Here is a 56,821-nt window from a genome sequence, read left to right on the forward strand (position 1 = left end):
GAGACGTCGCAAACGCCTTCGGTCTTGGTCTGGATGATGGGGCTGTGCGCGGCGCTGCCGAGCAGCCGTTTGAGCGCGCCGTCGGCGCTCACGAACCAGTGCTTGTTCACGAAGTAAACCATCGTGAGACCGAAGCCCGCCGACTTCAGGCCGGCGCTCGCGCCGTATTGCCGATAGCCCGAATCGACCGACTGCTGCGGCGTCACGCCGAACCAGCTCTGCATGTAGTTCGAGTCGGCGAACGTGACCGACGGCCCGGCGAACCAGTAGAACTTTTCGTTGCTGCCGGGCAGCGGCATGTAGGTGCCGAGGTCGGCGGTCCAGCCGTTCGAGCCGCCGAAGCTGCGCGTGAACGCCGCGCGCAGCACGAGCGGGAAGTCCTTCGACACGACGTATTCGCCCGCGATCTTCATGAGCGGCGCAGGGTTGATGTTGCCCATGCCGTTCAGCCGCGACGGGTCGTCGTGCGCGCGCCGGCCGAGGTCGTAGGCGGCCGCGACGCTCACGCGCCAGTTCTGGCCTTGCAGCACGTTCACGCCGAAGCCTTCGCCCGTCGAGCCGAACAGAATGTCCTTGTAGCGCAAGTCGAGGCTCGGGCCGGCCATCATGTGATAGCGGTCGGAGCCGTCGTAGCGTGGTTCGAACGTCGCGCCCACGCCGAGCCGCGCTTCGAAGTCGGGGCGTTTCGACTGATAGAGCTTTTCGAGCGGAATGCCGGCCGAATACTGCCATTCGCCGAGCGGCGAAGGCGTTTGCGCATGCGCGCGCGGAGCGAGCGCGGCGAGCGCGCAGGCGGCGGCCGCGACCGAGGCGCGGCGTGCGGTGCGGGACGTGGCCCGCTGTCGGCGCAACGCCGTCTTGCGTGTTTTGATTTTGATGTCGTGCGCGTTGCGAATTGCGAGTGGCATGAGGCCTCCAAGATTGCCTGTACAGCCGCGGCGCCATGCGTGGGAAAGCGATTTTCGGGCAGCATCGCTGCATCGAGCATAGGCGCGCGGCCGCGCTCATGTCGCAATCGACGTGCCCGATCTGGCACCGCGAGCACGCGGCGCATCGACGAATCGCTCTAAAAAATGATCGCAAAAACAAGGATTTCGCTGCGTTCCCGGTTTGAGCGAGGCTCGCTTGCGCGCCGGGAAACGGTCCGCGAAACGACGGGGTAGGACGGATACAGGTATCGCTACTACCACCCAACTCACTGTTTTTTATCGCTTTTTTCGCGGGCTGTTCGGCAAGCGAGGGGCGCTGCATGGCATAATCGTTCCACGCCGCGATGCCCGTGCAACGACGTATCGCGCCAACACCTCGTATTGCCCCGCAGTCAAAACCTCCCCGCATATCATGGCAAAGACGCTCTACGACAAATTGTGGGACTCGCATGTGGTCCACACGGAAGACGACGGCACGACGCTCCTGTATATCGACCGCCATCTGCTGCACGAAGTCACCAGCCCGCAGGCGTTCGAAGGGCTGAAGCTGCACGAGCGCCCGGTGTGGCGCATCAGCGCGAACCTCGCGGTGTCCGACCACAACGTGCCCACCACCGACCGCACGCACGGTATCGCCGACCCGGTCTCGAAGCTGCAAGTGGACACGCTCGATTCGAACTGCGATTCGTACGGAATCACGCAGTTCAAGATGAACGACCAGCGTCAGGGCATCGTGCATATCGTCGGTCCGGAGCAGGGCGCGACGCTGCCCGGCATGACCATCGTCTGCGGCGACTCGCATACGTCCACGCACGGTGCGTTCGGCGCGCTTGCGCACGGCATCGGCACCTCGGAAGTCGAGCACGTGCTGGCCACGCAAACGCTGCTGCAAAAGAAGAGCAAGAACATGCTCGTGAAGGTCGAGGGCACGCTGCCGCGCGGCTGCACCGCGAAGGACATCGTGCTCGCCATCATCGGCAAGATCGGCACGGCGGGCGGCACGGGCTACGCCATGGAGTTCGGCGGCTCGATGATCCGCGGCCTCACGATGGAAGGCCGCATGACCGTGTGCAACATGGCGATCGAAGGCGGCGCGCGTGCGGGCATGGTCGCGGTGGACGACACCACCATCGACTATCTCAAGGGCCGTCCGTTCTCGCCGCAAGGCGCGGAGTGGGATCAGGCCGTGGAGTACTGGAAGGGTTTCCGCAGCGACGAAGGCGCGCACTTCGACCGCGTGATCGAGCTTTCCGCCGCCGACATCGTGCCGCAAGTCACGTGGGGCACGTCGCCGGAAATGGTCACGGCCGTGGACAGCCGCGTGCCGGACCCCGAGCGCGAGAAGGACCCGGTCAAGCGCGACGCGATGGAACGCGCGCTGCAATACATGGCGCTCGAACCGAACACGCCCATCGAGTCGATCAAGCTCGACAAGATTTTCGTGGGCTCGTGTACGAACGCGCGCATCGAAGACCTGCGCGCCGCTGCCTACGTGGTGAAGAAGCTCGGCCGCCGCGTGGCGTCCAACATCCGTCTGGCGATGGTCGTGCCGGGCTCGGGCCTCGTGAAGGCGCAAGCCGAGCGCGAAGGTCTCGACAAGGTATTCACCGACGCGGGCTTCGAATGGCGCGAGCCCGGCTGCTCGATGTGTCTCGCCATGAACGCCGACCGGCTCGATCCGGGCGAGCGCTGCGCGTCCACGTCCAACCGCAATTTCGAAGGGCGTCAAGGCGCGGGCGGCCGCACGCACCTGGTGAGCCCGGCCATGGCGGCCGCGGCGGCCATCGAAGGCCATTTCGTCGATATTCGCAAGCTGGGGTAAGGCTATGAAGACTAGTGTGATTGGCCGCGCAGGCGTCCGTTTGCTGGCGTTGCTGACGCTGTCGGGCGCGCTCGCCGCCCTGTCGGGCTGCAACACGGTGGCCGGCTTCGGCCAGGACATCAGCAGCTCGGCGCGCACGGTGCAGCACGCGCTCTAAGCGCGGCGCCCGTTGCGTCTTTCAGGCATCCAGCAGCCATCCATCAGGATCACGGATCATGGAAAAATTCATCGTACACACCGGCCTCGTCGCGCCGCTCGATCGCGAGAACGTGGACACCGACGCGATCATCCCCAAGCAATTCCTCAAGTCGATCAAGCGCACGGGTTTCGGCCCGAACGCGTTCGACGAATGGCGTTATCTGGATCACGGCGAGCCGGGCCAGGACAACTCGAAGCGTCCGCTCAACCCCGACTTCGTGCTGAACCAGCCGCGCTATCAAGGCGCTTCGGTGCTGCTCACGCGCAAGAACTTCGGCTGCGGCAGCTCGCGCGAACACGCGCCGTGGGCGCTCGACCAGTACGGCTTTCGCGCCATCATCGCGCCGAGCTTCGCGGATATTTTCTATAACAACTGCTTCAAGAACGGCTTGCTGCCGATCGTGCTGAGCGAGTCGGACGTCGATCATCTGTTCAACGAAACCTACGCGTTCAACGGTTTCCAGTTGACGGTCGATCTCGACAAGCAGGTCGTGCGCACGACCGACGGCGCGAAGGAGTATCCGTTCGAAGTGGCCGCGTTCCGCCGCTATTGCCTCTTGAACGGTTTCGACGACATCGGCCTCACGCTGCGTCACGCCGACAAGATCCGGCAATACGAAGCCGAGCGCCTCGTGCGCCAGCCGTGGCTGAACAACCGCGTCCTCTAAGAACGCCAACCGAAACAGAGCGAGGAATCACAGGATGAAGATTGCAGTGCTGCCGGGCGACGGCATTGGTCCCGAGATCGTCAAGGAAGCCGTCAAGGTGCTTCACGCACTCGGCGAAAAGTTCGAACTCGAAGAGGCGCCGGTTGGCGGCGCGGGCTACGAGGCGAGCGGTCACCCGCTGCCCGAAGCCACGCTCGCGCTGGCGAAGGCCGCCGACGCGATCCTGTTCGGCGCCGTGGGCGACTGGAAGTACGACTCGCTCGAACGCGCGCTGCGCCCCGAGCAGGCCATTCTGGGCCTGCGCAAGCATCTTGAGCTTTTCGCGAACTTCCGTCCGGCGATCTGCTACCCGCAGCTTACGGGCGCCTCGTCGCTCAAGCCGGAAATCGTTTCGGGCCTCGACATTCTGATCGTGCGCGAACTGAACGGCGACATCTACTTCGGCCAGCCGCGCGGCACGCGCGAAGCGCCGGACGGCTTGTTCAAGGGCGCGCGCGAAGGCTTCGACACCATGCGCTACTCGGAACCCGAAGTGCGCCGCATCGCGCACGTCGCTTTCCAGGCCGCGCAAAAGCGCCAGAAGAAGCTCACCTCGGTCGACAAGGCCAACGTGCTCGAGACGTCGCAGTTCTGGAAGGACATCATGATCGACGTCGCGAAGGAATATCCCGAGGTCGAGCTCTCGCACATGTACGTGGACAATGCGGCCATGCAGCTCGTGAAGGCGCCCAAGGCGTTCGACGTGGTGGTCACGGGCAACATGTTCGGCGACATTCTTTCGGACGAAGCCGCGATGCTCACGGGCTCGATCGGCATGCTGCCTTCGGCCTCGCTCGACAAGAACAACAAGGGCTTGTACGAGCCGTCGCACGGTTCGGCGCCGGATATCGCGGGCAAGGGCGTTGCCAATCCGCTCGCCACGATCCTTTCGGCCGCGATGATGCTGCGTTATTCGCTCGGCCGCGAGGAACAGGCCGACCGCATAGAAGCCGCGGTGAAGAAGGTGCTGGAGCAGGGCTATCGCACCGCCGACATCATTACGCCCGACTGCAAGCGCGTGGGCACGGTGGAAATGGGCGACGCGGTGGTCGCGGCGCTTCAGTAAGGCGAGCGCGCAAGGGCGCGCCGTCGAAGCGCGCCCTTCGCGATGGCACTTCAAAGCGCGCCCATCGAAATGCGCCCTTTTTTGCGGCTTATGTCGATGCAAAAGCGGTCGCGGCGAGGCGGCGCGAGCGTGTCGTAAATAGCGGAAACGCCGGGCCTCCGGCAAGAATTCAGGATTTTCGTGTATATTGCTTCAATGGCGACGATCTCCCCGATCATGACGATTGCGAATTTCCACGGCGAAACGGCCCGTGCGATTTCGCTCGCCATCACCACAATTAGCACGAAAGCGATTACCAAAACGATCACCATTCGTTGATCGCTCGTCGTGCCCGCTCATCTTCCCCGCGCGGCCACGCCGGGCGAGCGAAGCGGGGAAGTGTGTCCATCTCAAGGGTTAGTCATGAATGTAGGTCTCGTAGGTTGGCGCGGCATGGTCGGCAGCGTGCTGATGCAGCGCATGCAGGAAGAACGTGATTTCGACCTGATCGAACCGGTGTTTTTCAGCACCAGCAATGCCGGCGGCGCGGCTCCGTCGTTCGCCAAAAACGAGACGAAGCTCAAGGACGCGAACAGCGTCGACGAGCTCAAGAAGTGCGACATCATCATCACGTGCCAGGGCGGCGACTACACCAACGAGGTGTATCCGAAGCTGCGCGCGGCAGGCTGGAACGGCTACTGGATCGACGCGGCCTCGGCGCTGCGCATGAAGGACGACGCCGTCATCATCCTCGATCCGGTCAATCTGAACGTCATCAAGGACGCGCTGGTCAAGGGGCAAAAGGACTTCGTCGGCGGCAACTGCACGGTCAGCCTCATGCTGATGGCGCTTGGCGGCCTGTTCCGCGAAAACCTCGTCGACTGGATGACGGCCATGACGTATCAGGCCGCTTCGGGCGCGGGCGCGCAGAACATGCGCGAACTGCTTTCGCAGATGGGCGCGCTCCACGCCTCGGTGGCGAGCGATCTGGCGAATCCTTCGTCGGCGATCCTCGACATCGACCGCAAGGTGCTCGCCACGATGAACAGCGACGCCATGCCCACGGAGCACTTCGGCGTGCCGCTCGCGGGTTCGCTGATTCCGTGGATCGACAAGGACCTCGGCAACGGCATGTCGAAGGAAGAGTGGAAGGGCGGCGCGGAAACCAACAAGATCCTGGGCAAGCCCGCCATGGGCCAGCCGGGTTCGATTCCCGTCGACGGCCTGTGCGTGCGCATCGGCGCGATGCGCTGCCACTCGCAGGCGCTCACGATCAAGCTGAAGAAGGACGTGCCGCTCGACGAGATCGACGGCATTCTCGCGTCGGCCAACGACTGGGTGAAGGTCGTGCCGAACCAGCGCGAAGCGTCGATGCGCGATCTGTCGCCCGCCGTGGTGACGGGCACGCTTTCGGTGCCGGTGGGCCGTCTGCGCAAGTTGGCGATGGGCGGCGAATATCTGTCGGCGTTCACCGTGGGCGATCAGCTATTGTGGGGTGCCGCGGAGCCGCTGCGTCGCATGCTGCGCATTCTGCTCGACAAGTGATTGCTTTAAACTACGCGCCTGATGACGCGTAAGACGGGTTAAAAGCGCCGCGCCAGCCGCGGCGCTTTTTTATTTATTGCGATCCGCATTGCAATGCACCCAAGCGAGCCAACGTTTGATCGACTGCCGCAGGAAGCGGCATGCCAGGGCATCTGATGATCGTACGATTCGATAGCGCGGCTTCCGCGCCTCGCGCCAAGCGCGCCCCTTTCGCGCAACCGCACCGCGCAATGCGTACCGCCTTTGCGGCGGCGTGCTTCCTGATGAGCGGCTTCGCTGCGGCGCAAGGCGCGAGCGCGCCGTCCGCGGGCACTGCGGCTGCGGGTTCGGGCACGGCGGCCACGGCGGCGACGGCAAATATCGTCGGACAATATTCCATTCGTCCGGGTCAGTCGCTGCACGACGTGGCCGTGGATCTCACGCAATCGCACGACAAGGCGGCGCTGACGCGCATGGCGTCCGCGCTGTTCGAGGCCAATCCGCAGGCGTTCAACCGGCACGACCCGAGTCTGTTGCGCGCGGGCGCGGTGCTGAACGTGCCGTCGGTGCCCGATTTGTCGAGCGCGGCCTCGGGCGTGACGGCGGCTTCGGCGCCCAACGCGGCCGCTCCGGTTTCCGCGCCCACGGCCGGCGCGGCTGCGGCGGCGTCCAATGCGGCGGGGCAGGCCAGCGCGGCTGCTGCTGCGGCAAACGCGGCGACGGCGGCGGCAAATACGGCGGCGGCAAGCGCTAGCTCGGCCAACGCAGCGGCGAATGCCGCGAACGGAGCCAGCGCGGCACAGGCCGTTTCGGCAGCGGCTTCGGCGCCCTCCACGGCGGCCAGCGATGCGGCATCGAGCGCTGCGGCCACGGCGGCCAGCGCGGCGGCTGCGAGTGCCGCTGCAAGCGATTCGCACGTCTACAGCGGCGCGGTCCAGGCGTCCGCTTCCACCCCGGCTTCGGCGGCCACGTCGGCGGGCGCGTCCGCGCCGGTGCATGCGTCGAGTCTCCAGCAATTGCTTGCGCTGAAAAATCGCGTGCTGATGGCGTTGCAGCAGCACGGCATCGGCAAGCCGGATCAAGCGGCTCACGTTGCGGGCGCGAACGGCGCGTCGGCGGGGCCGGGCGCGGCGCCCGCACAAACGGCAACGGCCCGGACCAACGCAGCCGACGCCTCGACCGACGTTTCGCCGGTGACGTGGGGCATCGTCGTGGCGGTGCTCGTCGCGTTGATCGCCGTGATCGTCGGTTTGTTGACGCGCCGCCGGAAGCCCCCGCAAGCCGCCGACGACCACGCGAACATGCCGCCGGCGGCCGCCGTGGCCGAGCCCGAACTCAAGGCGCGAGACGACGCGCGGCATCCGCCCGCAACCGAAGCCGCGCCGGACCCGCGCGAACCGCTCGCGCCCGCCCCGGCCGCCGAAGCGCAAGCGCGCGCCGAGGCGCCGCATCGCGATGAAACGCTTGCCCGCGCGAGCGAAGCCGCGAGCCTCCAGGCCGCGGCCTCGCTCGGTGCCGAAGCTTTGCCGCCCACGTTGACCGAGCCGCTGCATCCGGTCGCCGAAGCGCCCACGCCCGCCGCCGAAACCGAGGATCGCGCCGCGCCCGCCGCGCATTCCGCTCACGATTCGCACGAATCCCGCGGATTGCACGAAGCCGAAACGCTGCGCGACGCCACGGAAGCCGCGAGCGTTGCGGCAGCCGCCGAACTCGGCGCGGCGGCGCTGCCGCCCGAAAGCATGACGCACGAGACGCCGCCGCCCGCGCCGCGCACCGAAGCGCCCGAGCCGCTTGCGCCGTCGCCCGCGAGGGCCGCGCCCGACCTGACCCTCGACTTTGGCGACGATCTGGGGCAAACTCCGCGCCCCGCGTCAGCGCACGCACCCGCGCCGCAGCCGCCAGCCGAACCCGAAGCCTTGCCGCAGCCGCCTGCCTCGCCGACGGAAACCGCACGCTCCGCAGCGCCCGCAGCTCCTGTAGAAGACATGAATTACGTTGATGTACCGGCCCAATTCCCGCGCGATGCCGTGGAAGCGCTAGGCGATATCGGCCTGCCGCTGCCGCCGCGCGTGAGCGACCCCGTCGCGCCGGCGCCCTCGCTTGCCAGCCAACCGCTCACGCCGCCGGACGCAACCGGGCGGCCCGCGTCGCCGTTCGAGGCGCCGCCCGCGCCGTTCGCGGGCGAGGCGATCGAAGCCGGTCTGATCGGCGCGGGTGCGCTCGCCGGGTTGGGCGCGCCGCGTTTCGGTGCGCTCACGCTCGACTTCGATCTCGACTTGCCGCCCGAGTCGGCCGAACCGCTGCCCGTGTTCACGCCGGAGCAGCTCACGCGCATCGCCCGCAACAAGCTTGATTTGGCGCAAGAGTACATCGCGCTCGGCGACGTTTCGGGCGCTCGCTCGCTCATCAACGAAGTGATCGAGTCGAACGACCACGCCACGCGCGCCGACGCGCAGGCGCTGCTGTCGACGCTCGCGCCGCTCTCTTGACGCCGGTTGCCGCCCGCTCAATGCGTATCGCGCTAGGAATCCAGTACGACGGCGCCGCCTTCTGCGGCTGGCAATCGCAGCCGCACGGCAAGACGGTGCAGGACCGGCTCGAACGCGCGCTGCGCGAATTCGCGTGCGTGCCGCTGCAAACCGTCGTTGCCGGCCGCACCGACACGGGCGTGCATGGACTCGGCCAGGTCGTCCATTTCGACACCGATCTCGACCGCACGCCGTTCTCGTGGGTGCGCGGCACGAATGCGTTCTTGCCTTCGACGGTGGCCGTGCAGTGGGCGAAGCCGATGCCCGAGACGTTTCACGCGCGTTTCGCGGCGTTCGAGCGCACGTATTACTACGTGCTTTACGTGCATCCGGTGCGTTCGCCCATGCTGGCGGGCCGCGCGGGCTGGATTCATACGCCGCTCGATGTCGATGCCATGCGCGAGGCGGCGGCGCATTTGATCGGGGAGCATGATTTTTCGGCGTTCCGTTCGTCCGAATGTCAGTCGAAAACGCCGGTCAAGCATCTTTACCAGATCGACATTCGCCCGCAAGGCGACTTCATCCATTTCCGCTTTCGCGCCAATGCCTTCCTGCATCACATGGTGCGCAACCTCATGGGCTGCCTCGTGGCCGTGGGGCGCGGGCGCTATCCGTCGCCGTGGATGGACGAGGTGCTGGCGGGCCGCGACCGCACGAAGGCTGCGCCCACGTTCATGCCCGACGGCCTCTATCTCGCCGAAGTGGGCTATCCTGACGAGTTCGCGGTGCCCGCGCCGCATACGGCCAGCGTGCCCTGGAGCGCGATCTGGACCGATACGCCGCAGGCTCCCGATGCTCCGGCCATTCCGCCTGCATGACCCGAAGTCTCCGCCAACATGACGCTAACTGATTCCAACGCCGCGCATCGCACACGCATCAAGCTGTGCGGGCTTTCAACGCCCGAAGCGGTTTCCCACGCGATCGACCTGGGCGCGGACGCGATCGGCCTCGTGTTTTATCCGCCCAGCCCGCGTTCCGTGAACGTGGCGCGGGCCGTGGAACTGACGCGCGAGATCGCGCCGTTCGTTTCGGTCGTCGGCCTGTTCGTCAACGCCACGGCCGAGTGGATCGTCGAAGTCACGGACAGCGTTCCGCTCACGATGCTGCAATTTCACGGCGACGAAACCCCCGAGCAGTGCGAAGCGCTCGCGGCCGTTGCCGGTTTGCCCTGGTTGCGCGCGCTGCGAGTGGCGGCCGATACTCGTCAAGCCGATTTGGTAGAATCGGCAAATCGTTATTCATCGGCTTCCGGGCTTTTGTTCGACACGCATGTCGAAGGCTACGGCGGCGGCGGAAAGGTCTTCGATTGGTCACTTATTCCCGCAGGTCTCGCGCGTCGGGCCGTTTTGAGTGGTGGCTTGAACGCGCAAAACGTCAATGAGGCGATTCGCCGGGTGCGCCCGTTCGCGGTCGATGTCTCCAGCGGCATCGAAGCGCCGGGCGCCAAGGGCGTGAAGGATCACGCCCGCATGGCGGCGTTCGTACGCGCGGTGCGCGAGGCGGACGCGGGATAATTTTCCGTGCTGGCAGAACTCGTGCAACGCGAGTGATTCAATGCCGGCCAAGCGAGTGACTATGTACAACTTACCCGATGAACGTGGCCATTTTGGCCAATATGGCGGCGTGTTCGCGGCCGAAACTCTCATGCAGGCCATCGACGAACTGCGCGAGGCCTACGCGAAATACAAGGACGATCCCGAATTTGTCGCCGAATATCAGCGCGAGCTGAAGCATTTCGTCGGCCGTCCGTCGCCGGTGTATCACGCGCAACGCTGGAGCGAACTGCTCGGCGGTGCGCAGATTTACCTCAAGCGCGAGGACCTGAACCACACGGGCGCGCACAAGGTGAACAACGTGATCGGCCAGGCGCTGCTCGCGAAACGCATGGGCAAGCCGCGCGTGATCGCCGAAACGGGCGCGGGTCAGCACGGCGTGGCCACGGCCACCATCGCCGCGCGCTTCGGCATGGAATGCGTGGTCTACATGGGCGCGGAAGACGTGCGCCGCCAGGCCGCCAACGTCTATCGCATGAAGCTGCTGGGCGCGACGGTCGTGCCGGTGGAGTCGGGTTCGCGCACGCTCAAGGACGCGCTCAACGAAGCCATGCGCGACTGGGTGACGAACGTCGAAAACACCTTCTACATCATCGGCACCGTGGCGGGCCCGCATCCGTATCCGATGATGGTGCGCGACTTCCAGCGCGTGATCGGCGACGAATGCCGCGTGCAGATGCCCGAAATCGCCGGTCGCCAGCCGGATGCCGTGATCGCGTGCGTTGGCGGCGGATCGAACGCAATGGGCATCTTTTATCCCTATATCGACGACGATGCCGTGCAGTTGATCGGCGTGGAGCCGGCGGGCGACGGCATGGAAACGGGCCGTCATGCGGCCTCGCTCGCGGCGGGCACGCCGGGCGTGCTGCACGGCAACCGCACCTATCTGCTGCAAGACGAGAACGGCCAGATCATCGAGACGCATTCGGTTTCGGCGGGTCTCGACTATCCCGGCGTGGGTCCGGAGCACGCGTGGCTCAAGGACAGCGGCCGCGCGCAATACGTGACCATCGACGACGAGGAAGCGCTCAAGGCGTTCCACGACTGCTGCCGCATCGAAGGCATCATCCCCGCGCTGGAGTCGAGCCACGCGCTCGCGCACGCGGCGAAGCTCGCGCCCTCGTTGCCCAGGGACAAGGTTCTGCTGGTGAACCTCTCGGGGCGCGGCGACAAGGACATGCACACGGTCGCCGAGCGATCGGGCATTCAGTTCTGAGCGCCCGGAGCGACACGAGCAATGCGTGACGAGTTCGACGAGCCGCTTGCGCCGGCGCCGCTGGGCGACGCGGAAGCCGATATTCCGGCTGCCGTGCCGCCGTTGGTGCCGGTCGTGCCGGAAAGCATCCGGCTCCTGAACCGCGATTTTCTGACCGATGCGGCGAATTTGCCCGATGCCTCGATCGACCTGATCGTCGCCGATCCGCCTTATGGGCTCGGCAAGGACTACGGCAACGACTCCGACATGCGCTCCGGCGAAAATTTTCTCGCCTGGACCTACGAATGGCTCGACCTCGCGATACCGAAGCTCAAGGCAAGCGGCTCGCTTTACGTGTTTTGCACGTGGCAGTACGCGCCCGAAATCTTCGTCTATCTCAAGTCGAAACTCACGATGATCAACGAGATCGTCTGGGATCGTCGCGTGCCCAGCATGGGCGGAACGACGCGCCGGTTCACGTCCGTGCATGACAACATCGGTTTCTTCGCGGTTTCGAAGGACTATTACTTCGATCTCGATCCCGTCCGCATTCCGTACGATGCCGTCACGAAGAAGGCGCGTTCGCGCAAGTTGTTCGAAGGCAGCAAGTGGCTCGAACTCGGCTACAACCCCAAGGACGTCTGGTCCGTTTCGCGGCTGCACCGTCAGCATGCGGAGCGCGTGGATCATCCCACCCAGAAGCCGCTGGAAATCGTCGAGCGCATGGTGCTCGCGAGCTGCCCGCCGGGCGGCCGCGTGCTGGACCCGTTCATGGGCAGCGGCACCACGGCAGTCGCTTGCGCGCGTCAGCAGCGCGAATTCGTCGGCTATGAAATTAACGAAAGTTACTGCGCGATTGCGCGCGAACGCGTGAGCGCGGCGGCGTCGGCAATACCGGCAGCCGCCGCGGACACGGGCGCCGCACCGTCCGCACCGTCTGTCGAGGCAGGCGTCTGACACGCCGCCCGCGACGCGCGGCTCCTTCGCGCAGCACCGTAAAAAGTTGAGGACTCACATCATGTCCCGTATCAAGAACACGTTTGCGGCGCTCGCCGCCGAAGGCAAGAAAGGTCTGATCCCGTTCATCACGGCAGGCGATCCCGATCCCGCGCGCACCGTCGAATTCATGCACGCGCTGGCGGCGGGCGGCGCCGACGTGATCGAACTCGGCGTGCCGTTTTCGGACCCGATGGCCGACGGCCCGGTGATCCAGCAGTCGTCCGAGCGCGCGCTCGCGAAGGGCGTGACGCTCAAGAGCGTGCTCGCCGACGTCAAGCGCTTTCGCGAAACCGACAACAAGACGCCGGTCGTGCTGATGGGCTACGCGAACCCCATCGAGCGCATGGGCGCCGACGCGTTCGCCGCCGCTGCGAAAGAGGCGGGGGTGGACGGCGTGCTCGTGGTCGACTATCCGCCCGAGGAATCGACGGAATTCGCGACCCGGATGCAGGCGGCCGGCATCGACCCGATCTTCCTGCTCGCGCCCACTTCCACGGACGCGCGCATCGCGGCCGTCGCGCGGGCGGCGAGCGGCTACGTCTATTACGTCTCGCTCAAGGGCGTGACCGGCGCGGCGAATCTCGACGTGGCGAGCATCGCGGGTAGAATTCCGGCCATCAAGGAGCATGTCTCGTTGCCGGTGGGCGTCGGCTTCGGCATTCGCGACGCGCAAACGGCCGCCGCCGTGGCGCAGGTCGCCGACGCCGTGGTGATCGGCAGCCGTCTCGTGCAATTGCTCGAACAAACGCCGCCCGACACGGCAGCGGACGTGCTCATGCAATTCATTGCCGGTATTCGCACGGCGCTCGACGAAAATTCGGGCGCGGTTTGAGACTGCTGTAAAATCCACTTTTCGCCATGCGCGGGCGGGTCGAAACCCGGTCGGTTTTACCGGCCGGCGGTTCCCGTGCGCCGCGCCGCGCATCCCGAAGGTCAAGGAAGGAACACAATGAGCTGGCTCGATAAACTGCTGCCGCCCAAGATCAAGCAAACCGATCCGAAAAGCCGCAAAAGCATCCCGGAAGGCTTGTGGATCAAGTGCCCGTCGTGCGAGGCGGTGCTGTACCGCAACGACGTGGAGGCGAATCTTCACGTTTGCCCGAAGTGCGATCACCACATGCGCATTGGCGCGCGCGAGCGCCTCGACGGTCTGCTCGACGCGGAAGGCCGCTATGAAATCGGCCAGGAAATCATTCCTGTCGACGCCCTCAAGTTCAAGGACAGCCGCAAGTACCCGGACCGCCTGAAAGAGGCGATGGACGAAACCGGCGAAACCGACGCCATGGTGGTGATGGGCGGCGCGATCCGCACGCTGCCCGTGGTCGTGGCCAACTTCGAGTTCTCGTTCATGGGCGGCTCGATGGGCTCGGTGGTCGGCGAGCGTTTCGCGCGCGGCGCGCAAACGGCGCTCGAACAGCAAGTGCCGTTCATCTGCTTCACCGCTTCCGGCGGCGCGCGCATGCAGGAAAGCCTGCTGTCGCTCATGCAGATGGCCAAGACCACGGCCATGCTCACGAAGCTTTCCGAGGCCCGGCTGCCGTTCATTTCCGTGCTGACCGATCCGACGATGGGCGGGGTTTCGGCGAGCTTCGCGTTCCTCGGCGACGTCGTGATCGCCGAGCCGAAGGCGCTGATCGGCTTCGCCGGCCCGCGCGTGATCGAGCAAACCGTGCGCGAAAAGCTGCCGGAAGGCTTCCAGCGCGCCGAATTCCTGCTGCAAAAGGGCGCGATCGACATGATCGTGGACCGCCGCAAGCTGCGCGACGAAATCGCGCAATTGCTCGCGCTGCTCCAGCGCCAGCCCGCCGACGCCGTGGCGTAACCGCCGCGCCGTCACGCGGCCTGGCGCGGCCGAAAAATCGCGCACCTCGACGCGCCGCAAGCGTAAGCAAGCGGCGCGTTGTCATTTCCGCGATAATGCCGTTCTTTCGCAGCCGATCATTCGCGTGAACGCTCCGCCCCTGGCGGCGTCTCACACGCAGCACCGACGATTTTGCCCATGAGCACCTTTCCCACTCTCGACGCGTGGCTCACGCATCTCGAAACCGCGCATCCGGTCGGCATCGACATGGGGCTCGACCGCATCCGCCGGGTGAAGGACGCGCTCAAGCTCGAATTCGCGTGCCCGATCTTCACGGTCGGCGGCACGAACGGAAAGGGCTCGACCTGCGCGATTCTCGAAACGATCCTGCTTAAAGCGGGCTATCACGTGGGCTGCCACACGTCGCCGCATCTGCTCGCGTTCAACGAGCGTGCGCGCGTGGACGGCGAGCAGGCCGGCGACGCCGATCTGCTGCCGCATTTCGAAGCCGTCGAAGCCGCGCGCAACGCGTTCGAGACGCCGGTTTCGCTCACGTATTTCGAGTTCACGACGCTCGCGATCATGCATTGGTTCGCCTCGCGCGGGCTGGACGCGGTGATCTTCGAAGTGGGGCTGGGCGGGCGTCTGGACGCCGTGAACGTGCTCGACACCGACTGCGCGATCATCACGAGCATCGACCTCGACCACACCGAATATCTGGGCGATACGCGCGAAAAGATCGGTTTCGAGAAGGCCGGTATTTTCCGCGCGGGCAAGCCCGCGATTTGCGCCGATCCCGTGGCGCCGCAGTCGCTGGTCGATCATGCGGACGCGATCGGCGCCGAACTATGGCTCTTTGGCCGCGATTTCCGCTACGAAGGCCAGCCGGGCAGCGAGCGTCAGCAATGGAGCTACGTCGGCCCGACAATGCGGCGCTCGGCGCTCGCGTATCCGGCGCTGCGCGGCGCGAATCAGCTCATCAACACCACGGCGGCGCTCGCCGGTCTGGAAGCGATGCGCGACCGCCTGCCGGTTTCGGCGCAGGACATTCGCCTCGGTCTCGCCAACGTCGAATTGCCGGGCCGCTTCCAGGTGCTGCCGGGCAAGCCGTCGATCATTCTCGACGTCGGCCATAATCCGCACGCCGCCGCCGTGCTCGCGCAAAACCTCGGCAGCATGGGCTATTTCCCGTACACCTACGCCGTGTTCGGCGCGATGCGCGACAAGGACATCGCGGGGGTGATCGAGCATCTGAAGGGCGAAGTCGATCACTGGTGCGTGACCGATCTGCCGCTGCCGCGCGCGGCCACGGCGCAGCAGCTCGACGACCGGCTGCGCGAGGCGGGCGTGAGCGACGGCCCCGACAGCAGCGTGACGCGTTACGAAAGTCCGGCGGCGGCGTTTCAAGATGCGCTAAAACGTGCTACTGAAAATGATAGAATTATTGTTTTCGGAAGTTTTCTGACGGTTGCCGGGGTCATGGCCTGGCGAAAGTCGCAGCAACACTGACCGCCCGGCACCGCACGCCGCCCGCAAGACAGGCCAGGTAGGCCAACAGCAAGCCATACATGGGACTTTTCTCGTTCGGCAAGAAAGACGACGCGGCGCCTCGCCGGCGCGGCGCTGAAGCCGGCTCCAACCGGCGGAGCAGCCAAAGCACGCGTGTGGAGCGGCGCAGTCGCCGCCCGGACCGTTCCGGCGACGCCGAGGCCATGCTGCTCGATCCCACGCTTCCCGAAAAGCAGCGCGCGCGCCGCCGCCTCGTGGGCGCGATCGCGCTGGTGCTCGCCGCCATCGTGGTTTTGCCGATGGTGCTCGATTCGCACCCGAAGCCCGTTACCGACGACATCGCCATCGACATTCCGAGCCGTCCGGCCGACAAGGTCGCGGCGCGTCACGACGAGGACACCCAAGCGGGCGTTGCGCCCGACAATCCGCCCGCGGCGGACACGGCCGGCGCATCGGCGCTGACGGCGGCTTCGTCCACGTCTCCATCCACGTCCACGCAAGCGGCCGAGGCCAGGAAGCCCGGCGCCGTCGCGCCGAAGCCCTCGCAGGGCACGGCAGCGGAGCAGCCGGCACAATCCGCGCAATCGGCACAATCGACGCAACCCGCGCAAACGGCCCGCTCCGGCAAGCCCGCAACCGCGCCGGCGGCCACCGCCACCGCGTCGCGCGGCCCATCCGACACCACCGGCACCGCCACGCAAGCCAACGCCGACACCGGCGCGGGCGCGGGCGCTCAATCCGGCACGCCGGCCGCGCCGCCGGGCGCGCGTTTCGCGGTGCAGCTCGGCGCCTATACGAACGGCGCCACGGCGCGCAACTGGGTCGCGAAGTTGAAAGCGGCGGGCGTACCCGCATATACCGAAGAACGCAAGGAAGCCGACGGCACCACGCGCACGCTGCTGCGCGCGGGGCCGTTCCCGGACCGCGCTTCGGCCACTGCGGCGATCGCCAGGGTGCGCGGCGCGGGGCTGATGGCCGGCTCGAACAGCAACGCGGAATAAGCCGCGCATGTTCACGGCATTCGACTACGCTGTAATGGCGGTGATGGGCCTGTCGGCGCTGCGCGGTGCGTGGCGCGGCTTCATCGGCGAGATTTTTGGTTTGATCGGCTGGATCGCGGCATTGCTCGTGGCCTGCCGCTACGTGGACCGTGTGGTGCCCTTCATTCCGGCGACGTGGCCGGGCGGGGCGCTCACTCAATGGCTGATCGCCTTCGCGCTGATCGTCGTTGGCGTGGTGCTCGTGGCCGGCGTGGGCAATGCGCTGCTCGGCCGTCTGGTGCAGGCGAGCGGATTGTCAGGCGTGGACCGTTCGCTCGGGATGATGTTCGGCCTCGTGCGAGGCGTCGTGCTGGTGCTGATCCTCGTCGTTCTTGGCGGGTTGACCGAGCTGCCCCAGCAGGACTTCTGGCGCAAGGCGCTGCTGCGGCCGTATGCCGAGCAGGGCGTGCTCGAACTGAAACCGCTGTTGCCCGATACGCTCGCGGCCTACGTTCACGTCTGATCAGAAACTGGTCGGACGCGGCGCAAGGCACGGCGTCAATCGCGCAACGCTGCCCCTTTGCGGCGCTCGACCGGCCGCGACCGATTTCGCTTTTTTGAAGGACCTGCCATGTGCGGCATCGTAGGCGTAGTTTCCCGCTCTCCCGTCAACCAGCTCCTCTATGACGCGCTGCTGCTGCTTCAGCACCGCGGTCAGGACGCGGCCGGCATTGCCACCGCGAACGGCTGCACGTTCCACATGCACAAGGCCAACGGCATGGTGCGCGACGTGTTCCGCACGCGCAACATGCGCAGCCTGCCCGGCACCTGCGGCATCGGCCAGGTACGCTACCCGACGGCCGGTTCGGCGTCGAGCGAAGAAGAAGCCCAGCCGTTCTACGTGAACGCGCCGTTCGGCCTTATCCTCGCCCACAACGGCAATCTCACGAACTGGCAACAGTTGAAGGAAGAGATGTTCCGCGTGGACCGCCGCCACATCAACACGAAGTCCGACACGGAAGTGCTGCTCAACGTGTTCGCGCACGAACTGCAACTTGCCAGCTCCGGACTCGAACTCGACCCATCGGCGCTGTTCAAGGCGGTGTCGGGCGTGCATCGCCGCGTGCGCGGCTCGTACGCGATCGTTTCGCTGATCGCCGGCTACGGCCTGCTCGCGTTCCGCGACCCGTTCGGCATTCGCCCGCTGTGCATCGGCAAGGTGGAAACTCCGGAAGGCACCGAATGGATGGTGGCGTCGGAATCGGTGGCGCTCGAAGGCATCGGTTTCGAATTCGTGCGCGACGTGGAGCCGGGCGAAGCGGTGTTCATCGACTTCGAGGGCAACTTTCATTCGCAGCAATGCGCGGAAAAGCCGAGCCTCAACCCGTGCATTTTCGAACTCGTGTATCTCGCGCGTCCCGATTCGGTGCTCGACGGCGTGCCGGTTTACAACGTGCGCCTGCGCATGGGCGACTACCTCGCCGAGAAGGTCAAGCGCGAACTGCCCGACGTGAAGATCGACGTGGTCATGCCGATTCCCGACTCGTCGCGCCCCGCCGCCATGCAGGTGGCGAAGAAGCTGGGCGTGGAGTATCGCGAGGGCTTCTTCAAGAACCGCTACGTGGGCCGCACCTTCATCATGCCGGGCCAGGCGATGCGCAAGAAGTCGGTGCGCCAGAAGCTCAACGCCATGGGCATCGAGTTCAAGGGCAAGAACGTGCTGATCATCGACGACTCCATCGTGCGCGGCACCACCTCGCAGGAAATCGTGCAGATGGCGCGCGACGCGGGCGCGACCAAGGTGATCTTCGCTTCGGCGGCGCCGCCCGTGAAGTTCCCGAACGTGTACGGCATCGACATGCCCACGCGCGGCGAACTCGTGGCGCACGGCCGCACCGACGAAGAAGTGGCGCGCATCATCGGCGCCGATCACCTCGTGTATCAGGACGTGGAATCGCTCAAGCAGGCCGTGCGCGACATCAACCCGGAATTGCGCGAATTCGAGGCATCGTGCTTCGACGGCGACTACATCACCGGGGACATCACGAGCGCCTATCTCGACAACATCGAAACCGCGCGCCTCGCGCCGCAAGCGCAGTCCGACCGCGACGCCGCCAGCGACGCGATGGACGGCGGCGCGCGCTCGCAATTGCATCTGCAACTCTCGGTCGAGTGATGCCGGTGCGATTTGCACGATGAAAGGCGCGAGCCGTCGCGGCTCGCGCGTTCGAAAGCCCGCTTCTGCTTGCGCGAAGCGGGTTTTTTTATGATTCGACTTACCGACGAGTTCATCATGAGCACCGTTCGCGCGTTGTATGTGTACCCCGTGAAGTCGTGCGGCGCGATTGCGCTCCAGCGCGCGCAATTCGACGCGAGCGGCCTGCAATGGGACCGTCACTGGATGGTGGCGGACGCCACGGGCCGCTTCGTTTCGCAGCGCGAATATGCGGCGATGGCGCGCATCGTGCCCGAGTTCGTCGAAGAAGGCGTGCGTTTGTCGATGGACGGCATGAGCGAGACGTTGCTGCTGCCGTTCGCGCCGCGCGGCGGCGAAACGCGCGTGCAGGCGAGCGTGTGGAAGGACACGTTCGAAGCGCTCGACGAAGGCGAACGCGCGGCGCAATGGTTCACGCAGGCGCTGGGCGTGCCGGTGCGCCTGCTGCGTTTCGCACGCGACGTCACGCGGCTCGCGAGCAAGAAGTGGACGCACGACGAAGACGCGCCCACGCAATTCGCCGACGGTTATCCGATTCTCGTGACGAGCGAGTCGTCGCTGGCGGAACTCAACGCGCGGCTCGCGGCGAAGGGCGCGCCGCCCGTGCCGATGTCGCGTTTTCGCCCGAATATCGTCGTGGACGACGTCAACGATGCGTTCGACGAGGACTTTGTCGACACGCTCGCGATCGAATCGGCTTCGGGCGCGCAAGACATCGTGCTGCGCTTCGTGAAGCCGTGCGCGCGCTGCCCGATCACGACGATCGACCAGCAATCGGGCAAACGCGACGCGAACTGGCCCGCGGAGCCGCTCGACACGCTGGCCGCGTTTCGCGCCGACGCGCGCGTGGACGGCGGCCTCACGTTCGGCCAGAACGCGATTGTGGTGACGGGCGCGGGCGAGCGCGTTGCGGTGGGCGCGCGCGCCGAGTGGGAGTATCGGTTCGAGTGAGCGCGGCGAGCGCGCACGATGAACGCGCACGATAAACGCGTATTGAACCGGCGCGACGATTGAATCGAAGTACGGAACGAACGCGCGCGTTCAGTGCGGCAGCGCGCGCCACTGTCCCGGCGCAATGCCGAAGCGGCGCGTGAACGCGTGCGTGAACGCGCTCTGATCGCCGAACCCCACTTCGAGCGCGATGTCGCTGAGCGGGGCGCGCGGGTCGGCAAGCAGCGTGAGCGCCGTGTCGAGGCGCAGGCGCTGCAAATAGCGATGCGGCGTTTCGCCGAACGCGTCGATGAAAAGTTGGTGAAAACGGCGCAGGCCGAAGCCGCAATGCGCGGCAAGGTCGGCAATGCGCAGCGGTTGCGCGAGATGCGCGCGCAGCCAGCGGTCGATGCGCGCGAAATCCAGCCCCGCTGCGGCGTCGAACGCGGCGCCCGCCGCAATGCCGGTTTGCGCGATCAGCGCGGCGCACAGGCGTGCCGAGGCGTCCCAATGAAAGCGGCGCGCGCGGATGTCGCCGTCGCCGTGAGGCGGCGCGGCCGTGGCGGCGCGCTGCGCGATCTGGCGCACGAGCTGCGTGAGCGCCGGATCGACGCGCACGGCGCGCGCCGTATCGAACAGCCGTTCGGGCACCGCGAGCGACGCGGCGGGCAAGTCGAGCACGAGCTGCCGGTTATTGCCGATGCCCATGTAATCGTGACGCGCGCCCGCTGGAATGAGCCACGCCGAACAACAGTCGATGCGCTCGCCCAGGCCGTTCACGGTCATTTCCATCGCGCCGTCGAGGCCGAGCACGATCTGATGGAAGTCGTGCAGATCGGTTTCCTCGATCGCGCCATAGCGGCGCAATTCGACGCCGGGCGCGAGAACGGGAGCGTGATGATGCGGGTTCACGGGGCGAGCGCTTACTACGAAGCGACTAACGTTCAGACGTCGAGCAGTTCGACTTCGAACACGAGCGTGGCGTTCGGCGGAATCACGCCGCCCGCGCCGCGCACGCCGTAGCCGAGTTGCGGCGGGATCGTGAGCTTGCGCACGCCGCCGACCTTCATGCCCTGCACGCCTTCGTCCCAGCCCTTGATGACCATGCCGCCGCCCAGCACGAAGGCGAACGGGTCGTTGCGGTCCTTGCTCGAATCGAACTTCTGGCCGTCCGTAAGCCAGCCCGTGTAATGCACGCTGACGGTCTGGCCGGCTTTCGCTTCTTCGCCGGTGCCTTCGGTCAGGTCTTCATACTTGAGGCCGGTATCGGTAGTCACGATGGACATGGAAAAACTCCTGAAACGGATGGGTTGAATCCGCTATTGTAGGCGGTTTGCAGGCCGCGAGCCGGTTGCGGAAATGGAGACTTGCAGGTCAGGCACGCGGGATGCTTCCTTGCGCTGCCTATAATGGGGGGCTGTTTCGCCCGCCGTGGGCGAAAACCGAGGAATTCGATGGCGTCGACTCCGCAAACAACTGACGAACGCACGGCGCGATTGTGCGCCGAAACCGCGCTGTTCATGCGCGACCATGTGCTTTCGCGCGTCTCGCACGACCTGCGCAGCCCGCTGAACGCAATCCATAGCTGGGCGTATGTCCTCGAACGCAAGATCGACGGCGCGGACGCCGCCGCGCAACGCGCGCTCGGCGGTATCCGCACGGGCGTGGAGCAACAGGTGCATCTGCTGGAAACACTCGTCGACAAAACCCGCGCCGAAACGCGCAAGCTGCGCATCGAGCGCGCGCCGGTCGCGCTTGACGGCCTGATCGCGCAAACCGTGGAGGACGCTCGCGCTTCGCTCGCCGACGCGCGCGGCGTGAGCTTCGCCGTGCGCGACGACACCGGCGCAGCGCCGCTCGACGCCGACGCCGAGCGTCTGGGCCAGGCGCTCTGGCTGATGCTCGTGTTCGCCGCCGAAACCAGCGCGCCGGGCACGAGCGTGACCTTCGCGGCCGGCGCCACGCCAACGGGCGTGCAGTTCGAGGTGACATGGCGCGCCACGCCGCAAGCGCTCACCGACGAAGCCGTGGCGCACGTGCTCGAACCGTTCGCGCGCGCGCAGGCCGGCGAGCCGCAGGAAATCGGCCGCCACGCCTGGGTGCTGGCGCTGTGCCAGCGCGTGGCCGAAGCGCACGGCGGCCGCTTCGAGTCGCACGCCGTAGCCGAAGGCGAGGAAGCGTCGATGGTGTTGGGCGTGGTGGCCGGCTGAGCGATGCGGCGGTGCGTTTGGAAAGCGAGCGGGAGCGGACGGTCGAATTTACAAGGCGGTTACGTCAACGACGTCGCGCCCGACCGCCGCGAACGCACGCAGACCGAAGCGTTTCGCTTCGCGCCCAATCGCGCCCAATCGCGCCTTTCACCTACCTTTCCCCCTTTATACTGAGGGCTTCGTTTTCCGGAGCCACTTCTCTTGATTCAGCTTCTCGCCCTTGTCGGGGCGCTTTTGCTCGTCGCCCTCAACGGTTTCTTCGTCGCGGCCGAGTTCGGCCTCGTCAAGCTGCGCGCCACGCGCGTGCAGTCGCTCGCCGCGGCGCACGGCCTGCGCGGCAGCATTCTCGCCAAGGTTCACGGCCAGCTCGACGCGTATCTCTCCGCCTGCCAGCTCGGCATCACGCTCGCGTCGCTCGGTCTGGGCTGGATCGGCGAACCGGCGTTCGCGGAACTGCTCGCGCCGCTGTTCGCGCTGCTCGGCGTTACCTCGCCCGAACTCGTGCACGGCATCTCGCTCGTGTTCGCGTTCACGGTGATTTCGTTCCTGCACATCGTCGTGGGCGAACTCGCGCCGAAGTCGATGGCGATTCGCCAGTCCGAGAAAATCTCACTGTGGACCGCGCTGCCGCTCTACGGCTTTTACTGGACGATGTATCCGGCGATCTGGGCGCTCAACACGAGCGCGAACGCCGTGCTGCGCCTCGCGGGTTTATCGTCGGAACACGGCCACGACTCGCACTATTCCACCGACGAACTCAAGCTGATCCTGCGCAGCCGCCGCGCCGCCGCCGAAGCGCAAGCCGAAACGCAGCATCACGCCGAATTCGCGGCGAACGGCCGTGGCGCGAGGAACGGCGCAAGGAACGGCGAGGCTGCGCCCGCGCCCGCCGCGAACGCCTACAACGCCGACGAGTGGAACACGCTCGCGCATTCGCTCGACTTTTCGCGTCTCACCGTTTCGGACCTCATGCGCCCCGCGCACGAAATGGTTGGGTTGCGGCGCGACTTGCCGGTGAGCGAGAACATGCAGATCGTGGCGCGGCACCGTTTCAGCCGCTATCCGCTGTTCGAGGACGCGTCGGGGGAGCGCGTCGCGGGTCTCATCCACTTGAAGGATTTATTGCTCGCGCGCGAAGCCGGCAATATGCTCGACGATCTCGGCAAGTTCGTGCGCCCCGTGCAATACGTGAAGCCCGAAACGCCTGCGCTCGCGCTGTTTCGCCGCTTTCGCAAGGGCGCGCCGCATTTCGCGCTGGTCGGCCATAAAGGCGCGCGGCCGAGCGGCTTTCTCACGCTGGACAACCTGCTGGGCGCGCTCGTGGGCCAGATTCACGACGAATTCCATCAAGCCGATACCGACTGGACGCGCATGGACGACGGCACGCTGATGGGACGCGGCAGCCTGCCCGTGGTGTCGCTGGAGCAGGCGCTCGGCATCGACATCGACGAAGGGCGCGCCGAGTCCGTGGGCGGCCTCGTGATTCACGCGCTCAACGATCTGCCCACCGAAGGGCAGCGCGTGGCGTTCGAGCGCTTCGACATCGTCGTGAAGAAGATGAAGGGGCCGCGCATCGTGCTCGTGCGCATCTACCCGAAGGATCTCGAGGACGAAGGCGGCTGACCTTCGTCCCCGCTTTCTCCGTTCAGGCGCGCGCCACCGTGGACAGCACGGCCACGGGCAGCGCCTTCAGCACGTCGCGCAGCGCCAGCACGTTGTTGTCCTGCGGCCGGTGCGCGGTGTCGCTGAGCCAGTCGTGCAAGTCGGTCTGCGCGACGCCTTGGGGCAACTCCACCGCCGTATCTTCCCAGCGCTCGGGCGCAACGAGCGGCGTATCGCCTTCGAGCAGCGAAGCTGCGTGCCGCGTGCCGATCACGATGGCCCACGCGTTGCCGTGACGGCGCGCGAACGCGATGACATGATCGGCCAGCGCGCCGCGCACCGCGAGCGGCAGATATTCGCCTTCGCGCAGCAACTCCGGCGCTTGCGCGCGCAACGCCAGCAGGCGGTGGACGGTGGCAAGCTTCACGTGCGCGTTGCGCCAGTCCTTGAGCTTGGTCGAGGGCGCGGCGCGGTCGAGCGCCTTCGCGCGCGCGGCGTAATCGACGGGCCGGCGGTTGTCGGGATCGACGAGACTGAAATCCCAAAGCTCCGTGCCCTGGTACAGATCGGGCACGCCGGGCGAGGTGAGCCGCAATACGGTTTGCAGCAGCGTATTGACCGCGCCGGCGGGCGCGATGCGCGCGACGAAATCCGCGAGCGCTTGCAGAAAGCCGTCGCGGCGCTGCGGCGAAAGAATGTCGAACAAAAATGCCTGGCAGTCCGATTCATAGGCTTCGTCGGGGACGAGCCAGTTCGTGCGCAGCTTGGCTTCGCGCAGCGCTTTCAACTGCCATTGCGCGACCCGTTCGGCAAACGCACGCACGCCTTGTTCGTCGCCGGGATCGAGTTCGGGCGGCCAGACGCCGACCAGCGTCTGGTACAGCATGGCTTCGGCGCTCGGGCCAGGCGACCAGTCGGTGTTCGAGGCGCCGTCGCCGCGCCGCTGCGGCTGATTCAGCGTGGACCACGCGCGCAGCGTGTTGCTCCAGTCGCCGGCAATTTCGCTGAGCACGGCAAGGCGCGCGCGCACGTCCTCGCCGCGCTTGTGATCGTGCGTGGCGGTCGTCAGCAGTCCATAAGGACTGCGTTGACGGCGCAGCTTGTTGGCCGCATGAAACTGCTCGGCGGTGCGCGAGAAGTCGTCGGGATCGGCGCCCACTTCGTTGCGCGACAGCAGACGTCCGTAGCGATAACACGCCGTATCTTCGGTGGCTTTCGCGGCGAGCGGCGCGGTGAGCTGCGAGAACAACGCGAGCGCCGTGCGTTGCGCGATGAGTGCATGACTCAGCGGCGCATTGGCGTGGCTGCCGCCGTTCGCGCTCGCGTGGCGCGCACTTTTGCCATTGCCGCCGGTTTGCGGCGATTGACCGGCATCGGGCGCGCGGCCGCCTAGCCAGCCGTTCACGAGTTCGAGCGCCGAAAGACTCGCGCGCGGCAATGCGTGGCGCGCGCCTTCGAGCGCGACGTCGAAGTAGCGATTGTCGAGCGCCGTGCGCAAGCCGTTGACGGGATAAATGCGATAGATCGGAAAGCGTGTCGCGAGATGGCTGACCACGCGGTGTACGCTCGTGTAAGTGATGTCGCGTGTGGCAGGCTGCTCGCGCGCGATGCGGTGCAGCGCGCGCGCCACGTGATCGAGTTCCGCCGAAAGATAATACGTAAGCATCTCGCCGCGCGCGTCGAGCGCGTAGGCGCCGAACGGGCGGTCGTCGCCGGAAATGGCCGCCCACGCTTCGGCCAGCGGCGTCGCGCCGCGCGCGTCGTGCAGCAGCGCGCCCACGTCGTTCATGAAGTCGTAACCGGTCGTGCCTTGCACGGCCCAGTCGTCGCGCAAGGATTCGTCGGGCGCAAGAATCTTTTCGACGACGATATACGGCGGCGTCGCGCGCAGCGAGGCCATGCGCTGACGCAGGCGCTCGCAATACTCGCGCGGATCGGCGAGCCCGTCGATATGGTCGATGCGCAGGCCGTCGATCACGCCGTCGGCGTAGAGCCGGAAAATCATCTTGTGTACGGCTTCGAACACGTCGTGGCGTTCGACGCGCACGCCCGCGAGCGAAGTCACGTCGAAAAAGCGCCGCCAGTTGATTTCGTCGGGCGCGGTGCGCCACCATGCGAGCCGGAAATGCTGGCGTTCGAGCAGGCGGTGCAGGCGGTCGCGCGGCACCGGGTCGGCGCTCGAATATGCTTCGAGCGCGAATTCGATCGGGTCGGTGCCCGCGCGTTCGACGAAAGCGCGCAACGCCTCGCGTCCGGCCGCCGCGCGCGCCTGGTCCTCGGGCTGCGTGGTCAACCCCTGAAACGCGCTCGCCAGCGTGTTGAGGTCGGCGCGATCCGCCGATTGCAGCAGCGCCGCGTAATCGGTCGGGCAAATCGGGCACACGTGCGGCCCGTACTGCACATAAAAGCGCGCGGCCGCGGGATCGAATTTCAGTTCGATGCGGCCCGCCGCGAGTTCGTCGCCATACGCGCCGCCGAGAAAGGGCATCAGCACCTTGCCGCGCAGCGCGGGGTCGGGCGAATGCCAGTCGACGTCGAAGTGGCGCGCAAACGCGCTATGACGTCCCCATTCGAGGATGTCGAGCCACCACGCGTTGTGCGAGCCGCCCACGCCCATGTGGTTCGGCACGAAGTCGGCGATCAGGCCCATGCCGCGTTCGTGTACCTTCGCGGCGAGCCGGCGCAGCGCGGCTTCGCCGCCGAGTTCGGCGCTCACGGTGCCGTAATCGACGGTGTCGTAGCCGTGCATCGAGCCGGGCTGCGCCGTGGTGACGGGCGAAAGATAAAGGTGGCTTACGCCGAGCGCGGCAAAATAGTCGAGTTGCGCGAGCGCGTCGTCGAACGTGAAGCCGTGATGGAGCTGCAAGCGCAGCGTCGCGCGGGGGTAGTTCATGGCGTCGGCTTCGTTTCGGGTGAAGTGGGCGCGCTGTGCGCGTCGTTGGAAGATGTTTCGGATTGCGAATGGGTTTGCGGCGTTGAACGCGCCTGCGTGCGCGCCACGGCTTCGCGCGCGCGCTTCACGGTGTCGATGCGCGCCATGAACGCGGGATCGGCGAACATCGAATCGACCGTGTGCGGCAAGCGGCGGCGCCAGTTCGGATGTTCGTCGATCGAGCCGGGCAGATTCGGTTGATCGGCGAGCGCGAGCAGGTCTTCGAGCGGGCACGTCACGAGCGGACTCGTGGTGGCGGCCACATAGCCGAGCGCGGCGTTCACGGGCGGATCGTCGAGCGAGGGCGGTTCCGTGTCGCGCGGCGCGAAGCCCGCTTGCTGAAGCGCCTGCCAGAGCGCCCCGCGCTCGCTCACGCGTTGCGCCTGTTCGGTTGCTACGGGGTCCTTACCATCCGCGCGCGGCAGCATTTGGCCGATGCGATTGCGCCATTCGATATCGGCGCCGCGCCACCAGCCGGCCACGGTCGGCAGATCGTGGGTGGTGGTGGTCGCCATGCCGTGCGGGTCCCAGCGCGAAGGCGCGAGAAAGCCCTTGTCGTCCTGCTCGAACCACAGCACGCGTATGCCGTAAAGACCGTGCGCGGCCAGCCGTTCGCGCAAACCCGGCGGGACGGTGCCAAGGTCTTCGCCGATCACGATCGCACGATGCCGCCACGATTCGAGCGCGATCAAGCGCAGCAAATCTTCGAACGGATACCGCAGATACGCGCCGTGTTTCGCGCTCTCGCCTTCGGGCACGAGCCACAGCCGCCGCAAGCCGAGAATATGGTCGATGCGCACGCCGCCCGCGTAGGCGAACGCGGAGCGCAGCATGTCGATGAACGCGCGAAAGCCCGTGTTGTGCATCGCGCGCGGCGAGAACGTGGTCAAGCCCCAGCTTTGGCCGGCCTGGTTGAAGATGTCGGGCGGCGCGCCCACGGAGACGCGTTGCAACATGTCTTGCGGCAACGACCATGCATGCGAGCCCGCGCCGTCGCAACCCACCGCGAGATCGGCGACCAGTCCCACCGACATGCCCGCTTCGTGCGCGCGGCGCTGGGCATTGCCGAGCCCTTCCGCGGCGAGCCACTGCAAAAAGCGATGAAAATCGACTTCCTCGCGATGCTCCTGCGCGAACGTGGCGACAGCGGCGCCGCGCGGATCGCGCAACGCTTCCGGCCATTCGCGCCAATGACGCGGCCCGTCGCCGTCGCCGATCATCGCCGCCTGCAAGGCCTCGAAGCGCGCGTGATCTTCCAGCGCCTCGCCGCCCTTCGCGCAGAACGCATGAAACGCCGAAGCACGCGGCGAACCGCTGGCGCGTTCATCACGCTCGAAGCGGTCGAACAGCGCGCGCAGCACCTTGAGCTTGAGCGGCAGCGCGCGCTGCCAGTCCACTAGCGGTTCGGCTTCGAGTTCGCGCCATGCGTCGCCGGCTTGCGCCGCCACGCCGGCTTCGTGCGCGGCTTGCGCGCCGAACACGGCGGCGGGGTCGATATGCGCGACGTTGAGCCACAAACGCGACGACGGCGAATACGGGCTGAAATGCCCCGGCTCCGCGCTGAACATCGCATGCGCGGGACTCACCGCGAGCGCTTGCGCGCCGTGCCGCGCGCCATGCTCGGCCAGCGCGGCGAGCGCCGTATAGTCGCCGATGCCGCCGTCGCCATTTCTTCGGAGTCCATAGAGTTGTGCGGCGAGCCCCCACAACGGCGGCGGCGTGCTCGTGTCGCCATGACGAGCGCGCCAGGCGTCGGCGACGGTATGGCAATGCGGCGGCGCGACGGCGATCGTGAGCTTGTGATCGTTGACCGTCAGCGTGTGATAGCCGGGCTCGCTCAGCGGCGCGAGCAGCGCGGGCTCGCCGCGCGGCATCGTAAAGCGGCCTTCGATATGCTCGCCGCTTTCGAGGTCGATGCGATAGTGGCTGCCCGTGCGCACCGCCGAAGCGGGCAACTCTATCGCGCTCTCGAATTCGGCGGTGATGAGCGGCGGCAAGCGCCGCCCCGATTGCTCGGCGTTGAGCGCCGCGGCGCTCTGGCGCAATTGCGTGGCGTTCGCGCACGGCAAACCCATGCATTCGAGCAAGGTGACGAGCGTTTCGTCGGGAACGCGCTGCACGTTGCCGTGCGCGTCGGTCCATTCGACTTCGAAGCCCGCGCGCGTGGCGAGGTTGACGAGCGTTTCGCTGCGGCGTGCCGTGCTCATGCGTGCGGCTCCTCGCGGTGCGCGTCGCGCGCGTCGTGGCCGCTTGCATAGTCGGGCACGTCGCCGGTGAGCCAGGCGATGCAGGCGTTTTCGGGCAAGCTGCCCTGGTCGGCTCGATCGCGCGCGCGTCCCGGCGTTTCGAAAATCACCATGCCTTCGGGCTTCGGATCGAGCGGCACGCTCTCGCGGCCGAGGTTGAGCGCGATCGAGAGCACCGCGCCGTCACCCAGGCGCCAGCGCGCGACGAGCGCGGCCTTGCCGGCTTCGTTGTCGTCGGCGAGCACGGTGGCGTCCAGCGCTCGTGCGTGGCGCAGGCGCGGTATCAGCAGATGCGCGCGCACGCAAAGCGCCGATTTGTAGAAGTGCATCCACTCGCGACGTTCGCCATCCACGGGCGCGTCGGCCGGCGGCGGCGAAGCGTTCGCGAAGGTTTGCGGGTCGTTGGGGTCGGGAATGCGCGCGCGCATCGCTTCGTCGTTGAAGGCGGCGAAATGCGCGAATTCGCGGCGACGTCCTTCGCGAACCGCATCGGCGAGTTCGCCTTCGTAGGCCGTGAAGAACTGGAACGGCTGAGTCGAGCCGTATTCTTCGTCCATGAACAGCATGGGAATTTGCGGCGACAGCAGCAACATGGCCGTGGCCGCGCGCAAGGCGTCGTCGTCGGCCAGCGCGCGCAGGCGGTCGCCGAATGCGCGATTGCCGATCTGGTCGTGATTCTGAAGGCACGACACGAACGCCGTGGGCGGCAAATGCGCGCTCGGCTCGCCGCGCGGCTTGCCGTCGTGTACGGGAGAAGGATCGCCTTGATACACGAAGCCTTCGCTGAGCGCGCGCGCGAGCTTGCGGATCGGCGACTCCGTGAAGCCGCGGTAATAGCCCTCGGATTCGCCGGTCAGCAGCACGTGAAAGCAGTGATGCACGTCGTCGTTCCACTGCGCGTTGAAATGCGTTTCGAGCAGATTCGCTTCGTTGTGCTCGTTTTCCAGCACGAGATGAACATGACGGCCGGGTTCGACGCGCGCCTTCACATGGTCGGCGAGTTCGCGCAGCCAGTCGGGGTTGTTGATCGCATGCACGGCGTCGAGGCGCAACCCGTCGAAGCGATATTCGTTGAGCCAGTACAGCGCGTTTTCGCTGAAGTAGTCGCGCACTTCGAGCCGCTCGAAGTCGAGCGCGTCGCCCCACGGCGTTTTGATGTCGGCGCGAAAGAACGGCTTGGCGTACTGGCCGATCCAGTTGCCGTCGGGACCGAAGTGGTTGTAGACCACGTCGAGGAACATCTGCAAGCCCAGACCGTGCGCGGCGTCGATGAGCGCTTTCAGTTCGTCGGGCGTGCCGTAGGCCGCGTGCGGCGCGTAGGGCAGCACGCCGTCGTAGCCCCAGCCGCGCTCGCCGGGAAAGCTGCTGAGCGGCATGAGTTCGACGGCCGTCACGCCGAGTTCCTTGAGCGCGGGCAAGCGCGCCATCACGCCGCGATAGCCGCCCATCGCGCCCACGTGCAGTTCGTACAGCACGGTTTCTTCCCACGGACGCCCGTGCCATTGCGTGTGCTGCCACGCGTAAGCGCGCGGGTCGAGCACTTCGCTTGGACCGTGCACGCCTTGCGGCTGGAAGCGGGAGGCGGGGTCGGGTACGCGTTGGCCGTCGTCGATTTCGTAGCGATAAAGCGTGCCCGCGCCGCACGGCGCCTGCGCTTCGAACCAGCCGTTGCCGGTGGCCGTCATGTCGATGGGCGCGCGCGGCGCGCCTTCGTTTTCGAACACGAGCTTGACCGTTTTGCTCGACGGCGCCCAGAAGCGAAAGCGCGTCTGTTCGTGTTCCTGCGACGCGCCCGTCACCTGCGCGCCGAACGGCAGGCAAAAAGCGTAATGCTGGGCATGCGGTTGCTGCGAAAGCGGGGACATGTCGTGTTCCTGTGACTATTCAGCGGCGTTGTCGCGTTCACCGTGCAAGGCGGATTCCCGCGCACGCGGCGAACTCGCCGGCCGTCGCGGGTCCGGCGTGGGCGCATCCTGCTGCACGTATTGCGCGTCGGGCGCGCGCTGCGCCTCGTGTCGCGAAGGGCGCGCGCAAAGCACCGTAAGCGCGTGCGCGGCCAGTTCGTAAGTCTTGTCGGGCAGCGCGTACGGCGTGACGTCGGGCCGCGCGGTATCAATAAGCACCTCCCATGCCATGCGCGGCGCGGGCGCGCAAAACGTCACGGCGCCCGGCGAGGCATTCAGCATCAACAACAATACTTCGATTTCGCCGGTGCGGCTCGCGCCGGCGCGGCGCAGCGTGAACGCGCGCGCTTCGGGGTCTTGCCACGCCTCGGGCGAAAGCCGTTCGCCGCGTTCGTCGAACCAGTCGATGTCGTGTACGCCTGGCAGAATTTCCCGGTCGCCGAACAAAAAGCGCGTTTCGCGCAGCAGCGGGTGCTCGCGGCGCAGCGCGATCATGCGCGCGGCGAAGCGCGTCATCGACTTGCCTTGCGGCGTGTCGGCGAGCGCCCAGTCGAACCACGAAATCTCGTTGTCCTGGCAATACGCGTTGTTGTTGCCGCGCTGCGTGCGGCTCGCTTCGTCGCCTGCGAGCAGCATCGGCGTGCCGAGCGCGACGAACAGCGTGGCCAGCATCGAGCGCGCGACGCGGGCGCGCGTGGCGAGAATGGCCGGATCGTCGGTGGCGCCTTCCGCGCCCCAGTTCGCGCTCCAGTTTTCGTTATGGCCGTCGCGGTTCTCTTCGCCGTTGGCTTCGTTGTGCTTGCGGTCGTAGGCGACGAGATCGGCAAGCGTGAAGCCGTCGTGCGACGTGATGAAGTTGATCGACGCCCACGGCCGCCGCTTGCGTTTGTCGAATAGATCGGCGCTGCCCGTGAGGCGCGCGGCGAGATCGGCGCGCTGGCCCGCGTCGCCGCGCCAGTAGCGGCGCACGCTGTCGCGAAAGCGGTCGTTCCATTCGCCGAAGCCGGGCGGGTGATTGCCGAGCTGGTAGCCGCCGGGGCCGACGTCCCACGGTTCGGAAATCAGCTTCACTTGCGAAAGCACCGGGTCCTGGCGCAGCACGTCGAAGAAGCCGCCGTTCGGATCGAAGCCCGATGGCTCGCGCCCGAGCGTCACGCCCAGGTCGAAGCGAAAGCCGTCGATGCCGTACGACGTGACCCAATGGCGCAGCGAGTCGGCGACCATCTGCAATACGCGCGGATGCGAAAGATTGAGCGTGTTGCCGCAACCCGTGTCGTTGATGAAGTGCCGTTCGTCGCCGGGCACGCAACGGTAATAGCTGGCGTTGTCGAGGCCGCGCCACGACACCGTGGGACCGAGTTCGCCCGCTTCGCAGGTGTGGTTGTAGACCACGTCGAGAATCACTTCGATGCCGGCCGCGTGCAACTGGCGCACGGCGATGCGCATCTCGTCGGTTTCGTAGCCCACGAGATAGCCGGGGTCGGGCGCGAAGAACGCCGCCGGGTTATAGCCCCAGTAATTGCGCAGCCCGCGCTCGACGAGAAAGCGCTCGGAGAGAAACGCATGCACGGGCAGCAGTTCGATGGCGGTCACGCCGAGCTTTTGCATGTGCGCGACGAAGTGCGGCGAGGCCAGCGCCGCGAAGGTGCCGCGCGTATGCGTGCGCAAATCGAAGCGCTGCATCGAAATGCCGCGCGGGTGCGTTTCGAAGATCACCGTTTCGCCCCAGGGCGTGTCGGGGCGCGTGTCGCGCGACCAGTCGAACTTGTCGCTCACGACCACGCACTTCGGCATCGCGGGCGCGGAGTCGCGCCGGTCGATCGACAGATCGCCGCGATTCGAATGCGCGCGATAACCGTAGAGCGTGTCGGACCAGCGGAACTGGCCGATCAACTGGCGCGCGTAGGGATCGATCAGCAGCTTGTGCGGATTGAAGCGATGGCCGAGATGCGGCTGATACGGCCCGTGTGCGCGAAAGCCGTAGACGGTGCCCGGATGCGCGCCGGGCAGGTAGCCGTGCCACACCTCGTCCGTGCATTCGGGCAAGGCGTAGCGCACGCGCTCCTTGCGGCCCGTGGGGTCGAAAAGACACAGCTCGATGCGCGACGCGTTGGCGGAGAACACCGCGAAATTGGTGCCAAGCCCGTCCCAGGTTGCGCCGAGCGGGCCGGGCGAACCCGGCAGCAGGCGGTCAGGCGGAGCATTAGCCATGTCGAAGCTCCGTGCGTTCTTGTAAGTTATGCATCGGTTTTGGCTCGCGGCGGCGCAAGCGCGTACGCCGCGCCGCCGCCGTTTGCATCGACGATTGCATCGACGATTAAAACGGACCCGCCGGACCCGCGTCGATCAGCGGCGCAAGCGCAGGATCAACGTGCCGAGCGGCGGCAGCACGAGCGACACCGACTGCGGCTTGCCGTGGCTCGGCACGTCCTCGGTGCTGACGAGGCCGCCGTTGCCCAGATTCGAGCCGCCGTAGATTTCGGCGTCGGTGTTGAGCACTTCTTCCCACTGGCCCGCGTGCGGCACGCCGATACGGTAGCCGTGGCGCGGCACCGGCGTGAAGTTGCACACGGCCACGATCTCGCCGCCCGCGCCGTCCACGCGCCGCCAGGCAAGCACGCTGTTGCCGTTGTCGTCGGAAACGAGCCATTCGAAGCCGCCCGGCTCCGAGTCGAGCACGTGCAGCGCGGGCTCGCTCGCATAGAGCCGGTTGAGGTCGCGCACGAGCGTTTGCGTGCCGCGATGCAGCGGGTCGTCGAGCAGGTTCCAGTGCGGCGTGCCGTCGTGATCGAACTCGGCCATCTGCCCGAACTCGCCGCCCATGAACAGCAGTTTCTTGCCGGGATGCGCCCACATGAAGCCGAAATACGCGCGCAGGTTAGCGAACTTCTGCCAGCGGTCGCCCGGCATCTTGCCGAGCAGCGAGCCCTTGCCGTGTACGACTTCATCGTGCGAAAGCGGCAGCACGAATCGTTCGGAGTACGCATAAACCATCGCAAACGTCATTTGATGATGATGGTACTGGCGATACACGGGGTCTTCGTGCATGTAGTGCAGCGTGTCGTGCATCCAGCCCATGTTCCACTTGAACTGGAAGCCAAGGCCGCCGTCCTCGGGGCGCGCGGTCACGCCGGGCCACGCCGTCGATTCCTCGGCAATGGTGATGACGCCCGGGCGCTGCGGCACGTATTGCGTTTCGTGATTGAGGCGCTTGAGAAATGCGATGGATTCGAGATTCTCGCGGCCGCCGTAAATGTTGGGCACCCACTCGCCGTGCTTGCGCGAATAGTCCCGATACAGCATGGACGCCACCGCGTCCACGCGCAGGCCGTCGACGTGATAACGCAGCAGCCACGCCAGCCCCGAAGCGATCAGGAACGCGCTCACCTCGCGACGGCCGAGGTTGTAGATCATCGTGTTCCAGTCGGGGTGATAGCCTTCGCGCGGGTCGGCGTGTTCGTAGAGCGGCGTGCCGTCGAATTCGACGAGACCGTAGGCGTCGTTCGGAAAATGCGCGGGCACCCAGTCGAGAATCACGCCAAGCCCGGCTTCGTGCGCGCGATCGACGAACGCCGCGAAGTCGAGCGGCGAGCCGAGCCGTGCCGTGGGCGCGAATTGCGAAAGCGGTTGATAACCCCACGAACCGCCGAACGGATGTTCGGCGATCGGCATCAACTCGAGGTGCGTGAAGCCCATGCCTTGCGCGTACGGAATCAGGCGTTCGGCGAGCGCGTTCCAGTCGAGCGTCTGCGAGTCGGAGCCTTGCGAAGGCGCGGGCAGCCACGACGACGCATGCACCTCGTACACCGACATGGGCGAGCGCGCGGTCTGCTTGTCGCCGCGCGATTGAATCCACGCCTGATCGCGCCACGCGAATTGCTCGATGGCGTCCACGGGCGCCACGATCGACGCGGTGCCCGGCGGAATTTCCGCCTGCATGGCGCACGGATCGGCCTTGAGCGGCAGCACGTTGTCGTGCGGGCCGAGAATCTCGTACTTGTAGCGCGCGCCGGGCGCCACGCGCGGAACGAACAGCTCCCACACGCCGGCTTCGTAACGCAGCCGCATGGGGTGGCGCCGCCCGTCCCACGAGTTGAAGTCGCCGACCACGGAGACGCGTTTCGCGTTCGGCGCCCATACCGCGAAGCGCACGCCCGGCACGCCGTCGCACGTCATGGGCCGGGCGCCGAGGCATTCGAGCACGGCATACGGATCGCCGTCGGCAAGACGCACGAGCGCTTCCTGCGAAAGCTGCGGCCCGAATGAATAGGCATCCTCAATTTCCTGGCTCACGCCATGCCAGTCGATTTCGAGCCGATACGGCACCGCTTCCGCTAGCGCGCCCGCGAACAGGCCGGCAGGATGCACGCGTTCGAGTTCCGCGAGCGTGTGGTCACGGTCGCGCGCGACCACCTTCACGCTCGCGGCATTCGGCAGCCATGCGCGCACGTAGGGCGCGCCGTCGACCCAATGCAGGCCGAGCACGCTGAACGGATCGTGATGACGCGCGCCGGCAAGCGCGTCCGCTTCGTGAGGATTGAGGCCGGCGTATGGCGAGCGCTCAGCCATGTGCGCCTCCACCGGCTTGCGTGGGCGTGAGGCCGAGCACGCGCGCCGCGATGGCCGCGAGGCCGCGTACCGGCAGCGCGAGCCACGTCGGGCGATTGGCCGCTTCGTAGCGGATCTCGTAAGCGGCTTTCTCGATCAGGAACAGATCGAGCAGCGCTTGTTCGTGCGAGGCGCCCACGAGCGTGACGGGCGCTTCGGCGATGGCCGCGCGGTATTGGCTCAAGAACGTTTCGGCGGCTTGGCCGCGGAAGCGCTCGAGCAGCGTGCGCTTGCGGTCGGCGGTTTGCATCGGCGCATTCTCCGTGGTCGATTGGGCGGCCGCGCCCGCATAAGAGAGCGAGCGCAACAGCCCCGCCACGTCGCGCAACGGCGAAGTCTTCGCGCGGCGATAGTCGAGCGGGCGCGCGGGCTCGCCTTCGAAGTCGATCAAATAGGCGTCGCCTTGCGAAAGCAGCACCTGGCCCAGGTGGAAGTCGCCATGAATGCGGATGCGCGATGCTTTCGCGTCGAGCGGCACCATGTCGTCGACTTTTTGCAGCAGCGCCTCGCGGCGGTCGATCAGGCTGCGCGCGAGATCGCGCGCGTCGTCGTCGAGCGTGTGCTTGTCGTCGCCGGTGTGCTGCGCGACGATGTCGAGCGCTTCGTTGAGCATCTTCTTCGCGTCGGCGATCCACGCGCGCACGTCGTTCTCGTTGGCGGGTTCGGGCGCGAAGGCGTCGTCGTCGGTGGGCGAGGCGAGCGCGGCATGCAATTCGCCGAGCCGCTTGCCGATGCCGCCGATCACCGTGCTGTAGCCCTGGATCACTTCTTCTTCGTGAGCATGGTCGGTGGACGAGCCTTCTTCGGAAACGGCGAGCGCGAGTTCATCCACCGTGCGGCGCAGGAAGTCGAGCGCCCAATCCCACGCGTTGCCCTGATTGTCGATAAAGCCCTGCACGATGATGAGCGTGTGCGGCACGCCTTCGGGATCGACGCGCACCACTTCGCCATAGAGCGGCGCGGTGTTCGCGTAGCCAAGCTTGGTCAGATATCGGCTCATCTCCGCTTCGGGATGCACGCCCGCCATCAGGCGGCGCACGATCTTGAGCACCAGCGCTTCGGCGATCACGAGCGAACTGTTGCTCTGCTCCGCGGCAAGCCAGCGCACTTCGGGCGTTTCGCCGAGATCGAGTTCGTCGAGGCGCGCCGTGGGCTCGAAGCGAATCGTGCTGCCTTGCACCGTGGGCACGGCCGCGCGTTCGTGCAGCTTGCGCAGCACGCCATATGCGAACCACGGCAGCGCGAATGCGTCGGTGAGGTAGCCGATCGTGCGCCCGCGCCGCACGCGCGAAAGCGCGAGCTGGATGTGCAGCGGCGTGGTGGTGTCCGTGCCCCACGTGATCGCGATCGGCAGCACGTAGCGTTCGCTCGTGCCGTCCGCGAGTTCGGCTTCGATTTCGGTGAACGCGAAGCCCGCGCCCGTGATGGTGGTGAGCGCCGCGAGACGCACGCTGCGCAGCGGTTTGTCCTTCGAAGCGAACCAGCGCCGCCGCGAGAGCCACGAAGGCAGCACTTCCGATTCGAGCAGACGCACGTTCTCGGGCGTCGCGCCGGTCTGGCCTTCGCGAATCACGACCGTGACGAATTCCGGCAGTTGCTCCGAAGCCGGCTGGCTCCACGAAGGACGCTGGTCGCCGGGGCAAAGAAGGAACCACAGGAAGCCGTAGGGTGGGAACGTGAGCAGATACGGCAACTGACCGATGGCGGGAAACACGGAGTCGGCCGTCATTTCGATGGGCGACGTGCCCGCGAACTCAGAGAGATCGAGTTCGACCGCTTGCGGCGCGCGCGAGAGATTCGCCACGCAGAGGATGGGCGGCTCGCCCGGCATTTCGCGCAGATACGCGAGAATCTTGCGATTCGCGGGGCGCAGGAAGCGAATCGTGCCGCGCCCGAACGCCTGCTTCGAGCGGCGTACCGAGAGCATGCGGCGCGTCCAGTTGAGCAGCGAATGCGGGTCGCGGCTTTGCGCTTCCACGTTGATCGCGTCGTAGCCGTAAAGCGAGCCCATGAGCGGCGGCAGCACGAGCTGCTCGGGGTCGGCGCGCGAGAAACCGCCGTTGCGGTCCGACGACCATTGCATCGGCGTGCGCACGCCGTCGCGGTCGCCGAGGTGAATGTTGTCGCCCATGCCGAGCTCGTCGCCGTAATAGATCACGGGCGTGCCCGGCATCGAAAGCAGCAGCGAGTTGATGAGTTCGATGCGGCGGCGGTCGCGCTCCATGAGCGGCGCGAGACGGCGGCGAATGCCCAGATTCAGGCGCGCGCGCCGGTCGGTCGCATAGGTGTTCCAGAGATAATCGCGCTCGGAATCCGTGACCATTTCGAGCGTGAGTTCATCGTGATTGCGCAGGAAAACGGCCCACTGGCACGACTCCGCCAGGTCGGGCGTCTGCTTCATGATGTCGAGAATCGGAAAGCGGTCCTCGCTCGCAATGGCCATATAAAGGCGCGGCATCAGCGGGAAGTGGAACGCCATGTGGCATTCGTCCTCGTCGCCGAAATATTCCTTCACGTCCTCGGGCCATTGATTCGCTTCGGCAAGCAGCATCCGGTTCGGATAATGCTCGTCGATGGTCGCGCGAATCTTCTTCAGAATGGCGTGCGTTTCAGGCAGGTTTTCGTTGTTCGTGCCTTCGCGTTCGACCAGATACGGCACGGCGTCGAGCCGCAGCCCGTCGATCCCCATGTCGAGCCAGAATCGCATGACGTGCAGCACTTCGCGCAGCACGGCGGGATTGTCGAAGTTCAGGTCGGGCTGATGCGAGTAGAAGCGGTGCCAGTAGTACGCGCCCGCAACGGGGTCGTGCGTCCAGTTGGACGGCTCCGTGTCGATGAAGATGATGCGCGTGTCCTGATACTTCTGGTCGGTGTCCGACCACACGTAATAGTTGCGATGATTCGAGCCCGGCTTCGCGCGGCGCGCGCGCTGAAACCACGGATGCTGATCCGAAGTGTGATTGATGACGAGTTCGGTAATCACGCGAATGCCGCGCGCGTGCGCTTCCTGAATGAAGCGGCGCACGTCGGCGAGCTGACCGTAGTCGGGATGCACGTTGCGATAGTCGGCGATGTCGTAGCCGTCGTCGCGGCGCGGCGAAGGATAGAAGGGCAGCAGCCAGATCGCCGTGACGCCCAGTGCCGCGATGTAGTCGAGCTTCGCGAGCAGGCCCGGAAAATCGCCTACGCCGTCGTTGTTCGAGTCGAAAAACGACTTGACGTGTACTTGATAAATCACCGCGTCCTTGTACCAGAGCGGGTCGTCGGAAATCAGCGAGGGCTTGCCGCGCTTTTGCGTGCCGCGCTCGTCGCGATGTTCCTGCGCGGTGCTGGGCGCGCTCGAATCGTGCGTAATGGATTGCATATTGGTGGCCGTTGGCTCTTGCGTGGCGGGGTCGCGTTTCATGTCGCTCCTCCGGGCGGGAAGTCGGCGTCCAGTTCGGGGTGGCCCTCGATGGGTTCTTCGTCCTCGGGCACGGGTTCGTCGCGCGGCAAGCCGTCGATCGGCTCGATACGCCAGATCGCGTACGGCTTCGAATGCGGATCGAGCCGCAAATGCTGCCAGCGCCCGCTCCACTCGAAGCGGTCGCCGGTGACTTCGTCCGTGACCGCGAGGCGCGCGTGATCGTCGAGATTCCAGCGCTGGAACGTGGCCCAGGACAGCTCGAAGTCCGCGCCTTGTTCGTTGAACGCGTCGAGATTGATCGCCACGACAATCACGTTGTCGCGCGCGGGCGTGGCTTTTTCGAAGCAGAGAATCGAGTCGTTGTGCGCGGGCAGGAACGTGATGCCGAGATGCGATTGCAGCGCGGGATTCGCGCGCCGGATGCGATTGAGCGCCGCGATCTCCGCCACGATGTTGCCGGGGCGGTTCCAGTCCCACGCGCGCAACTGATACTTTTCGGAGTCCAGATATTCTTCCGAATTCGGCAGCGCGCGCGCCTCGCACAACTCGAAGCCGCTATACACGCCCCACAAGCCGGAAAGCGTGGAAGCGAGCGCCGCGCGTATCAGGAAGCTCGAACGCGCGCCCGTTTGCAGATGACGCGGATTGATGTCGGGCGTATTCACGAAGAAGTTTGGCCGATAGAAATCGCGCACTTCGGTTTGCGTGAGTTCCGTGAGGTACTCGGTGAAATCGCGTTTCGACTCGCGCCACGTGAAGTACGTGTACGACTGCGAAAAGCCGATCTTCGCGAGCCGGTACATGAGGCGCGGCCGCGTGAACGCTTCGGAGAGAAACATCACGTCGGGATGGCGCGCGCGCACGTCGGCGATCATCCATTCCCAGAACGGCAGCGGCTTCGTATGCGGATTGTCCACGCGGAAAATCCGCACGCCGGTGTCGATCCAGAACAGGATCACGTCGCGCAGCGCGAGCCACAAATCGGGCTTCGCGTCCTGCGCGTAGAACTCGGGATTCACGATGTCCTGATACTTCTTCGGCGGATTTTCGGCGTAACGCAGCGTGCCGTCGGGCCGCCACGCGAACCAGCCGGGATGCGCCTTGAGCCACGGATGATCGGGCGAACATTGAATCGCGAAGTCGAGCGCGATCTCGAGTCCGTGCGCATGCGCGGCCGCGACCATGCGGCAGAAGTCCTCCAGCGTGCCCAGTTCGGGATGCACGGCCGTGTGCCCGCCTTCCGCGCCGCCGATCGCATACGGGCTGCCCACGTCGCCGGGTTGCGCCGTGAGCGTGTTGTTGCGGCCCTTGCGGTTCGCCATGCCGATCGGGTGAATCGGCGGGAAATACAGCACGTCGAAGCCCATGTCGCGCACGCGCGGCATCTTCGCGATCACGTCGTCCCAGGTGCCGTGGCGCGTTTCGTCGTCGCTCATCGAACGCGGGAAGATCTCGTACCAGCTCGCGAAACGCGCGGCGCCGCGTTCGGCGTCCACGCGATTGACGACGGTGTCGGTCGAGAGGAACGGACGATGCCGCGCCGCGCGCACGGCGGCGGCCGTCGCGGGCGCGGATAGCAGCGCGATGCGTGTTTCGGTGTCCGAAGCAAGGAAGCGTTTGACGATGTTTTCGAGCGCCGCGCGGTTGCGCTGGTGCGCTTCGCCGGGCGCGTCCGAGGTTCCGGCGCTGGCGAGCACGAGCGCGAGCAGGCGGTTCGCTTCTTCGAGTTCGAGGTCGACGGGCTGATTCACGTCGCGCTTCTTCTGCAAATGCCCGACGAGCGAGGCGAAGTCGTCGCGCCACGCGATCACTACATATTCGTAGCGGCCCACGCGTTCGAGCGGGAACGTGCCGACCCATTGATCGGCGCCCGCCGGTTGCGCGGCCGTCATCGGCGATTCGTGCCACGTGGTTTCGTCGGCGGCGCGCCAGAGAATCGCGGCGTCGATGCGGTCGTGGCCTTCCGCGAAAATCGCCGCTCGCACTTCGCAGCGCTCGCCCACGTTGCGCTTGACCACGAAGCGGCCGTGATCGACGGAAGGCATTGCGCTTTCGATGGCGATGCGCGGCGCGGCAATCGCTTCGAGCACGCTCTTGTGGGCGCTCGCCGCGCTCTTGCCGCGATCCTCGGGCGGCGCGAGCACAATGGGCTGGCTCGCGGCGGCGCGGAACATCCAGCACGCGCCCGCGGGCAGCGTGAAGGTGTCGGGAATCGCGGCGTTGGCGTTCGGGTAGGCGCCGGTGGCGCGCGCGGGGCGCAGCGTTTCGGCGTCGAGCGGCGTGAAGCGCGTGAAGTTGCCGGGCACGCCGTCGAGCAGGCGGCTCATGTCGACGCGAACCGGCGCGGCGAGCGCGGGGTTCACGAGCGTGAGGACCGCTTCGCCGGCGTCGCGCAGGTCGGCGCGGTCGCCGCGCAACAAGGCCGCGACGCTGGCGCCGGGGCCGCTCAGCGCGCGCACTTCGCCGTTGGTGTGCAGCGCGGGCGTTTCGCGTTGGAGTGTGTTCGCGTGCGCGACGTCGGCGCTCAGGTCGAAGGGCGCGCGCGCCTTGGCCTGCTCCCACGCGTGCGCGCGGGTGCCGCTGTGCGCGATGGCTTCGTCCACGCCGTATTCGAAACCCATCGGCATGAGCCAGCCGGTACCGAGCGCCGTGGCCGCGCGCAGCATGCGCCGGTAGGCGCGTTCGATGGCGCGCGCGTCGGCGGCGCCTTCCTGGTCGTGCGCGTAGCGCACGCCGTAAGGCGCTTCCGGGAACGTGACGGGCGAGCCGACGCGGCGCAGCGCCGCGTGCTCCTCCACCATCCATCGCGACGAAAAATCCCACCAGCGCAGCGAGGAAAACGTGGCGTCGAAACCGACGCCTTCGAGCTGCGCGATGGCTTCGCGCGGCAGGCCGGGCGTGGCCGCGAGCCAGCGCGTTTGCGGAAAGCGCGCGCGCACCGCGGAGAAGATCGCGCGCAGCGCTTGCGGCGGCACGCCGTGCGGCGAGTCGATGCGGAATCCGCCGATGCCCGCTTCCACGAGCGCCGAAAGCCGCGCGACCCACCACGCGACGAGCGCCTCGCCGCCGCGTTCGAAATCGACATAAGCGACGTTCGCCTCGCGATGGCCGTGGCGCGGATCGAGCCGCGCGTCCTCCGGCTCGAACGGATGAAACCATTCCGGGTGCTCGGCGTGCAGCGTGCCGTCGGCGGCCGTGCGGTCGAGCACGAGGTCGGCGAGCAGCGTCACGCCGCGCGATTGCGCCGCGAGCGCGAGCTGGCGCACCGCGTCGTTGACGGTGAGCTTGTCGCCGAATGCCGGATGCGCGCGCGCGTGATCGGCGACGATGCGGTCGTCGCCCGCCGCGCCGGGCGCGAACAGCGCCCCGATCAGAACGTGATCGAAGCCCAGCGACGCAGCACGGGCAAGCTGCGTCGGCCACGCGTCGAGCGGTCCGACAAGGGCGGAATGGACGAAGTAGATCCGCGGCGCGTAGGCGTGGGGAGGTTCCATCGGTCGTATTCCAGGTACGTCGGGCGACAAGGATGCAGGACGGCGGTGGCCGAAATGCGATCGCGCGGCCCAGGGGGTGCCGGAGTGTGCCGCGTGGCGTGTGCTGGCTCGTCGCGACCTGTTCAGAGTAGTGCAGAAGCAGGCCGGAACCAAACCGCATGCCGCGCGGCGACTTGGCAGACACGGCAGCAAGGCTTATGCCTATCTTGGGGAAAGCCTGGGACGAAGGCGCGGGCGGGAACGTGCGCGAAACCGGTGCAGCGCGCGGCGCGCAAGCCGGCCCGCGCCCGGCGGCGTTTGCCGGTAAGCGTTGTAGCGGCGGCGCGCGTGCGCGCTGCCTCGATGGGCATGACGGGCGTCACGGGCGTGACGGCCGTCACGGGCGCGGCTGGTGTAGCCGGGCCTTAGTTGCCGACCATGCTCGCGGCGATGTTCACGCACAGCCCCAGCACGGTGACGTTGAAATAGAACGAGAGGATGGATTGCGCCAGCACGCCGCGCCGCGCGCTGCGCCCGCGAATGGAAATGTCGGCGGTTTGCGAGGCGCACGCGATGGTGAACGAGAAATAGAGAAAGTCCCAGTAGTTGGGGGTGAGTTTTTCGTCGGGGAAGGCGAGCGCGGGCTCGGCCGGATCGGAGCCGTAATAGAGCCGCGCGTAGTGGAGCGTGAAGATCGTCGGAATGAGGAACCACGCGCCGATCAGCGTGAGGCCCGTGAGCAGCGAATGCAGCACCTTCGAAGCCGTGCCGAGATCCTTGGTCGCGCCCAGTTCCAGCACGATGGCGACGATGCTCGCCACGGTTGCCGTGCAGATGAGAAAGAGCACCGTGCCCGCGTTTTCGTCCTCGCGGCGCGCATTGTCGCGCACGCTCACGGCATCGGCGATCGCCATGTGAATCCAGATCAGCACGAGATAAGTCCACACGGTCGCGTCCCAGCCGACGAGCACGCGCGGCAGCGACCGCAACGTGCCGGGCACGAGGGCGGCCAGCACCACGCCCACGACTATCGCGATCACCATGTGCGGCCGGTTGCGCAACACCTGCGGGTAAAGCTTCGTCGAATTCATGGGCGGCCTTGGGCGCGTGAGTGACCAGCGTGTTCCGTGCGGCTGGGTTGTGTTGTTGGCCGCGCGGCTGGCGGCATTCCGGCGATTCTTTTTCGGCGATTTCCGGCGATTCTAACCGCGCGCGGCCGCGCCGAACCCCTCGTGCGCGCGGCACAGCAGCCGTTTGCGTGCCTGAAAGCGCGCGGCAAGATGCGCGGCGGCAAAGCGACAGGCACGAAGCTTGCGGTCACGCGCGCCTGCATGCCTCCCACTTTCATATCGCGCGCCGATGGATTCGTAGGTAAAACGATCGTCGGCGCGCATACCGGCGCCCCTTCCCGGCGCTATGATGACGCGATGACGCCCAATCACGCTCCTCTCGTGCAGCATCACGCCGCCAACGCAACGGGCCGCGACTTTATCGTCGGCGACTTGCACGGCTGCGTGGAGGCGTTGCGCTATTTGCTGCGCGAAGTCGAATTCGACACCGCGCGCGACCGGCTGTTTTCGGTCGGCGATCTGATTGATCGTGCCGATTGCGCGTCGTGCGAGGCCGCGCTCGCGCTGCTCGAAAAGCCGTGGTTCCATGCGGTGCTCGGCAATCACGAAGATTCGCTGTGCGCCGTGGCCGAAGGGCGGTTGCCGCGTTACCGTTGGTACGGCATCGGCGGCGGCTGGGCGCAGCACCTTTCCGCCGATGCGCTGGTGCAGTACGGCCAACGTCTGCGCCGCCTGCCGCTCGCGCGCGTGGTGGGCGAGGGCGCGCAGCGCTTCAACTTGCTGCACGCGGAATTTCTCGGCAGCGACGCCGACCTCGACCGCGCCCATTTCGACGCCGACACGCGCGAGCGCATGCTCTGGGGCCGCGACATCGTGCTCGGCACGGCGGAAGCGCCGCCGCGCGAGGCGCTGTCGCTCACCTACGTCGGCCACACGCCGGTGCGCGAGATCCGCATGATCGGCTCGCACTTTTATCTCGACACGGGCGCGTTCATCACCGAAGGCTGTCTCACGATCGTCGAAGCGCTCACCACGCGGCGCTGGTCGGTTTCGATGACCGACGCGCGCGCGCACGGTGCGGCCGCCATCGCGCTGCCCTGAGCGCCGCCCGTTTTCCCGGTTTCCCTTTCCCGATCCGCCGCGCGATCACACGATGCGGTTGAGCTCGAAGATCATGTCGATGCCGCGGCCGTTCCAGTTGTATTCCAGATACGCCGCGTGATGGCACGCGCGCAGGATCGTCGTGGTGAGCGCCGCGAGGCATTCGCCGCCCGCGTCGCGCACCGACGGATAAGCGATGCCCGGCGCCCGCGCCTCGCGCGCCGCGCGGCCCATTGCCTGGCCGGCCGTGTAGTCGTCGGGCGAGAGCACGCCGGGGTCGAGCGCGGGATCGTCGCGCAAGTCGATGACCTCGCCGTGCGCGATCACCGTGTAAAGCCGCATTTGCTGACGCACCGGCGGCTCGTTCGTGGCCGCGAGAAAGAGCGCCGAGTGATAGCGCGTTTCGGCGATGGCGGTTTGCCGCGAGCGCGCGCAATAGAACACGCCGTAAGTGCCGTCCGAAAAGCGGCTGCCCTGCGGATTCAGATGCGTGAACGCGGCCATGATCGGCCCGTAGCCGGAACCGAAGCGGCGCTCCTCGCGCGGCACGAGATCGAGGTCGCCGGTTTCGGTGCGCAGGCGGTCGTTAGTGAGCGCTTCGAGTGCGTAGAGCGCGTCGAAGTCCTCGGGCGAGGCCACGCGGTCGAACAGATTCACGGCGGGAAAACGCGTGGGAATGACGCGGAACGCGGGCGTCCACGCGAGCGGCGCGCTGCGCCAGCGGTCTTGCCAGTTCGGTTGCGTCACGCCCAGCCGCCTCGCATTGCGTCGAGATACTGGCGCACGGCCACGAGGTCGCTGATATTGCCCGCCAGCATGCGGTCGAGCGCGCGCCGGCCGCCGAACGGCGGCGCGCTGTTCGGGCGCTTGATCCAGGCGTCGGCGGCGGCGGGTTGCGGCAGCAGAATCTGCAACGCCTTGTAGATGCCGAGCATCAGCGAAAGCCGTTCCAGCGTGTCGCGGCCGAGCCGCGCGGTTTGCGGCGCCTGCTTCCATTTGAAGAACGTCGACCGGCCGGGCGAGCCGAGCAGGACGATTTGTTCGTCGACGCTCAAATCCCAGTCGCGCGCGATGTTGAAGAACGCTCGCAGACCCGCCGCCGACATTTCCGTCAACGAAGGTTCAGCGCCGGCACGTCGTTCGGGTGCGGCGGAAGCAATGGCAGGTGACATGGTGGTCGAGTCCTGAAAGAAACTTTTAGTTGATATTAGTCCATTTGTAGATTTATGCAAGACGGGAATCGGTTAGATGCGGCGTGGCGCTTTCAGCCCGCGCCCAGCGCCGAGGCGAACAGTTGCAAGGTGGCTGCGGTGCGCGGTTCGCGCACTCGCGAATGAAACAGCACCTGCGAAGCGGGGAGCGCGGGCAAGCCCAGCCGCGCGCCCACGTCGACGAGTTCGCGCGGCGCGACCCGCCGTGCGAGCGGCGAAACGGCCAAACCGGCGGCCAGCGCCGCGCCCACGGGCGCCACGCCGCCGCCCACGAACACTTCCGTCCACACAATTTCGGCCGCATCCAGCGCGCGAATGGCCGCGGCGCGCACGGCGCATGGCGCGGCAAGCAGCGCAAGCGGCAGCGGCGCGCCGGCCGGCCAATGCCATTGCGGCGCGGCGAGCCAGACCAGCGGTTCGGTGAACAGCCGGCGCGCGTCGGCGCGCACGGCTTCCCCCTCTTCCTGGCGCACGATCGCGGCGTCGAGCCGCCGTTCGTCGTATTGCGCGAGCAATTGCGCGGAAAGCCCGAGGTGCAGCTCGATCACGAGCCCCGGATCGTGCATGCGCAATTGCGCAAGCTGGCGCGCGAGGCCGGCGTCGGCGACATGCTCGCTCAGGCCGAGCGCGACGCGGCGCTCGTCGCCCGACAGCACGCCCAGAGCGCGTTCGTGCGCGCCCAGCAGATCGCGCGCGGCGGCGAGAAACGCGAGTCCGTCGGCGGAAAGGCGCACCACGCGCGGCGTACGCTCCAGCAATTGCTTGCCCAAATGGGTTTCAAGCCGCTTGAGCTTGAGGCTAACCGCCGACTGCGTGGTGTCGAGCGCCTCGGCGGCGCGCGTGAAACTGCTGAGTTCGGCGACGAGCACGAACGCGCGAACGGCATCTAGATCGAGCGCTTTCATTTCAAATGGAAATGGATGAAATATCTATCAATGTCTGTTTATGATGATAGATCGAGCCTAAGCTGATGTCATCTCAAACCCACGAAGGAGATCGACATGCCGCTCACCCGCATCGCGCTGCGCGCCGGCAAGCCCGCGCAATATCGCAAGGCGCTCACGCAAGGCATTCACGACGCGCTGAGGGAAGTCTTCAAGGTGCCGGAGGACGATCAGTTCATGATCGTCAGCGAACTGGACGCCGATAATTTCGTGTTCGGCCGGCATTACATGGGCATCGAACGCAGCGACGACCTCGTCATCATCCAGATCGCCGCGAACAACACGCGCGGGCAGGATCAGAAGAAGGCGCTTTACGCGCAGATCGCGGAAAACCTCGCGCGCGATCCCGGCGTGCGCAAGGAGGACGTGTTCGTGAATCTCGTGACGGTGGCCCGCGAGGATTGGTCGTTCGGCAACGGCATGGCGCAGTACGCGACGTAAAGCGGGCGGGCGCCGTATCGGCGAAAAAAGCGCCGGCGTGGAAAGCGCCGGCGTTGAAGCAAAATGCAAAAGCGGCGCATTTACGCGCCGCTTTTGCTTGTTTGAAACTAAACCGCCCGGCTCACCAGCAGCGGATCAACCACGCCGATCGTTTCCACGTCGCGGCTCGCATAAGGCAGCTTGTGCAGCACGTGCCGCATGGCGTTCAGCCGCGCGCGCTTCTTGCAATCGGAACGCACGACGGTCCACGGCGCGTCGGCGGTATCGGTTTGCGAAAACATGGCTTCCTTCGCCTGCGTGTAGTCGTCCCATTTGTCGAGCGAAGCCAGGTCGACGGGGCTGAGCTTCCACTGCTTGAGCGGATGCACCTTGCGCTCCTTGAAGCGGCGGCGCTGTTCGGCGCGGCTCACCGAAAACCAGAACTTGATGAGATGAATGCCGCTGCGAATGAGCTGGCGTTCGAACTCGGGCGCTTGCTGCATGAAATCGGCATATTCCTGCGGCGTGCAAAACCCCATGACGTGTTCGACGCCCGCGCGGTTGTACCAGGAGCGGTCGAACAGCACGATTTCTCCCGCCGAAGGCAAATGCTGCACGTAGCGCTGGAAATACCACTGGCCGCGCTCGATTTCGCTGGGTTTTTCGAGCGCGACCACGCGCGCGCCGCGCGGGTTCAGGTGCTCCATGAAGCGCTTGATGGTGCCGCCCTTGCCCGCGGCGTCGCGGCCTTCGAACAGGATCACGACGCGTTGGCCCGTTTCGCGCACCCACGCCTGTAGCTTGAGCAATTCCACTTGCAGCCGGTATTTTTGCCGCTCGTATGCGCGGCGCGACATCAGATGGCGATACGGGTACGCGCCTTCGCGCCAGCCTGCGGCCAGTTCGTCGTCGGGATGGCGCGTGCGCGAGTTGCGCCAGTCGGCGGGATTGCCTTCGAGAATCAGCCTGCGCAGTTGCGCGACTTCGTCGGGCGACATGCCCTTCATGAGCGCGGCGATGGAATCGAGCAGCGCGGCGGGCGGCTGGGCTTCGGCGTGGTCTTGCGCGATCAGGTCGTGCATGGCGCCCGCGACGGTTTGGCTCGCGGCCTCGATCGCGCTCTCCACGCTGCGCAGTTCGGCGCTGCGCGGCGTGAGAACGGGACCGTCGCCCGCGGCGGCATGAAGCTGAACTTTGGTGGTCATGGTTCGCGCTTCCTTCACACGCTTGCCGCTTTGCGCAGCAGCAAGTAGAGCGAGTCTTTCAATTGCAGCTTTTCCTTCTTCAACTGCTCGATTTGCATGCCGTCCGACGGCACGATGCCCGCTTCCATGTTCTTGATTTGCTGGTCGAGTTCGTTATGGCGATGAAAAAGCCGCGCGAAATGCTCGTCGTTGATCTTGAGGCGCGAGATCAGGTCTCTGAATTCCGGGAACACTCCACACTCCTTTAGTTTGAGCCGGCCGCGACGAGGCGGAATTTGACGATTCTTTCATCGTCGCCTCGCAAATGCCTTGACCGCAGTCAGGGGACGCGCCATGGCGCGCGGTCTTGATGTCGCGTGTACCATCGTCCGCTTCGCGGCTCACTGCCGAAGCTGGCGCGCGCACGGCCGAGCGATGCGGGCGTAGCGCCGCGCTATCCGAAGCGCATGGACGCCGCGCCTTATCGGCCAGGTTCCGCGCGCGGCCGGTGCGAGTCCGTCGAACGTTCCACGGCGAGGAGGGCGAGCGCCTGGCGCGAACTTCCCGTGCCGAAAGCGCCGCGCGAGCGCCAACCGTCGCATAATCGCGAGCGATTTTTATCTCGACTTCGACTACACCGCATTTCTTGCGATCTTTTACGACCACGCGCCGATGACTTCCGCCGACCCGAATTCCGCCCATCCCACTCGAGACGACAACCGCCAACCCGCCGGCGACGCTTCATTGGGCGTGGGCGGCTCCGTCTGGTTTCAGGCGGGCGCGCGCATGCTGGGCGGCGCGGCGCGCATCGCGCTGCTCGACGCGATTCGCGCGACCGGCTCGATCACGGGCGCGGCGAAGGCGGTCGGCATGAGCTACAAGGGCGCGTGGGACGCCATCGACGCGATGAACAATCTCGCGGGCGAGCCTCTCGTCCTGCGCGCGACGGGCGGCAAGGGCGGCGGCGGCACGACGCTCACGCCGCGCGCGCTGCGCCTGATCGACACGTTTCAGACGATCGAGCGGGAACACCGGCGCTTTCTCGAACGCGCGGCGCAAGTGCTCGGCGAGCGGGCGCCGAACGCGGACGAGGGCGAGGGCGGATTCGAGCGCGATCTCGACCTGCTCGGCCGTTTCGCGATGCGCACGAGCGCGCGCAATCAACTGTTCGGCACGGTCTCGGGCATCGTGCGCGGCGCGGTGAACGACGAGGTATCGGTTGCGCTGCCCGGCGGCGAAACGCTCGTGGCCACGATCACGCACGACAGCGCCGCGGCGCTCGGGCTCGCGGCGGGCGCACCGGTCGTGGCGCTCGTCAAGGCGACGTCGGTCGTGCTGGTGGCCGATGCCGCCGACGCGGCGCGGCTCTCGGCGCGCAACCGGCTGAGCGGCGTGGTCGAGGTCGTGCGGCGCGGCGCGGTGAATGCGGAGGTGTCGCTGGCGCTGGCGGGCGGCGCGGTGCTGGCCGCGATCGTCACGGAAGCGAGTGTGGCGGCGCTTGGGCTGGAGGAAGGGAAGGCGGCGACGGCCGTGTTCAAGGCGTCGAGCGTGTTGCTGGGCGTGACCGCGTAAGCGCAACTAACTGCCCGATTTTTTTCGCGCGGGCGAGAGTTGCCGATCGGAGTTGATGTATCGACGGAGTGGCTTGAGCGAGCGATGCGCGCTTGCGGGCGTGTGCCGCGACTGCTGTCAACGCCGTGAAGCCGCGCATCCGGCGAACACACGCGGAACAAATACCGCGAAAAATCACGCCGAACAAACGCGCCGAACAAACGCGCCGAACAATCACGCGCGTTGTTGCAGCGGCACGAGGTCGTTCAGCGTCTGCGAGATCGGTGCGTTGGGCGCGCGCGGGGCGCCCGTCGGTTTCCACGTGGCGCGCACGAAAGGCCGGTCGTGGCCGGACACGGTGAGCGCGATATCCGTGACCCAGCGATGGGTCGGCACATGCACGTTGTGGAGCGCGACGGTGATGGCCGCAAGACTCAGCGCGACCACGGCAGTGGAAATGCGCTGCGCGCGTGCGTGCCACCAGTAGCGCGCGAACACCATCGCCGTGAGCGCGCCCACGATGCAGCCGGTGACGGCCTCGGAAGGCGAATGCGCGTCGAGCACGACGCGCGAAAAGGCGACCGCCACGCCGATGCCGAGCCCCGTCAGCATCCCCGTCAGGCGCACGAAGTTAGGCGTGCCCTGCAACATCAGGAAAAACGCGACGGGATACACCGCCGTGGAGGTCATCGCGTGGCCGCTGAAGCCCGTGAAATCGAGTTCGCGCACGCCCACGCCCCAGCCGAGGAAGGCGATCTTCGTGAGCGTCACGAGCCCGATGGCCACGCCCAGCACGAACACCCAGCTTGCCGCCATGCGCCACGAATAACCGGCCGCGAGCCACAGCGCAATCGCCAGCGCGAGCGGCAGTGTCAGGCCCGCGCCGCCGAGGTTGGTGATCGACATCCATAGGTGATTGGTCAACTCTGGCATGGTGCGGCGCCGAATGCGCTTCCGGAAACAGGGTGATCTGACAGTAACGCGCGACCGGCTGTGACGGTCGACACGGGAAAAGGACAAGCTCGCAGTATAGCCGCGTCGCCGGCGTGACAGCATGGTGCGCCGTACGTTGCGACGTGGAAATCGAAAACCGACGATCAGCAGGCCGCGAGGTTTGGTGTTATTGTGCGTTGCACAAAGACGGATCGCCGCAGCCGCGACGATCGTATCCGACCCTTTCACGAGGCCCCCGATGACGAAAGATCTGACGAAGCTATGGGCGGGTGGCATGCGACGTCTGCTCGCCATCCAGAACCGCGCCGCGCGCGACGCCATGGAAAACGCCGGCCTCCGTGCGCCGCGCCGGCAGGCGATCTGGCGCGCCGCGCAGGATGCGGCACGGCAGGCGGAGCAAGCCGCGCCCGCCCGGGCGCGTGCCTCGCGCGTGGGTCCGCGCGCGGCGGCGTGGGCCGAAGGCGAGTGGTCGCGCGGCGAACACGCCGCGCCGTCGCGGGCGCTGCCTTATGGGCTGTACGTGCCGCAGGGCCGCTCGACGGCCGGCATGCCGCTCGTCGTGATGCTGCACGGCTGCAAACAGTCGACGGACGCTTTCGCCGAAGGCACGCGCATGAATCTGCTCGCCGATCGCCACGGTTTCGGCGTGGTGTACCCCGAGCAGTCGGAGCGCGCGCACCCGCATCAATGCTGGCATTGGTACGACGCGCGCGACGCGGCGGGCGGCGGCGAGGCGGAGGCGGTGGTTTCGCTCGTCGAAGCGCTTGCGCTGGAACACGGTTTCGACCGCTCGCGCGTCTATCTGGCCGGTTTGTCGGCGGGCGCGGGTCTCGCGATGATGCTGGCGGTGCGCGCGCCGGGCCGTTTCGCGGCCATCGCGCTGCATTCGGGGCCGGCGTTCGGCGAGGCGCGTTCGGGGGTGTCGGCGCTCGACGTCATGCGGCGCGGCGTGCATCGCGATCCGATCGCGCTCATCGACGAAGCGCTCGGCGAGCGCGCGTATCCGGGCATGCCGGCCATCGTCATTCAGGGCGACGCCGACACCGTGGTCGCGCCGGTCAACGCCGAGCAGCTTGCGCTTCAGCTTCTGCGCCTGAACGGTCTCGCCGACGCGCGCGGCGTGCGTGCCGGCGTGGTTTCGCACGAAATCTTCCGCGAGGGTTATCGCGAGCAGGATTACGACTGTGACGGCGTGAGCGTCGTGCGCCTGTGCCGCGTGGCGGGGCTCGACCACGCGTGGAGCGGCGGTGACGATTCGGTGCCGTTCCATTCGTCGGCGGGACCGGACGCGAGCGCGCTCATCTGGGACTTTTTTGCATCACATCGGCGCGTGCATGTCGATCAGTCTTTCGATGACGAATTGACGCAGGACGCCAATTAAGGCGGCAAAAACGCGAGGTAGGTATTTACCCTAACTAGGGAATACCCTATAATGTGTTCATTCGTTAAGCGAGCATGCGCTCGCACAGAAGGACCACATCATGTACCTCCTTAGCCGCCTTTTCCTGTTCCTGACCGAAACCGCCGAAACCCGCCGCCAGCAGCGCGAAGAAGCCTATTTGGCTGAATCGGCCGACATTTACGATCTCGAATTCCGCATGCGCAAGCTCGACCGCGAAAAGTCCACGCGTCACCCGTCGTGGATGAATCACTACGGCTAAGCCGGAAAAAGCGCCCCATCCGAGCGCCCCATCCGAGCGCCGCAACCGGCGCGACCAGGGCAGCGCGCGAGGCGCTGTCCTTGAAGGCGTAGCGGCTCAGCGGCCCGAACCCGGCATTTCGGCGGCTTGTGTTTCCTGCACGCCGTAGCAGCCGCGGTAGGTCGCGTAGAACGAGCAATAGAGCATCGTCGTCACGACGATCAGCGCCGGCATCAGAATGGCAATGCCGAAGTCGCCCGCACCCAGCGCGTGCAACAGCGCGGACAAACCGATCGACACGCCCGTCGACACCGCGAACCACAGCGCGCCATAAACCGTGAACGCGCCTTTGTTGCGCCAGCAACTCACGATGCTGAAAAACAACGCCTTCGCGGGCGGCACTTCGTGCCAGGCCGTGAGTACGGGCGCGAACCAGAACAGCATCGAAACCGGTACATAACACACGAGCGACGCGAGCACGGCGAGCGGCACGTTGCTGTTTTCCAGCGCTTCGGTGTCGAGCGTCCCGCCTATCGTCATCAAACGCAACAGCGCGCCGCCGTCCACCAGCGCCGACGCCGCGAGCACGAGCGTCATCGCCACCACATAGATCAAGCCCAGCGCGAGCAGATGCTTCGTGACCGTGCTGCCGTACGAGCGAAAGCCGTCCACGAGAATGGTCGGGAACACGGGCTTGCCCGCGATGGTGTCGCGGCATGCGGCCATGAACCCGACTGCCACGCCCGGCACGAACAGCAGCGGCAGCACGCCGCCGATCACCGGAACGCTCGAAATGAGCGTCATTGCGAGCAGATAAGCGAAAAACAGCGTGAGAAACGCGAGCGGATTACGGCGAAACAGCCAGATTCCCTGGCGAAACCAGACGTAACCCGTTTTCGCGGGAACTTCGATCAATTGCATGGGCGATGGGGCATGGCGTGATGGGAGCCCGAGGCGCTACCGGCGACGCGCTCGCGCAGAATGCGTTCGAAGTGGCCGGGATCATGCGGCTTAAGCAGCTCGGCCGAACGCGGCAGATAAAAATCATACAGGCGCGAGACCCAGAAGCGGTAGGCGCCCGCGCGCAGCATGTCGCTCCAGTGGCGCGTTTCCTCGGGCGTGAACGGCCGCACGGTCTGGTAGGCGCGCAGCAGCGCTTCGGCGCGCGGCTCGTCGAGCGTGCCCGTTGCGAGGTCCACGCACCAGTCGTTGACCGTCACCGCCACGTCGAACAGCCATTTATCGCAACCCGCGAAATAGAAGTCGAAAAAGCCGCCGAGGCGCACGTCGTGGCCCGGCGCCGGATTCGCGTGCGCGAACATCGCGTTGTCGCGAAACAGGTCGCAATGGCAGGGGCCGCCCGGCAGCGCGGCGTAATCGGCCGAGGCGAAGAACGCGCGCTGATGTTCGAGTTCGCTCGCGAGCAGCGTGCGCTGGGCGTCGTCCAGAAACGGCAGCACGGTCGGCACGGTTTCCTCCCACCAGGCGAGGCTGCGCAAATTGGGCTGCACGCGCGCGAAATCGCGGCCCGCGAGGTGCATGCGCGCGAGCATCTGGCCGACTTCGGTGCAGTGTTCGACTTGCGGCGCGAGTTCGGGCTTGCCTTCGAGCTTCGAAACGATGGCCGCGGGCTTGCCGTGCAGCATGCCGAACAGCGCGCCGTCGTTGCGCGGCACGGGGTCGGGCACCGGCACGCGATGCGCTGCGAGATGGCGCATCAGATCGAGGTAGAACGGCAGTTGTTCGGCCGTGAGCTTCTCGAAGATCGTGAGGACGTATTCGCCGCGCGTCGTCGTCAGGAAAAAATTGCTGTTTTCGATGCCCGACTGGATGCCGCGAAATTCGACGACATCGCCGAGATCGTAGTCGCGCAGCCATTGGGCAAGTTCAGTGTCGGTAACGGCGGTGAAGACGGCCATGCAAGAAGGTGGATCGATTGAAATAGACGGCCGGCGGGCGCTGCGGGTGCGGCTCGATGGATTCGCGCGCGCCGGATTCAAGGGCTGGCCGGCAACGGCTTTGGCGGGCCAGCGAGGCAATGTTCGGTTGCCGGGGCGATGACGGCCGCCCGGATCGCGGCGCGGCGCGCAAGGCGAACCGCGCGCGCCCGCTTCGGACGCGCGCGGCGGGTGACTCAATAATGCAGATTGACCGACGGCAGACGCGTGCTGGCCTGACCGTTCTGGCGCACTTGCGGCGAGGTGTCCGGATTGGCGCTCATGGTGTAGCGCGTGCCGAAGTTCGAGCGCACGTTGATTTCGACGGGCTTGCCTTTGTCGCGGTATTCGGTGATTTCGGTGCCGTTCGGGCTCACTTCGTGATAGCTCGGCAGACGCGGTACGTCGTTGATGTCCACCTTCGACGAAACCCGCGCGGACGGCTGATTGTTGATCGCGGCGAGGTCGGGCAGGCCGGCGCGCTCGTTCTCGGACTGGGAGGACTGCGCTTGCACGGCGGTCTTCGCGTCGTCGGCGGGCGCGGCCATGGCGATGCCGCTGAAGGCGAGCGTCGCCGCCACGGCGGCAAGAAGGTGCGGCTTCATTGTGATTCTCCAGTGTCGACCGGCGCCGGCGCTTTGGCGGCCGTTCCGGTCCCATGGCGCCCTGGCGCCGACTTCGGTCCCGCACAGAATCGGGATTCGTCGATTCTAGCAAATCCCGCCGCGTCCCCCCATCTCGACAAGACGCTGAGGCCCGCGCCGCGCGGGCGATCGGCGGCTTTTTCCGGAGGCTTCGCGCGCCGCCCGAACGCCGCGTGCGCAAAGCCCCATGCACGGCGAGGGCGCCGCGGGATTCGCCCATCTTCCGTGGTAAGGTGATTCGACCACACTGAGAGGCGAACAACATGAACGATACCCAACCGCGGCCCCTCATGACGCCGGCGCACGATTTCCCGATCGAGGCCTTCGAAGACGCCGCCGACGCTGTTACGCGCCTCGCCACCATTTACGACGCGAACACCTCGTTCCTGCGCGACGCCTTCGCGCGCTACCGGCGCGGCGAGCAGTTCGACCGCCGCGTGCGCGCCTGCTACCCGTTCGTGCGCATTCGCACCGACGTCAATACGCACATCGACTCGCGCCGCTCGTATGGTTTCGTGGCCGGCCCCGGCGTGTTCGAAACCACGGTCACGCGGCCGGACCTGTTCGGCAATTACTATCGCGAGCAATTGCGTCTGCTCGCGAAGAATCATCACGTGGCGATCGAAGTGGGCGTTTCGGATCAGCCGATTCCCGTGCATTTCGCGTTCGCCGAAGGCATTCACCTGGAAGGCGACCTCGACCGCGAGCGGCTTTTCCTGCTGCGCGACGTGTTCGACGTGCCCGATCTCGCGCAGCTCGACGACGGCATCGTCAACGGCACCTTCGAGCCCTCGCCGGGCGAGCCGTTCCCGCTCGCGCTGTTCACGGCGCCGCGCGTGGATTTTTCGCTGCATCGGCTCAAGCACTACACGGCGACCTCGCCCACGCACGTGCAGAACTATGTGCTTTATACGAACTACCAGTTTTATATCGACGAATTCGTGAAGCTCGGCCGCGCGATGATGGCGCACACCGACGACGCCGATCTACGCAATTACCGCAGCGAATACACCTCGTTCGTCGAGCCCGGCGACGTGGTCACGTACAACGCGAATCTCGGCGAGCAGAGCGACGAAGGCACGCCGCCCGCGCGCTTGCCGCAAATGCCCGCGTATCACCTCAAGCGCGCCGACGGCAGCGGCATCACGATGGTCAACATCGGCGTGGGGCCTTCGAACGCGAAGACCATCACCGATCACATCGCCGTGCTGCGCCCGCACGCGTGGATCATGCTCGGGCACTGCGCGGGGCTGCGCAACACGCAGCGTCTCGGCGACTACGTGCTGGCGCACGGCTATGTGCGCGAGGATCACGTGCTCGACGCCGATTTGCCGCTTTGGGTGCCCATTCCGGCGCTCGCCGAAGTGCAGCTCGCGCTCGAGCGCGCGGTGGCCGAAGTCACGAAGCTCGAAGGCGTGGAACTCAAGCGCGTGATGCGCACGGGCACGGTGGCGAGCGTCGACAACCGCAACTGGGAATTGCGCGACCATCGCGAGCCGGTGCAGCGGCTCTCGCAAAGCCGCGCGATCGCGCTCGACATGGAAAGCGCGACGATTGCCGCGAACGGTTTTCGTTTTCGCGTGCCGTATGGCACCTTGCTGTGCGTTTCCGACAAACCGCTGCACGGCGAACTCAAGCTGCCGGGCATGGCCGATTCGTTCTATCGCGCGCAGGTCGACCAGCACTTGCAGATCGGTGTGAAGGCGATGGAGATTCTGCGCACGAACGGGCTGCACAAGCTGCACAGCCGCAAGTTGCGCAGCTTCGCGGAAGTGGCGTTTCAATAAACGCGCGCGCAACGCCGCGAGAACGGCACGTGACGGGAACAACGAAGCCGGCGAAAGCCGGC

47 protein-coding genes (1 of these 47 cut by a window edge) are annotated in these 56,821 nt (G+C 66.4%); 25 read left to right on the top strand and 22 right to left on the bottom strand.

The annotated features are described in order from the left end of the window. Positions 1-908, bottom strand: the 5' portion of a protein-coding gene (locus U5805_RS16740; RefSeq protein ID WP_322104602.1) for a MipA/OmpV family protein. Its footprint begins 19 nt before the window's first position; the window shows 908 of its 927 coding nt (coding positions 1-908); its start codon is at positions 906-908; its stop codon lies beyond the left edge, outside the window. A gap of 433 nt (positions 909-1,341) precedes the next feature. Between U5805_RS16740 and leuC the strand changes: the two genes are divergently transcribed. Genes leuC through leuB form a run of 4 tightly spaced genes read left to right on the top strand, consistent with a single transcriptional unit; the run spans position 1,342 to position 4,722 of the window. Beyond that, positions 1,342-2,751 carry a 3-isopropylmalate dehydratase large subunit gene (gene leuC, locus U5805_RS16745; RefSeq protein ID WP_322104603.1) on the top strand — a complete coding sequence of 470 codons (1,410 nt, stop codon included), beginning with the start codon at positions 1,342-1,344 and terminating at the stop codon, positions 2,749-2,751. Between the two features lie 4 nt (positions 2,752-2,755). Then, the gene (locus U5805_RS16750; RefSeq protein WP_322104604.1) at positions 2,756-2,908 is read left to right on the top strand and encodes a hypothetical protein; all 153 of its coding nucleotides are present in this window, start codon (positions 2,756-2,758) and stop codon (positions 2,906-2,908) included. Positions 2,909-2,966: 58 nt separating this feature from the next. Further along, positions 2,967-3,617, top strand: coding sequence for a 3-isopropylmalate dehydratase small subunit (leuD, locus tag U5805_RS16755; protein ID WP_322104605.1), 651 nt, complete (start codon positions 2,967-2,969; stop codon positions 3,615-3,617). Between the two features lie 34 nt (positions 3,618-3,651). Then, entirely contained in the window at positions 3,652-4,722 is a 1,071-nt protein-coding gene (leuB, locus tag U5805_RS16760) for a 3-isopropylmalate dehydrogenase (protein WP_322104606.1), read from the top strand. 50 nt (positions 4,723-4,772) lie between these two features. On the opposite strand, the gene U5805_RS16765 is transcribed toward leuB, so the two are convergent. After that, the gene (locus U5805_RS16765) at positions 4,773-5,033 is read right to left on the bottom strand and encodes a hypothetical protein (protein ID WP_322104607.1); all 261 of its coding nucleotides are present in this window, start codon (positions 5,031-5,033) and stop codon (positions 4,773-4,775) included. Positions 5,034-5,124: 91 nt separating this feature from the next. On the opposite strand from U5805_RS16765, the gene asd reads away from it, so the two are divergent. From asd to U5805_RS16830, 13 genes are all read left to right on the top strand, one after another. Further along, positions 5,125-6,246, top strand: a complete 1,122-nt coding sequence (gene asd / locus U5805_RS16770) for an aspartate-semialdehyde dehydrogenase (RefSeq protein WP_322104608.1) — start codon at positions 5,125-5,127, stop codon at positions 6,244-6,246. Positions 6,247-6,476: 230 nt separating this feature from the next. Continuing rightward, positions 6,477-8,714, top strand: a complete 2,238-nt coding sequence (locus U5805_RS16775) for a FimV/HubP family polar landmark protein (RefSeq protein WP_322104609.1) — start codon at positions 6,477-6,479, stop codon at positions 8,712-8,714. Between the two features lie 20 nt (positions 8,715-8,734). Continuing rightward, complete coding sequence (gene truA / locus U5805_RS16780; protein ID WP_322104610.1) at positions 8,735-9,571, top strand: tRNA pseudouridine(38-40) synthase TruA; 837 nt, start codon at positions 8,735-8,737, stop codon at positions 9,569-9,571. A gap of 18 nt (positions 9,572-9,589) precedes the next feature. Then, a complete protein-coding gene (locus U5805_RS16785) occupies positions 9,590-10,267 on the top strand; it encodes a phosphoribosylanthranilate isomerase (protein WP_322104611.1) in 678 nt (225 codons plus the stop codon). A gap of 61 nt (positions 10,268-10,328) precedes the next feature. Next, complete coding sequence (gene trpB, locus U5805_RS16790; protein ID WP_322104612.1) at positions 10,329-11,522, top strand: tryptophan synthase subunit beta; 1,194 nt, start codon at positions 10,329-10,331, stop codon at positions 11,520-11,522. A 21-nt stretch (positions 11,523-11,543) separates the two neighbouring features. Continuing rightward, positions 11,544-12,458 carry a site-specific DNA-methyltransferase gene (locus tag U5805_RS16795; RefSeq protein ID WP_322104613.1) on the top strand — a complete coding sequence of 305 codons (915 nt, stop codon included), beginning with the start codon at positions 11,544-11,546 and terminating at the stop codon, positions 12,456-12,458. Positions 12,459-12,519: 61 nt separating this feature from the next. Beyond that, positions 12,520-13,332 carry a tryptophan synthase subunit alpha gene (trpA, locus tag U5805_RS16800; RefSeq protein ID WP_322104614.1) on the top strand — a complete coding sequence of 271 codons (813 nt, stop codon included), beginning with the start codon at positions 12,520-12,522 and terminating at the stop codon, positions 13,330-13,332. A gap of 117 nt (positions 13,333-13,449) precedes the next feature. Next, complete coding sequence (gene accD, locus U5805_RS16805) at positions 13,450-14,322, top strand: acetyl-CoA carboxylase, carboxyltransferase subunit beta (RefSeq protein WP_322104615.1); 873 nt, start codon at positions 13,450-13,452, stop codon at positions 14,320-14,322. 177 nt (positions 14,323-14,499) lie between these two features. Continuing rightward, positions 14,500-15,810, top strand: a complete 1,311-nt coding sequence (folC, locus tag U5805_RS16810) for a bifunctional tetrahydrofolate synthase/dihydrofolate synthase (protein WP_322104616.1) — start codon at positions 14,500-14,502, stop codon at positions 15,808-15,810. A gap of 59 nt (positions 15,811-15,869) precedes the next feature. Further along, positions 15,870-16,811 carry an SPOR domain-containing protein gene (locus U5805_RS16815; RefSeq protein WP_322104617.1) on the top strand — a complete coding sequence of 314 codons (942 nt, stop codon included), beginning with the start codon at positions 15,870-15,872 and terminating at the stop codon, positions 16,809-16,811. A 7-nt stretch (positions 16,812-16,818) separates the two neighbouring features. Next, on the top strand, positions 16,819-17,313 hold the full coding sequence (locus U5805_RS16820) for a CvpA family protein (protein ID WP_322104618.1): 495 nt from the start codon (positions 16,819-16,821) through the stop codon (positions 17,311-17,313). A 108-nt stretch (positions 17,314-17,421) separates the two neighbouring features. Continuing rightward, positions 17,422-18,966 carry an amidophosphoribosyltransferase gene (gene purF, locus U5805_RS16825; protein WP_322104619.1) on the top strand — a complete coding sequence of 515 codons (1,545 nt, stop codon included), beginning with the start codon at positions 17,422-17,424 and terminating at the stop codon, positions 18,964-18,966. 117 nt (positions 18,967-19,083) lie between these two features. Then, positions 19,084-19,956 carry an MOSC domain-containing protein gene (locus U5805_RS16830; RefSeq protein WP_322104620.1) on the top strand — a complete coding sequence of 291 codons (873 nt, stop codon included), beginning with the start codon at positions 19,084-19,086 and terminating at the stop codon, positions 19,954-19,956. A 90-nt stretch (positions 19,957-20,046) separates the two neighbouring features. On the opposite strand, the gene U5805_RS16835 is transcribed toward U5805_RS16830, so the two are convergent. Both U5805_RS16835 and U5805_RS16840 read right to left on the bottom strand, forming a co-directional pair. Further along, entirely contained in the window at positions 20,047-20,847 is an 801-nt protein-coding gene (locus U5805_RS16835; protein WP_322104621.1) for an AraC family transcriptional regulator, read from the bottom strand. A 32-nt stretch (positions 20,848-20,879) separates the two neighbouring features. Next, positions 20,880-21,221 (bottom strand): FKBP-type peptidyl-prolyl cis-trans isomerase, encoded by a 342-nt coding sequence (locus U5805_RS16840; RefSeq protein ID WP_322104622.1) that lies wholly within the window; start codon positions 21,219-21,221, stop codon positions 20,880-20,882. 168 nt (positions 21,222-21,389) lie between these two features. Between U5805_RS16840 and U5805_RS16845 the strand changes: the two genes are divergently transcribed. Next, positions 21,390-22,145, top strand: a complete 756-nt coding sequence (locus tag U5805_RS16845; RefSeq protein WP_322104623.1) for a HAMP domain-containing sensor histidine kinase — start codon at positions 21,390-21,392, stop codon at positions 22,143-22,145. 201 nt (positions 22,146-22,346) lie between these two features. Next, the gene (locus U5805_RS16850) at positions 22,347-23,768 is read left to right on the top strand and encodes a hemolysin family protein (RefSeq protein WP_322104624.1); all 1,422 of its coding nucleotides are present in this window, start codon (positions 22,347-22,349) and stop codon (positions 23,766-23,768) included. Between the two features lie 22 nt (positions 23,769-23,790). Here the strand turns inward: U5805_RS16850 and treY are convergent, their stop codons facing one another. The 9 genes from treY to U5805_RS16895 all read right to left on the bottom strand — a co-directional run bounded on the left by treY (position 23,791) and on the right by U5805_RS16895 (position 43,710). Continuing rightward, positions 23,791-26,640, bottom strand: coding sequence for a malto-oligosyltrehalose synthase (treY, locus tag U5805_RS16855; RefSeq protein ID WP_322104625.1), 2,850 nt, complete (start codon positions 26,638-26,640; stop codon positions 23,791-23,793). Beyond that, complete coding sequence (malQ, locus tag U5805_RS16860) at positions 26,637-28,886, bottom strand: 4-alpha-glucanotransferase (RefSeq protein WP_322104626.1); 2,250 nt, start codon at positions 28,884-28,886, stop codon at positions 26,637-26,639. Before malQ ends, treY begins: the two co-directional genes overlap by 4 nt. Beyond that, positions 28,883-30,790 carry a malto-oligosyltrehalose trehalohydrolase gene (gene treZ / locus U5805_RS16865; RefSeq protein ID WP_322104627.1) on the bottom strand — a complete coding sequence of 636 codons (1,908 nt, stop codon included), beginning with the start codon at positions 30,788-30,790 and terminating at the stop codon, positions 28,883-28,885. Before treZ ends, malQ begins: the two co-directional genes overlap by 4 nt. A gap of 15 nt (positions 30,791-30,805) precedes the next feature. After that, positions 30,806-33,040, bottom strand: a complete 2,235-nt coding sequence (glgX, locus tag U5805_RS16870; RefSeq protein WP_322104628.1) for a glycogen debranching protein GlgX — start codon at positions 33,038-33,040, stop codon at positions 30,806-30,808. Between the two features lie 135 nt (positions 33,041-33,175). Further along, complete coding sequence (gene glgB / locus U5805_RS16875; RefSeq protein WP_322104629.1) at positions 33,176-35,398, bottom strand: 1,4-alpha-glucan branching protein GlgB; 2,223 nt, start codon at positions 35,396-35,398, stop codon at positions 33,176-33,178. Beyond that, positions 35,391-38,843 carry a maltose alpha-D-glucosyltransferase gene (gene treS, locus U5805_RS16880; protein ID WP_322104630.1) on the bottom strand — a complete coding sequence of 1,151 codons (3,453 nt, stop codon included), beginning with the start codon at positions 38,841-38,843 and terminating at the stop codon, positions 35,391-35,393. The genes glgB and treS overlap by 8 nt, the downstream gene beginning before the upstream one ends. Continuing rightward, the gene (locus U5805_RS16885) at positions 38,840-42,337 is read right to left on the bottom strand and encodes a maltotransferase domain-containing protein (protein WP_322104631.1); all 3,498 of its coding nucleotides are present in this window, start codon (positions 42,335-42,337) and stop codon (positions 38,840-38,842) included. Before U5805_RS16885 ends, treS begins: the two co-directional genes overlap by 4 nt. 404 nt (positions 42,338-42,741) lie before the next feature. Beyond that, complete coding sequence (locus tag U5805_RS16890; RefSeq protein ID WP_322104632.1) at positions 42,742-43,407, bottom strand: DUF1345 domain-containing protein; 666 nt, start codon at positions 43,405-43,407, stop codon at positions 42,742-42,744. A gap of 111 nt (positions 43,408-43,518) precedes the next feature. Further along, entirely contained in the window at positions 43,519-43,710 is a 192-nt protein-coding gene (locus U5805_RS16895) for a hypothetical protein (RefSeq protein ID WP_322104633.1), read from the bottom strand. Between the two features lie 33 nt (positions 43,711-43,743). Between U5805_RS16895 and U5805_RS16900 the strand changes: the two genes are divergently transcribed. Beyond that, complete coding sequence (locus tag U5805_RS16900; RefSeq protein ID WP_322104634.1) at positions 43,744-44,487, top strand: metallophosphoesterase; 744 nt, start codon at positions 43,744-43,746, stop codon at positions 44,485-44,487. 45 nt (positions 44,488-44,532) lie between these two features. Here the strand turns inward: U5805_RS16900 and U5805_RS16905 are convergent, their stop codons facing one another. The 3 genes from U5805_RS16905 to U5805_RS16915 form a co-directional block, all read right to left on the bottom strand. Continuing rightward, on the bottom strand, positions 44,533-45,234 hold the full coding sequence (locus U5805_RS16905) for an RES family NAD+ phosphorylase (protein WP_322104635.1): 702 nt from the start codon (positions 45,232-45,234) through the stop codon (positions 44,533-44,535). Then, positions 45,231-45,593 carry an MbcA/ParS/Xre antitoxin family protein gene (locus tag U5805_RS16910; RefSeq protein WP_415914619.1) on the bottom strand — a complete coding sequence of 121 codons (363 nt, stop codon included), beginning with the start codon at positions 45,591-45,593 and terminating at the stop codon, positions 45,231-45,233. Before U5805_RS16910 ends, U5805_RS16905 begins: the two co-directional genes overlap by 4 nt. A 158-nt stretch (positions 45,594-45,751) precedes the next feature. Continuing rightward, the gene (locus U5805_RS16915) at positions 45,752-46,603 is read right to left on the bottom strand and encodes a LysR family transcriptional regulator (RefSeq protein WP_322104637.1); all 852 of its coding nucleotides are present in this window, start codon (positions 46,601-46,603) and stop codon (positions 45,752-45,754) included. Positions 46,604-46,699: 96 nt separating this feature from the next. On the opposite strand from U5805_RS16915, the gene U5805_RS16920 reads away from it, so the two are divergent. Further along, positions 46,700-47,083: a tautomerase family protein gene (locus U5805_RS16920; RefSeq protein ID WP_322104638.1), complete on the top strand. Its 384-nt coding sequence runs from the start codon at positions 46,700-46,702 to the stop codon at positions 47,081-47,083. A 107-nt stretch (positions 47,084-47,190) separates the two neighbouring features. Here the strand turns inward: U5805_RS16920 and ppk2 are convergent, their stop codons facing one another. Beyond that, positions 47,191-48,267: a polyphosphate kinase 2 gene (gene ppk2, locus U5805_RS16925; RefSeq protein WP_322104639.1), complete on the bottom strand. Its 1,077-nt coding sequence runs from the start codon at positions 48,265-48,267 to the stop codon at positions 47,191-47,193. 14 nt (positions 48,268-48,281) lie between these two features. Beyond that, positions 48,282-48,500: a YdcH family protein gene (locus tag U5805_RS16930; protein ID WP_322104640.1), complete on the bottom strand. Its 219-nt coding sequence runs from the start codon at positions 48,498-48,500 to the stop codon at positions 48,282-48,284. A 418-nt stretch (positions 48,501-48,918) separates the two neighbouring features. On the opposite strand from U5805_RS16930, the gene U5805_RS16935 reads away from it, so the two are divergent. Next, positions 48,919-49,818, top strand: coding sequence for a TOBE domain-containing protein (locus tag U5805_RS16935; RefSeq protein ID WP_322104641.1), 900 nt, complete (start codon positions 48,919-48,921; stop codon positions 49,816-49,818). A gap of 213 nt (positions 49,819-50,031) precedes the next feature. Here U5805_RS16935 and U5805_RS16940 read toward each other — a convergent pair whose 3' ends face one another. Continuing rightward, a complete protein-coding gene (locus U5805_RS16940; RefSeq protein WP_322104642.1) occupies positions 50,032-50,730 on the bottom strand; it encodes a phosphatase PAP2 family protein in 699 nt (232 codons plus the stop codon). Positions 50,731-50,989: 259 nt separating this feature from the next. Here U5805_RS16940 and U5805_RS16945 point away from each other — a divergent pair, with 259 nt between their 5' ends. Next, positions 50,990-52,132 carry a PHB depolymerase family esterase gene (locus tag U5805_RS16945; RefSeq protein ID WP_322104643.1) on the top strand — a complete coding sequence of 381 codons (1,143 nt, stop codon included), beginning with the start codon at positions 50,990-50,992 and terminating at the stop codon, positions 52,130-52,132. A 100-nt stretch (positions 52,133-52,232) separates the two neighbouring features. Continuing rightward, positions 52,233-52,412, top strand: a complete 180-nt coding sequence (locus tag U5805_RS16950; RefSeq protein ID WP_322104644.1) for a DUF3563 family protein — start codon at positions 52,233-52,235, stop codon at positions 52,410-52,412. Between the two features lie 96 nt (positions 52,413-52,508). On the opposite strand, the gene U5805_RS16955 is transcribed toward U5805_RS16950, so the two are convergent. The 3 genes from U5805_RS16955 to U5805_RS16965 form a co-directional block, all read right to left on the bottom strand. Beyond that, positions 52,509-53,312 carry a BPSS1780 family membrane protein gene (locus U5805_RS16955; protein WP_322104645.1) on the bottom strand — a complete coding sequence of 268 codons (804 nt, stop codon included), beginning with the start codon at positions 53,310-53,312 and terminating at the stop codon, positions 52,509-52,511. After that, on the bottom strand, positions 53,303-54,310 hold the full coding sequence (locus U5805_RS16960; RefSeq protein WP_322104646.1) for a homoserine kinase: 1,008 nt from the start codon (positions 54,308-54,310) through the stop codon (positions 53,303-53,305). Before U5805_RS16960 ends, U5805_RS16955 begins: the two co-directional genes overlap by 10 nt. 215 nt (positions 54,311-54,525) lie before the next feature. Further along, entirely contained in the window at positions 54,526-54,933 is a 408-nt protein-coding gene (locus U5805_RS16965; protein WP_322104647.1) for a hypothetical protein, read from the bottom strand. A gap of 302 nt (positions 54,934-55,235) precedes the next feature. Here U5805_RS16965 and U5805_RS16970 point away from each other — a divergent pair, with 302 nt between their 5' ends. After that, positions 55,236-56,759: an AMP nucleosidase gene (locus U5805_RS16970; RefSeq protein ID WP_322104648.1), complete on the top strand. Its 1,524-nt coding sequence runs from the start codon at positions 55,236-55,238 to the stop codon at positions 56,757-56,759. The last annotated feature ends 62 nt before the right edge of the window (positions 56,760-56,821 follow it).

It is taken from the genome of Paraburkholderia sp. J41 (genome assembly GCF_905220235.1).
Taxonomy (GTDB): Bacteria; Pseudomonadota; Gammaproteobacteria; order Burkholderiales; family Burkholderiaceae; genus Paraburkholderia.

Bases quoted from the DNA above. Each gene is read 5' to 3' on its own strand.
- U5805_RS16830 (WP_322104620.1), top strand. From the start codon at position 19,084: ATGAGCACCGTTCGCGCGTTGTATGTGTACCCCGTGAAGTCGTGCGGC.
- asd (WP_322104608.1), top strand. From the start codon at position 5,125: ATGAATGTAGGTCTCGTAGGTTGGCGCGGCATGGTCGGCAGCGTGCTG.
- leuB (WP_322104606.1), top strand. From the start codon at position 3,652: ATGAAGATTGCAGTGCTGCCGGGCGACGGCATTGGTCCCGAGATCGTC.
- U5805_RS16900 (WP_322104634.1), top strand. From the start codon at position 43,744: ATGACGCCCAATCACGCTCCTCTCGTGCAGCATCACGCCGCCAACGCA.
- glgB (WP_322104629.1), bottom strand. From the start codon at position 35,398: ATGGCTGAGCGCTCGCCATACGCCGGCCTCAATCCTCACGAAGCGGAC.
- U5805_RS16845 (WP_322104623.1), top strand. From the start codon at position 21,390: ATGGCGTCGACTCCGCAAACAACTGACGAACGCACGGCGCGATTGTGC.
- U5805_RS16895 (WP_322104633.1), bottom strand. From the start codon at position 43,710: ATGCGCGCCGACGATCGTTTTACCTACGAATCCATCGGCGCGCGATAT.
- treZ (WP_322104627.1), bottom strand. From the start codon at position 30,790: ATGTCCCCGCTTTCGCAGCAACCGCATGCCCAGCATTACGCTTTTTGC.
- ppk2 (WP_322104639.1), bottom strand. From the start codon at position 48,267: ATGACCACCAAAGTTCAGCTTCATGCCGCCGCGGGCGACGGTCCCGTT.
- leuC (WP_322104603.1), top strand. From the start codon at position 1,342: ATGGCAAAGACGCTCTACGACAAATTGTGGGACTCGCATGTGGTCCAC.
- accD (WP_322104615.1), top strand. From the start codon at position 13,450: ATGAGCTGGCTCGATAAACTGCTGCCGCCCAAGATCAAGCAAACCGAT.
- U5805_RS16765 (WP_322104607.1), bottom strand. From the start codon at position 5,033: ATGGTGATCGTTTTGGTAATCGCTTTCGTGCTAATTGTGGTGATGGCG.
- U5805_RS16935 (WP_322104641.1), top strand. From the start codon at position 48,919: ATGACTTCCGCCGACCCGAATTCCGCCCATCCCACTCGAGACGACAAC.
- purF (WP_322104619.1), top strand. From the start codon at position 17,422: ATGTGCGGCATCGTAGGCGTAGTTTCCCGCTCTCCCGTCAACCAGCTC.
- U5805_RS16785 (WP_322104611.1), top strand. From the start codon at position 9,590: ATGACGCTAACTGATTCCAACGCCGCGCATCGCACACGCATCAAGCTG.
- folC (WP_322104616.1), top strand. From the start codon at position 14,500: ATGAGCACCTTTCCCACTCTCGACGCGTGGCTCACGCATCTCGAAACC.
- U5805_RS16910 (WP_415914619.1), bottom strand. From the start codon at position 45,593: ATGTCGGCGGCGGGTCTGCGAGCGTTCTTCAACATCGCGCGCGACTGG.
- U5805_RS16750 (WP_322104604.1), top strand. From the start codon at position 2,756: ATGAAGACTAGTGTGATTGGCCGCGCAGGCGTCCGTTTGCTGGCGTTG.
- U5805_RS16920 (WP_322104638.1), top strand. From the start codon at position 46,700: ATGCCGCTCACCCGCATCGCGCTGCGCGCCGGCAAGCCCGCGCAATAT.
- U5805_RS16960 (WP_322104646.1), bottom strand. From the start codon at position 54,310: ATGGCCGTCTTCACCGCCGTTACCGACACTGAACTTGCCCAATGGCTG.
- glgX (WP_322104628.1), bottom strand. From the start codon at position 33,040: ATGGCTAATGCTCCGCCTGACCGCCTGCTGCCGGGTTCGCCCGGCCCG.
- truA (WP_322104610.1), top strand. From the start codon at position 8,735: ATGCGTATCGCGCTAGGAATCCAGTACGACGGCGCCGCCTTCTGCGGC.
- U5805_RS16775 (WP_322104609.1), top strand. From the start codon at position 6,477: ATGCGTACCGCCTTTGCGGCGGCGTGCTTCCTGATGAGCGGCTTCGCT.
- U5805_RS16950 (WP_322104644.1), top strand. From the start codon at position 52,233: ATGTACCTCCTTAGCCGCCTTTTCCTGTTCCTGACCGAAACCGCCGAA.
- U5805_RS16815 (WP_322104617.1), top strand. From the start codon at position 15,870: ATGGGACTTTTCTCGTTCGGCAAGAAAGACGACGCGGCGCCTCGCCGG.
- U5805_RS16915 (WP_322104637.1), bottom strand. From the start codon at position 46,603: ATGAAAGCGCTCGATCTAGATGCCGTTCGCGCGTTCGTGCTCGTCGCC.
- treY (WP_322104625.1), bottom strand. From the start codon at position 26,640: ATGAACTACCCCCGCGCGACGCTGCGCTTGCAGCTCCATCACGGCTTC.
- malQ (WP_322104626.1), bottom strand. From the start codon at position 28,886: ATGAGCACGGCACGCCGCAGCGAAACGCTCGTCAACCTCGCCACGCGC.
- U5805_RS16970 (WP_322104648.1), top strand. From the start codon at position 55,236: ATGAACGATACCCAACCGCGGCCCCTCATGACGCCGGCGCACGATTTC.
- U5805_RS16795 (WP_322104613.1), top strand. From the start codon at position 11,544: ATGCGTGACGAGTTCGACGAGCCGCTTGCGCCGGCGCCGCTGGGCGAC.
- U5805_RS16885 (WP_322104631.1), bottom strand. From the start codon at position 42,337: ATGGAACCTCCCCACGCCTACGCGCCGCGGATCTACTTCGTCCATTCC.
- U5805_RS16840 (WP_322104622.1), bottom strand. From the start codon at position 21,221: ATGTCCATCGTGACTACCGATACCGGCCTCAAGTATGAAGACCTGACC.
- U5805_RS16940 (WP_322104642.1), bottom strand. From the start codon at position 50,730: ATGCCAGAGTTGACCAATCACCTATGGATGTCGATCACCAACCTCGGC.
- leuD (WP_322104605.1), top strand. From the start codon at position 2,967: ATGGAAAAATTCATCGTACACACCGGCCTCGTCGCGCCGCTCGATCGC.
- treS (WP_322104630.1), bottom strand. From the start codon at position 38,843: ATGAAACGCGACCCCGCCACGCAAGAGCCAACGGCCACCAATATGCAA.
- U5805_RS16955 (WP_322104645.1), bottom strand. From the start codon at position 53,312: ATGCAATTGATCGAAGTTCCCGCGAAAACGGGTTACGTCTGGTTTCGC.
- U5805_RS16965 (WP_322104647.1), bottom strand. From the start codon at position 54,933: ATGAAGCCGCACCTTCTTGCCGCCGTGGCGGCGACGCTCGCCTTCAGC.
- U5805_RS16945 (WP_322104643.1), top strand. From the start codon at position 50,990: ATGACGAAAGATCTGACGAAGCTATGGGCGGGTGGCATGCGACGTCTG.
- trpA (WP_322104614.1), top strand. From the start codon at position 12,520: ATGTCCCGTATCAAGAACACGTTTGCGGCGCTCGCCGCCGAAGGCAAG.
- trpB (WP_322104612.1), top strand. From the start codon at position 10,329: ATGTACAACTTACCCGATGAACGTGGCCATTTTGGCCAATATGGCGGC.
- U5805_RS16890 (WP_322104632.1), bottom strand. From the start codon at position 43,407: ATGAATTCGACGAAGCTTTACCCGCAGGTGTTGCGCAACCGGCCGCAC.
- U5805_RS16820 (WP_322104618.1), top strand. From the start codon at position 16,819: ATGTTCACGGCATTCGACTACGCTGTAATGGCGGTGATGGGCCTGTCG.